The sequence below is a fragment of the Aurantimonas marina genome, from assembly GCF_017183135.1.
GTDB classification, from domain to species: Bacteria; Pseudomonadota; Alphaproteobacteria; order Rhizobiales; family Rhizobiaceae; genus Aurantimonas; species Aurantimonas marina.
In genome coordinates this window covers 115,344-168,209 of record NZ_JADDXW010000009.1, presented here as the reverse complement: position 1 = coordinate 168,209, position 52,866 = coordinate 115,344, and the positions used below count along the sequence as shown (strand labels likewise).

Sequence of the window (52,866 nt, the reverse complement as noted above, 5' to 3'; positions counted from 1 at the left end):
ACCGTAAGGTGCCCCGACAGATGATGCCTTCACCCCGCTGCAACGCAATGATGGCGGAGCCCAAGTAGATGACGACATCGACCTTCGCGAAACGTCTTTTCCCGATCCTATTGGCGCTTGCGGCCGGCGCTGCGGTGATCGCCTATATGGTGTCGGCGAGAACGCCGCCTGGCCGCCGCACGGAAGAGGCTCCGGCGCGCGCCGTGCGGGTGATCGAGGCGCGGCCGCTTCCGGTGACGCTGACCGTACGAGGGTTCGGGGCGGCCCGTCCAGCGCGCGTCTGGCAGGCTGTCGCGACCGTCAACGGCCCGATCACCTTTCGCAATTCCGACTTGGAAAACGGCAACATCCTGCCCGCTGGGACGCGTCTGTTGCAAATCGATCCGACGCGCTACGGGCTGGCGATCGCCGCGACCGAGGCGGATGTCGCCGCGCTAGAGACCGAGCGGAGGCAACTGGAGCAGGAGCGTTCCAACACATCCGATCTCATGGCTCTTGAGCAGCGACGGCTGGACTTGGCCGAACAGGAGCTGGAGCGGGCTCGCTCGCTCGTGGCCAGTGGGACGAGTCCACGGGCGCGGCTGGATGATCAGGAGCGCGCGACCGTGCAGCAACGCGTTGCCGTTCAAACGCTGGAGAACCGGCTGCGCCTGATTCCTAGCCAGATCGACCATGTGGACGCCCAGCAGGCGCGCGCAAGAACCGCTCTGGCACAAGCGAGACGAGATCTGGAAGACACCGAGATTATCGCTCCGTTCGATTTGCGGATCGGGACGGTCGACGTGGAATTGGAGCAGCAGGTGACGCCCGGCCAGCGGCTTGTCACAGGCGACGGCATCGACAAGGCCGAAGCAGCAGTTCACATTCGCCTGTCGGAACTGCGCCGCTTGCTCGCCACCCAATCGCGGGCCACGCCGAGCGCGCCGCTCGATCTGGGCGCGCATTTCGATCTGTCGGCGATATCGGCCGAGGTCCGCCTGGTCGCCGCCAGCGGCGAGATGAGTTGGCCCGGGCGATTGGAGCGGGTCGAGAGCGAGATCGACCCAGCAACGCGTACCGTTCGCGCCATCGTCTCGGTCGACGAGCCCTATCGAGCGGCCCGCCCACCCGAGCTCCTGCCGCTGGTGCGCGGCATGTATGTCGAGGCGATCTTGTCCTCCCTAGCGCGGACCCCGGCCATCGTGATTCCGGTGAGCGCCGTGCATCAGGACGTCGCCTATCTGGCCGATAAGGATGATCGGCTGCGCCTGGTACCGATACGATCGGACTACTCGGTGCGCGATGTGGCGGTGATTGCGGAGGGTCTCCAACCGGGCGATCGAGTGATCGTCGACGACGTGGTACCGGCGATCGAGGGGATGCGGCTGCGACCCCGACGCGATCCGGTGGCCGAAGCGGCGCTGGTGCGCGCGGCGATGGCGGAGGATGTGCCGTGATCCGCTGGTTCGCCGCACACCCCACCGCCGCCAATCTGCTGTTGATCCTCCTGTTGGCTGCTGGCGCAATGGCCGCGCCACAGCTGAAGCGCGAAACCTTTCCCGACTATCTGCCGACCGAGGTCAGCATTGTCGTCCCCTACCGCGGCGCCACGGCGGCCGATGTCGAGGAGTCGGTCTGTCAGCGGCTCGAAGACAGCTTGCGACGCGTCGATCATATGGATGAGTTCCAATGCGGCGCCGAGGACAGTCTTGCCAGCGCGCTTGCAAAGATGACGGCAGACGGGATTCCGAGCCAGTTCCTGGACGACATCAAGTCAGAAGTGGAATCGATCACCGATTTCCCCGACCTCGCCGATTCTCCGGTCATCCGCGAACTGCACCGCACAGATCTCGTCGCGGCCGTCGCTGTCAGCGGCGACATGCGGCTTGTCGACCTCGAGCGCTACGCCGAGCAACTGAAGGACGCGTTGCTCGCGCTGCCAGATGTGGCCGATGTGACGACGCGCGGATCGTCGCAACGGCAGTGGCAAGTCGAAGTCTCGGCCGATCTACTGCGTCAGTACGGCCTTTCGGTTCGCGACATCGCCGAGGCGATCGAACGGCAGAATGTCGATCTGCCGCTCGGAACCCTGGAGACACGGCAGGCCGATGTACAGTTGCGTTTTACGGACCAGCGGCGGCGTATCGAGGAACTGGCCGATCTGATCGTGATTGCCGGACCCTCGGCAGCCGAGTTGCGCCTCGGTGACATCGCCGATCTGACCGAAGGCTTCGAGAGCGCCGAGGAGAAGATTCTTTTCAACGGCGAACGCGCGCTGGTCCTCGATGTCTACAAGAGTGGTCGCGACGACGCCCTGAACGTCATGGATCGTCTGCAAGAGTTCGTGGCGGACGAACAGAGCCGCCGCGGCGCGACCGTGCGGCTGACGCTTACGACGGACATGACCTCGATCGTGCGCGATCGACTGGCGATGCTCATTCAGAATGGGATCATGGGGCTGGGGCTGGTTGCGCTGGTGATGAGTCTGTTCTTTCGAGCGCGTATGGCGTTCTGGGGGGTGATGGGCCTGCCGGTGGCTTTCGCCGGAGCGTTCGCAGCAATGGCGCTGCTCGGCTTGTCGATCAACATGATCTCGCTGGTCGCGTTCTTGATGGCGATCGGGATCGTTATGGACGACGCCGTTGTCATCACCGACAACGTCGCGCGTCGCGCGGCAGAAGGACAGGTGCCACTTGACGCGGCGGTGAGAGGAACGCGAGAGGTACTGCCCGGTGTGATGTCGTCGTTCCTGACCACGGCCGCGGTATTCGTGCCCCTGTCATTTCTGTCGGGCGAACTCGGCGCGGTTCTGGAGGTTGTGCCGATCGTGCTGCTTGCAGCTCTGGCGGTGAGCCTGGTCGAGGCCTTCTGGATTTTACCGCACCATCTGAAGGGAACACTGACGCATCCTGGATCCAAAGGCCGCTTGCGCAGAGCCTTCGACAATGGCTTTGCGCGCTTCGAATCCGGCGTCGGCCGCCTCGCCGATCGTGCGATTCACGCGCGCTACGTAACGCTGGCAGTCATGCTGGCGCTGTTGCTAGGATCGGTCGGCTTCATTGCCGGGGGCAACATCCGCATGGAGGCGATGCCGGAAATTGATGGCGACGTGCTGGAAGCGCGCATCCTCATGCCGCAGGGTACGCCGCTGAGCCGAACCGAGGCCGTCGTGGAACAGGTGACGACGGCGCTGCAAACCGTCGACCGATCGCTGACATCGGATCAGCCCGGCGAGACTCCGCTGGTGCGCTCGATCCGGGCCGACTTCAACCGAAACCTGAGCGCCGGCGAAAGCGGATCGCATGTAGCGACCGTCTCGGCTGACCTTTTGACAGCGGAAATCCGAGCCACCTCGATCGACGGTCTCACAGCCCGCTGGCGCGAAGCGATCGGCCCGGTGGACGGGTTGGTGAGCCTGATAATCCAGGAACCAGGTTTCGGCCCGGCAGGGACGCCTATCGAGATTCGGCTACAGGGGTCGGACCTTCGCGAGCTCGATCGGGCTGCGGCGGAACTGGCGGGTGAGCTCGCGACCTATGCGGGTGTCTATAACGTGATCAGTGATCTGCGTCCCGGTAAGCCGCAGCGGCTTTTCTCGCTGGCGCCCGGCGCGGCAGCGGCCGGATTGTCGGCAGCGGATATAGCCGGGCAACTGCGAACCAACGTCCTTGGAGAGATCGTGGAAACGGTGCAGATCGGGGATCTCGAACTCGATATCGTCGTGCGCCAAACAAGGAGCGAGCGCGCCACGGAGGATTTCTTATCAGATACGGTCGTCATCGGTCCGAATGACGCAGCCGTCCCACTGTCGCAAGCGACAGTTGTGGAGGCGGACCGTGACTGGGCTCGTATCAACCGTGTCGACGGACGCCGGACCGTCACCGTCAGCGCCCAGTTGGATCAGCGCATCGCCAATGCGGGAGCGATCGTCGCCGATCTTCAGCTGGACTGGCTGACCGCTCTCGTCGACCGCTACCCGGACATTAGTTTTTCGATCGAGGGACAGTCGGCTAACACGGCGGAGACGGGCGCATCCGTCGCGCGGGGCATGGCCATCGGTCTGCTTGGGATATTCCTGATTCTGTCGTTCCAGTTCCGCAGCTATCTGGAGCCGATCATCGTCATGCTGGCCATCCCGCTGGCGTTCATGGGCGCGATCTGGGGCCACGTTCTCATGGGCTACAATCTGTCGATGCCGTCGCTGGTGGGAGCGGCATCCCTGGCCGGCATCGTCGTTAACAATTCCATCCTGCTGGTGCAGTTCATCAAGAGCTACCACGGCGAGGGAATAGGGATCGAAGCCGCTGCAGGAAAGGCGAGCCGCGCCCGCCTGCGGGCGATCTTCATCTCGTCCACGACCACCGCGGCGGGGCTGTTGCCGTTGCTGGCCGAAACCAGCACTCAAGCGACCGCTGTCATCCCACTGGTAATTGCGGTCGTATTCGGCCTCGTCGTATCCACGGTGTTGGTGCTGATCGGTCTGCCCGCGCTCTACGTCATCCTGAGTGATCTGGGGGTAGCCCGCGTGACAGCGCCGGAGGGTCCGTCCAAGCGTGGGGGCGCTCATCCCTGAAGGAAACACCAGGATTGGACGAGAAAACGGTCGCATGATCGGCCTCGGTGAGCGCTTCCGGCCGGTGCCCCTTCGGTCGGTCGCGCAGACCCGCTACGCCCTCGACATTATAGCGCAACACCCAGTCGCGCAGAGGCTGGCGGTCCATATCCGCCGCCTCGGCCGCTTGCGCCCGGCGCATCCCCGACAGCGCACCCGCCAGCGCCAGCAGACGGCTCGCCACCCGCCCATTGGCCTCCCGCCCTGGTCGCCCGAGCAGATCGCCGGCTGGCTCAAGCAAAACACTGAGCCAAAGCTGTGCACTCTCGTCACCGAGACGATCCACCTTCATCTACCGCACTGCTCAACTGCCGGAGAAGCTGTGGCGCTATCTGGTCAGGCGGCGGACGCGACGTCGGCCGCTGCGCGCTCGCCCCTCCCGCGACACCATCAAGAATCGCCGCTCCATCCATGATCGCCCAGCCTCGGCGGCAGACCGAAACGAAGTCGGCCATTGGGAAGCGGACATCATTATCTGCAAGCACACCGACCCCCTCCTAGTCCTGCACGAGCGCGAGAACGCAGATCATGCTGGCCACAAGGATGAGCGGCAAAACCGCCGCAGAGACCATCTCGTCAATGATGGTGATCTTGCGCCGTCTCGATCCAAGCCTGCACGGTTCGGTGACGCTCGACAATGACACGACCTTCGCCCGCCATGGCCTGCTGACCGACCTCTTCGGCATGTCGGCATGGTTCTGCGATGCCTACGACTCCTGGCAGAAAGGTGGGATAGAAAACGCCAACGGCCGACTGCGGCGATGGCTCCCGCGCTGGCTCGGCATCGATGCCATTGATGGAGCCCATCTCCAAGACGCCATCATCACCCTCAACACCACGCCCAGAAAATGTCTCGGCTTCATCACCCTGTCCAGGCACTCCTCAAGGAACTTGGCAAAGACGTTCGAATCCGCTTCTCATGAGAATGCTGCGCTTCGCGCTGGAATCCACCCGGCCGGGTTGCCAGCGCCGAGCGCAGCATCGGCCAGTGCGAGAAGGCGTCGCGCCCCTCAACCGGGGTCGGTTCGCGCGGCGCGGCCAGGACTTCGCCCAGTTCCTCGACCCTGTCGGGGGTCAGCCCTAACCCCGCCGCCACCCGTTGCCGGGTGTCGAACAGATTGGCGATCACGGCTTCCTGTTTGGACAAGCGTGCGCGGAGTGGACCCGTTGAGCCGGATGAACGACCGCGACGTCGCCAAGGCCGATCTCCCGGGGCGCCAGCTACCAACGAAGCCGCATACCTCAAGAACAGTTCACGCATTGCCATGAAGGCGCAGACGATCGCCTGAACGGGCGGTCAAATAGACCTCCATATCCGGACGAGTTTTCAGAACATTCGCGATCGCCGATCGCTCCATAAGACTGAAGGCGGTCGACAAGGCGTCGGCGTCGGTGGCCTTCGGCGCGACCACAGTCACGCTCCGGTAGAGCCGGGCCGGTCGGCCGTCGCGCGGGTCGAGCAAATGGTTGAACCGCCCGGCCCCATCGAAGCGAAATCCTCCCCCGCTCGAGGTCGCCACCGCCTTGTCCACGATCTCGAGGATGGCCTCGGGTTCCCTCGCATCCTGCATGGCCGCGACACCGACACGCCATGGGGAGTCGTCCGGGCGCGTGCCGAGCGCGCGAATTTCGCCCATGTCCACAAGGCTTTTCGTGATGCCGCCGCTTCGCAGCAATTCGACGACCTTATCGGTGATGTACCCTTGCGCGATGCCGTTGAAGGTGAGCGCCATCCCATGCCGAGCGAAGGCGATCCGGTCGCGGCTGAACCTGACGCCATCGAGCCCCACGAGAGTCGCCACCTCCCGCAACCGCTCCTCGGACGGACCGGACGGGTCGGCCGCAGGCGCCGCGAAATGTTCGCCATACAGTATCCACAGGGGCTGAACGGTCGGATCGAACGCGCCTTCGCTGAGATCCCGGAAAGCGCGGCTTGCCTCCAGAAGCCTGACCATATCGGCCGGCGGCGCGACGAGAGCACCCGTCCTGTTCAGCTCGACCAGCGCCGAGTCGTCCCGGTAGAGACTGAAAACGCGCTCCAGGCGTCGGACCTCCGTAACCGCCCTTTCAATCAATCGTCCGGCCTCGGCCCGATCATGATGATGCAGGGTGAGCGACGCCGGCGCCCCCAGCGCCTGTCCGCGCCAGGTGACGACGTGGGCTTCGGCCATGCTCTCGCGTCCGAACGGGATGAGACCCAGGCCGCCGACGGCGGCCAATATGGCGATGACACGTCGCCGGTCGAGAGGGGCGGGCATGAAAAACATCCTGATGGTTTGGCGGCCCGACGGGCCGAGGCGATTACTTGTTGGATTCAATCTCGTTTGGCGCGCTTCCGAGCACGTAATCGGGGGGAATATCGGCGAAGCCGACGATGTCGCCGCCATTTTCCTCGACAAAGCGGCGAGCCGCGATTTCCGTCGAAAAAGGCACCGTCTCCGGCGCGCCCATCCCGCCGCGCGAGGAACTGCCGATCACGAAGAACGCCCTCTTGGCGTCGATCCAGTTCTCCGCGCCGGGCGCGTCCCAGGTCTCGGCGGCGGCCATATCCGAGACGTAGATCGCCGCGATGTTCTTGGATTCCTCGGGCAGCAGGGTGAAGGCCACGGTATCGCGCGCCGAGGAGAACCAGATCGGTTCCAGCGCCTTCGCCAGGATGATCTGCCCTTTCGGTCCAGGATGTTCGAGAACGTTCATCCCGCAGTAGTGGCCGATGGCGCTTTCCGTCAGCGCGAACGGCGCTGGCGCCTCTGTCTGTTCCTCGCCGCCGCAGCCGGCGAGGAACAGGACGAAAGCCAGCAGCCCGGCGAGAACCGCGGTCCTCATAATTCTCTCCTCGAAAACACCAACACTGCCGCCATCAGCGGCACGAGCGCCCACCAAGCCAGCGCGCCGGTCAGCATGGCCGGACTCAACGCGACATTTTCGGCAATGCCCCCCATGCCGGACAGCGCGCCTGCGCTTCCCGATCCCAGATTCAGCAGTCGGTAGACATCGGTCGGATTCAGCAGCAGGAGAATATTCAAAAGGTCAGCCGTGATCGTCCGCCCCTGATCGACGACCAGAATGCCGAGCAGCGCCGTGTCGTAGATGAGCACGAACAGCAGCCAGACGCCGACGGCGATTCCGCCGGCTGTTCCACGTTCGCCGACCAGCGCGCTCACCAGATAGCCGATGGCGATAAACACCGCGCCGAGCATGATCGAGGACAGGATCATCGACAGGAAGGCCAACCAGCTCGCCGCGTCGATCGCGGCGCCCGTTGCCGCGAGCGCGGCTGCCGCCGCCCCGTAGCCGAGCAGTGTGGCGAATGCCAGGATCGCCAGATGCCCGACGAATTTTCCGAGAATCACCTGCCAGCGGCCAATCGGATAGCTGAGCAGAAGAAGCATGGTGCCGCGCTCCATCTCGCCGACGACGGCGTCATGCGAAATCAGGAGGGCAATCAGCGGCACCAGGAAAATGGTCAGACTCGACAGGCTCACGATCACCACGTCGAGCGCCCCGGCGCCGACGTCACCGGTGGGCGCGCTGCCGAGAAATGTCAGCGTCAGCGCCAGCGCGGCAAGCAGCAGCGTCGTGGCGAGCACCCAGCGATTGCGCATGCCCTCCTGAATCTCCTTGCGGGCGACGATCAGAACATTCCTCACCGGATCGCCTCCTGCGCGCCCAGGAAATGGGCATAAAGCTCGTCGAGCGTCGGCGGAATCACGTCCAGATCGGTTACCGGCGCGTCGCTCGCGGCCGCCTTGCGCAGCAGCATGATCTTGTCTTCCGGCGAGGCGTCGATCTCCAGCACATGACCGTTGATCCTTCGCCATCCGCCGGCTTGTTTCATCCAGTCTTCCGCCCGGCCGGCATCGTCATCCCTGAGCCGGACGCGGATACGCGTCGGCAACCGGGCTATGCCCCGCAGCTCCTCGATCGTCCCATCCGCGATCTTGATGCCGCGGTTGACGATGATGACCCGGTCCGCCTTGCCCTCGAGTTCCGTGAGGGCGTGGGAGGACAACAGAACCGTCGCGCCCCGTGACCGCAATTCGCCGACGATGCGGTAGAAGCTGCGCCGCAGCGCCGGATCGAGCCCGGTCGTCGGCTCGTCGAGAAGCAGCACCTTCGGATCGCCCAGCAACGCCTGCGCCAGGCCGAGACGCTGGCGCATTCCCTTGGAGTAGGCGCCGACGCGGCGATCCGCCGCGGCGGTCAGTCCCACATGGTCGAGCAGCCCGGCCACAACGGCGTGCGGCGCGCGTTTGAGCCTTGCGTAAAAGGCGAGCGTCTCGCGTCCCGTCAGAGCCATGTTGAAGGAAACGCTCTCCGGCAGATAGCCAAGCCGCTTGCGCGCCGCGAACTCCCCGGCGGCGGGTGACTCGCCGAGCACGCGCACCGTTCCCGCGCTGGGCCGGATCAGCCCGAGCATCAACTTGATCAGCGTCGTCTTGCCGGCACCATTGTGGCCGACGAGCGCAACCGTCTCGCCTTCGTTCAGCGTAAAGGAAACGTCGCTGACGGCGTCGACCCCGCCATAGGATTTGGCCACCTGCGCAACACGAACCGTTTCAGCCATTATTGCTCCGTTCGCAACGTTTCGGGCGGCGCCATCAGCGGATGACTGTCCACCACGCCGCCGGGCAGCAAAGCCGGGAACTGGGCCTGCGCCCAGCGGATCACCTGAACCGCCGGGCTGTTGACGAGAACCTTGGCCTGGGGCGCCGTCCACAGCACCCTGTCGACCAGACCGTTTGGCCGGTAGGGGCCGTCGCCGATGCCGTCGCCGTTCAGATCGAAGGCCGGGTTGTCGCTCCAGTAATTGCCGCGCCCCGCCGTCGACCAATCGAGATGGCGGGTGCCCACATATTTGATCTGATTGCGGTTTCTCACGAAGGCGTTGCCGGTCATCGCGTTGCCCTCGGAACCGGCAGTGAAGTGGACGCCGATCTCGCATCCCTCGAACCGATTGTCGCGAAAGCTGTTCTTGTTGGCGTTATAGATGAAGACGCATTTCTCCGGGCCGATGCGCATGGCGCCCGCGGCTCGCGGAGGCTTGGCGTCGTCCGGCACCGCCGCGCCGTCGGCCGCATCGTGCCTGCCGGCCGTCTTCCATCGCTCGATCGATTGCGGACGGCCCCGAACGACATTGCCGGCGAACTCCGAACCGTTGGCATAGTTGACGAGCAACGCGTTGTCGCGATCGCCGTCTGACAGATTGCCGGTCACCGTCAGATTATTGGAATACATGATCGCGTAGCCGATGGCGTTGCCCACCGAAACATTGTCGCTGACAACACTGTCGTTGGTGTACATATAGTGAACGGCGAAGCGGACATCGTGGAAACGATTACCGCTGAAGACATTGCGCTCGCTGGCGTTGGTGAAAATCCCGTCGCGACCAAAGCTGATGTCGTTGCCGATGACCTTGGCGCCAGGCGCATTCCAGACGGAGACGCCGTTCCCCATCTCGTTCGTGCGGCCAACGCGTATCCCGATGATGCGATTGCCTTTGGCGACGGAATCCTCAGCTCCATGCAGAACAATTCCGTAGAGATTGCCGATGATCCTATTGTCCTCGACGAGCGTCGCCCGCGCCGTCTGGGTCACGAACACGCCGGCATCCATCGTTTCCAGGTCCTTTCCGGACCCTCTGATCTCGAGGCCGCGCACCACCGCGTCGGGCGCTTTGACCGTAACGACGTTACCGAAGCCATTGCCGCGAAGCACCGCGCCCGGCTCGCCTTCGACCGTCAGTGCCCGATCGATCGTGACCGGCCCTTTGTGTTCGCCGCTCTCGAGCGCGATCACGTCTCCTGGTGACGCCGCGTTCAACAGCGCTTGAAGATCGGCATCCCCCGCGGGCGCGACGATCCGCGCCGCGGTTGCCGGCAGTGCCAGGATGGCAGCCAGAACGGCCGCCATCCCCAGTGTCGCTATACTTGTTCGTGCCATCGGCTCAGGTGCCCTGCGGCTCAACAAACATGCGGCCCTTCATCTCCATGTGCATCGCGTGGCAGAACCAGGAGCAATAGTACCAATAGACACCCGGTTTGCTCGCCATGAAGGTGACCGATGCGGTCGCCTGCGGCGCGACTTCCATGTTGATGCCGTAGTTGACGATGGCGAACCCGTGAGTGAGATCCTCTACGTCATCAATATTGGTAATATAGACGGTGACTTCCTCGCCCTGTTTGACCGTGAAGCTTTCCAGACCGAATACGGGCGCGGTCGAGGTCATGTAGACACGGACCTTGTTGCCGTCGCGGACGACCTTGGAATCCCCGATCAGATCGACGCCGTCGGCTTCCGCCTGGCTTACCGCGTCGGCGAAGAAGGGGTCGTCGCGGCTCCATATGTGCACCGGGTCGATCTTGGAACGATGCACGAGCGTGGCGTCGTGCGGCTCAGCGAAGGTCGGATTGTCATGCACGAGCACCATCTCGTCGCCGGAAATGTCGATCAGCTGATCGTTCTCCGGCTTGAGCGGTCCGACGTTCAGGTAGCGATCCTTGGAGAACTTGTTCAACGATATCAGCCACTTGCCATCGGCCTCCTTGGTCTGCCCCATCGAGGTGTGGTTGTGTCCGGGCTGGTAGTGGACATCCAGCTTCTGCTTGATCGGATCGACGGACTCGCCTTGGAAAGCCCGTTTGGCGTCCTCGATGTTCCACTTGCAGATCTGGCTGTCGATAAACAACGTCGTATAGGCGTTGCCGCGACCGTCATAGGCCGTGTGCAACGGTCCGAGCCCAAGTTCCGGCTCGGCCACGACCGTGTCGCGCGGCTCGATCTTGTCGTCGAACAGATCGTCGAACTTGCGCACGTCGAACACCGTCACCGTGGGCGACAGCTTGCCGGCGGCCACGACGTGGATGCCATCCGGCGCTGTGTTCATGCCATGCGGACTGTTTGGAACCGGAACGTATCGGGTGAAGGGGGAGCCGTGCCGGCCGTCGACGACGGGTACCCCGTTTATCTCCTCATAATCGCCACTGGCGACAGCTTCCTCGATGCGCTTGATGTTGAAGATAACGGCCCAGTCCTGTTCCTTCGCCATCATCTCGGCGAGATTGACGCCCTCTTCCGAGTTATAACAGGTGGCGAAGCAATACTTGCCCTGATAATCGGCATCGACGTTGTCGAGATTGCCGTCCACCTTCACCTGCCAGGCGACCTGCATCGTCTCACCATCGACGGCCGTGAAGATCGCGTGATACTGCGACTTGTCGTCCAGTATCTTGCCGTCGTTCGGGATCGGCACGCGGTCTTCGCCATTGCAGAATACATAGCCCGTCTTGGGATATTTCTGCACGCGCAGGCCATGTACCGTGTGCTGGTTCGGCAACTGGATGATCTTGTCGCATTTCATGACGTCGAGACGAATGCGGCAGACGCGCGTGTTGGCCTTGTCGTTGGCGTAGAGATAACGCCCGTCATAGGTGCCGTCCGTGAAGGATGGATGTGGGTGGTGCAGGTCCCCGTTGAGATAGATGCCGCCCTTGTCCGCGAGAAACTCCCGGGTTTCGGGCAATAGGCCCTCGCTCAGCACTTTGCGGCTTTCGTTCGTCTGTCCCCAACCCGTCGCGCTGCAGCGGTTGAACACCGGAATGCGCATCATCTCTCGCATCGACGGCGCGCCGACGATGCGTATCTCGCCGGTCTGGCCGCTGGAGAAAAAGACGTAATATTCGTCGAGTTCTCCCGGCTTTACCTCGTAACCATTGCCTGCGGCCGACGTATCCTGCGCCGCCGCCGGCGTCGCTGCCAAGCCGGCGAGCGTCAGCGCTCCGCCGACCCCGCTGGCGCCGGCCGCCGCGGCTACCGCAGTGGTTCCCAGCAACTGGCGCCTGTTCAATCCATGTTTGGTGTCTTCTTGCGACATATCGGTCTCCTATGATCGCCTGACTACGGCGTCGTCTCGACCCTGCCGGGGCCGTTCGACGGGCACTCCCTTGTGGGAGATGACGGGTTTGGCGGGCTCTTTTCCTCGCATGGAAGGGGATGACAGCGCCGCGAATTTCTCGCGCTTCAACCGCACCTGGATCATGTGCGGGCAGCGGTGATCGTCGTGGTAAAGTTCCTGGCAATGCATGCAGTAGATGCACTCGTTGACGTTGATCTGGCCCTCCGGATGGATCGACTGCACCGGACATTCGTTGGCGCAGCGCTGGCAGGGCGAGCCGCATTCGGGCCAGCGCTTCAACCATTCGAACATCCGCATGCGGCCGGGAATGGCGAGCGCGGCCCCGAGCGGGCAGAGATAGCGGCAATAGAAGCGCTCGATGAACAGCCCGGCGGCCAGAAGCGTCAGCGCGAAGATCACGAACGGCCATTCGCGGGCGAATTTCAGGATGATCGCCGTCTTGAACGGCTCGACCTCGGCGAACATCTCCGCCAGCGCGACCGAATAGAGCGACAGGCCGAAAAGGCCCAGGAAGATGATGTATTTGATCGGCCACAGCCGCTCATGCAGAGCCCAGGGAACCTTGATCTGCGGCACCTTCAGCCATTGCGCCAGATTGTTGGTGAGTTCCTGAAGCGCCCCGAACGGACATAGCCAGCCGCAGAAGGGTCCCCTCCCCCAGAACAGCAGCCCGGCCGCCAGCGTCGCCCACAGGATGAAAACGAGCGGCGCGGAGAGAAAGAACTCCCAGTTGAAGTCGGTCATCAGCGCATTGGTGAAGGTCAACACATTGACCACCGACAATTGCGCGTTGGCGTACCAGCCCAGCCAGAACAGCGTGAAGACGAGATAGCCGCGCCGCACCCAGGTGTAGAGGCCGGGACGCCTCACCAGCCAATCCTGGAAGAAGAAGATCGCCGTGAGGATGAGAAGCGCGGCAGCGGCGATGCCGATCGACACCGCGTTCATCCGCCATATCCTGATCCAGAGAGGATCGTCGTCGGAAAACGGCGACAATCCGGTGGTTTCGCCAGCCTTCGCCTGAACGGGGTCGGAGATTTCCGTTTGCGCTTTGGGTTCCGGAGCCGGCGTCTTTACAACCGTGACGTAACGGTCTGGCAGGGTGTAGCCCAGTTCGAAGGGAAGCACCGCCTTCTCTCGCGCGCCGAAGCTTCTCTGGACGAGCAACTGGAGTTCCCACGGCTCTGTGACGTCGAAGTTGAAATCATCAGGGACGAGGAACAGCGCGATTTCGCGCAGCTTCGGAGCACCCTTCGCGGCAAGGTCGCCCAGCCGCGTGTGATTGCGGTCGCGGAACCGGACGCCCTGCCCGTTCTGGAGCAACTCAATCCGATCGAAGATACCGCCCCGCACATAGCCCGAGCCCTTGAAGGAATAGGCTCCGTCGCCAGCAACGACGATCGCCTGCTGGTCCGGCTTCAGTTTTTTCTGCAGCCGCTCGTAACCGCGCTCTCCGAGCAGGCTGAGGCCGATCGACGGCACGCTGACCGGCGCGACATGGAGTTCGATGAAACGATCGTCGGGATTTTTCGTCTCGGGCCGATCCGCTGCCTGGTTCTGGCCCGCTTGCGCGAAGGCTTCGGAGACTTCGCCGACGTTGAGGCGCAGGCTTCTCACCGAACCATCGCCAACCAAAGCCTCCCAGTCACGGATCTCCGCTTTGGAGAGGTCGAGCGTCCTCTGCTCCGCTGCGGCTGCTGTGACCCCGGCCTCGGCGGCTGCTCCGCCAAGGCGGCCGCTGCGGATCAGCCGGACGGCGGATCGCACGACGCTGTCACCCATGACGAGCACGGTGACCGTTGCGCCGCTGACGATATCGACCTGCGGGGGGCGTTCGGACCCGGCCGCCACGCGGCCCATATCCCTGCCGATCAGCGAATTCAGCGACGCGATGACCTTGGCCTCGGGAATGCCGATCAAGACGATCGGTTCCTTGTGTTCGACGAGCTTGAAGCCCCGAATCACGCCCTGCCCGTCGATCCCCACAAGGATTTGGATCGGCTTGCCCGAATAGCCGATGGCGCTGGTGAAATCGGAATTGAGATAGACATATCCAGCGATTTCATCGCCGCGGTAGACGGGCACGATCGGCGGATCGCTTTGAAGCTCGCCGAACCGGTCGGCGCCTTCGAAGAATTCGGCAGGGTCGGCCTTTGTAAGAAATTCCGCGAGCCGCCCTGCGGCGAACGCCTGGAACGAAATCGCCAAGACCACGGCAAGCGCCGCGATCAACAGAAGAACAGCCGATCCGGCTTTGGCGACAAAGCCTCGGAACATGGGAAGATGAGCGAAGTTCAATGTGGACCTATCGGCTCCTTCAGGTGAGTGGAGAATTGCGGAAGGCGTTACGGGGCATCGAATCATCAAGGACGGCTTGCGACGTCGCATAGAGACGGACCCTAGCGATTTGTCGGGAGGGTTCCTTGATTTAACTCAAGTGCTTTGCCCGCACGGAATGCGACCCTGCCGGAAACCAATCCATGGAGGCATCCGATGCCGCATCGAAAGTTCGAGCCTTTCGCCGTCGTGCAGTCCATGGATGAGCTGTTTTCCCTCGCCTATGGGATGGAACGGGAGGCGATAGACGGATATTCGAAACTGGCCGAACGGATGCGCCGGGAGAACCAACCGGCGCTCGCCGCCGTCTTCGACAGGCTCGTGGAAGAAGAGAGCCAGCATCTCGAAAACGTCATGCACTGGTCCGAGAGGGTCGGCGCGACATCGCCGGATTTCTCGACGACCCACTGGGAACCGACCGAGACTTTCAACGACGAGGGAGCGGGAACCATCGCACCCGAGTTGCTGAGCGCCTACCGGGCGTTCTCGATGGCGGTTCGCAACGAGGAACGCGCTTTCATTTTCTGGACCTATGTCGCGGCGCTCGCGCCTTCGGACGAATTGCGAGAGGCGGCGGAGCAGATGGCCAGGGAAGAGCTCGGTCACGTCGCGATGCTGCGGCGCGAACGAAGGCGTGCGTTCCACGCGCAAAGGGCAGCGCCTCACGCAGAGAAAGAGAACTGGAGCCTCACCATCCTCGAGCGGCGGCTGTCGGATCAGCTTCTAAACGCGGCTGCGATCGCCAGCGATGATACCGCTGTTACCTTGAAGAAACTGGCGCACGAGGCCGGCGGCCGGGCGGACAGTCTTTCCCGGGCGCCGTTCGGCGACTCGCTACTGTTGCAACGAGCCCCCGCGGAGACCGCGGATCGAATGGCGCCGCTCTGCGAGCTGCTTTTGGATTGCTATCTCGACTTCGGCGACCGGTTGGCCGACGAAAAAGAGCGAAACCGGGCGCAAGAGTTTGCGGCGGGCGCCGTCCATTGTCTCACGGCAATCCGCTCAGCTCCGACATAAGTCCGATTGGCCACGGGCGCTGCTCGCCGGGAACATCCTGTTTCATGTCCAGGCTCTGAGCGGCGCACCGACCGACCTCGCGCTCCGCCTTTCGATCGCCGCGCTGATCGCGCTCATCACACTGATCGGCGGACGGGTCACGCCCAGCTTCACGCGCAACTGGTTGGTGAAGCGCGAAAAGCCCCTACCCTTGCCGTTCGGCCGACCGGATGCCCTGGCCATCGGCACGACAATGGTCGCGCTGATGGCCTGGGTCGTCGCCCCGGCGGCACCCATCACCGCCGCCCTGGCGTTTCTGGCGGCCGCGCTGCTCGTCATCCGCCTTCTAAGGTGGCGCGGCGCGCCGACCTGGCGCGAGCCGATCCTCGCCATCATGCACATCGCCTATGGGTTCGTTCCGGCGGGATTCCTGCTGCTCGGCGCCAGCGCCGCCTGGCCGGAAACCGTGACGGCGAGCGCCGTGACCCACAGCTGGACGGTGGGCGCGGTCGGCACGATGACGCTGGCGGGCGCCGGCTGAAGCGTTGCGCTGCTTGGTTTTGCGGTCATTTTCGTGCCAATGCTGATGGCGGCGAAGCCCGGTCGGACCCGGACCGGTCCGGCATGACCACCGGCGCGGACATCACGCCAGGCAACGCCAATCGTGGCTGCAAACACGATCGGCTCGAAGCCTTGGTCCGAGCCGATTATGAGAAACACCATCCGGACGACGGCTTTGACGACCTGCAGCGCCGGGCACGTTTTTCCAAGGAGGACAAGGTGCTGCTGCGGGACTGGCTTGCCCTCGCCGAACAGCGCGCCCGTGCTGGTTGACGCCCCTGAAGCACACCAGGCGCAGCTCTGCATCGCCCGGACGACGGCCCGGCCCTCTTCATGCCTCCGTCGGCTCCTTGTGCGCTTCAGGGCTGAAGTAATCTTCGAACTTGTTCGGCACGTCCTCCCAGGCGTCGGCATCGGCGGGCGTTTCGCCCATCATCGCCATGTTCCACCAGACCGAGGCATATTTCTGTTCAGCGCGAGCGAGGCATGGGCTCCTGGATCGCTGTCGGGCAGGATCGCCTCGGCCGGGCATTCGCAAACCCCGCAATCGATGCACTCGTCGGGATGTCCTTTATCAAAGATCGAGGGTCGATTGCGACTTCGGATCGGCTCATCACAACCGCCCGCGCAGGGCTTCGGTCGTCCGACGCCACCCTTATTAGGCATTTGCAATACGCATTATCTTCCAGTATATTTAGTATTATAAATACCATTTAAAGGAGTGCTAATGCGGCTGGCGTCATTCACCGACTACGGCTTGCGGGTTCTGATGCGGCTGGCTGGAGCGTCCGCAGAGTCGATCTCTACCGGACAGATCGCCGAGGAGTTCGCGATCTCGCAGCATCATTTGGCCAAGGTGGTGCAGGATCTCGGTCGCGGCGGGTTTGTCCGGGCGCAGCGCGGCAAGAGTGGCGGATTACGGCTGGCGCGGCCGGCACATGCGATTACGGTGGGCGAGGTTGTGCGTCACCTCGAGCAGCGTTTCGCCATCGTCGAGTGTTTTCGTGCGGATGGTGGTGCTTGCGTGCTGCAACCGCGGTGCCGCCTGAAACCCCAACTCGCCGCTGCGCGTGCGGCCTTCATGAGGGAGCTTGATCGGACAACGGTGGCGGACTGCGCCTGGCCCGGCGACGAACCGGATGGATCGTTGGTCGCGGCTGGATGAGCCGGATGAAGCGCAGAGAAATGGAGAAGTCCAATGACTCACATCGCATTTGTCGATGACGCGATCCAGATCGACGCCGATATGCTCGCCAAGGCGTTTCGGATCGACGCGGATGATCTGAAACAGGGAATGCGCGACGGAACGATCACCAGCCGGTTCGAGCGCGGCGAGGATGAAGACGCAGGCAAGGTCAGGCTGACGTTCTTTGCGGCAAGCCGCCGGGTCCGCATCACTGCGGATGAAGACGGAACGATCCTCACATGCAGCGCCATCGATTTTGGCGAGTTGCCGCTGCCCGCGTCGTCGAGAAGGGTCGGCTAATCCCCCTGCAACCGAATCTGACACCAGGTTTGAGACTACGTTCACGGTTCCGATCCGGCGATAATCTGTGCGGGCGGCAGGGCGGCGCACGGCGGATCAAGCGGCGGCGACGGGTTGGCGGGGCACGCCTATCCATGGGATCCTCATGATCTTGCTGCTGATCGTGGCGTTCCGAGGTCGTGGTTGAAGATAACGTCCGTTCGCGCGCACGCTTTAACGACCCCGGACGGCGGCATCATCAGTCGGCCCAGAGAAGAAGGAGGTGCCCCATGAAATACCGGATGACACTGAAACATATCGAGTCGGTTACGCACGATACGCATCATCTGGTTTTCGACCGGCCTGAAGGCTTCGAATACAGCCCGGGTCAGGGAGTGGAACTCCGTCTTCTTAAGGATGGCTGGGAAGACGAGGGCCGCCCCTTTACCCCGGTGACCTTACCGCATGAGCCGACTTTGGAGTTCGTCATCAAGTCCTATCCCGACCACCACGGCGTAACCGAGCAGATTAGTGTGATGAAAGCGGGCGACGAGGTGGAAATCAAAGGACCGTTCGGCGCGATCTCGGATCAGGGGCCAGGCGTGTTCATCGCCGGTGGGGCGGGCATCACACCAATGATCGCGGTGTTGCGCAAGCGGTTGCACGATCACGGAACACTTGAGGGATCGACGCTGGTTTTTGCCAACAAGACCGAAGCCGACATCATCTGGCGCGAGAAGTTCGAGGCGATGAAGGGACTAAGAACCCTCTTCGTCGTGGACGAGCCTGGCGCCAGCGTACCACAGCAAAGACTCGATCGGGATTATTTGCGCCAGCACGTCGGACCAGACAGTCGCTGCTATCTCTGCGGCCCGCCGCCGATGATGGCTGCGGTGCGTCAGGCACTGCACAACCTTGGCGTCAAGGACAACCACATTGTCGAAGAGAAGATGTGAATGCCGCAGGGTTAACCCGCAGGCGGTGCGGTGACCGGGATTGTGGCAGTGCTTCTTGCCACGCTGTCCGGGCCGCAAGGAGAAAGAGCATGCTGGTCGCAAAACTCCTGCCTACCGCCCGCGAGCGGATGCCCTGCATCGATATTAACGCGACGCTTCTGCAGGCGGCGAGGCTTCTGGACGACGGGCGCGAAATGCTGCTGGTCTGCGATGCCGAGGGACGGATGACCGGCGTACTCACAAAGACGGACGTGGTGCGTCAGACGGGACGCTGCGCGGGCGCCAGCTGCACCGCCCCGGTGGTCGAGGCGATGACCCGTGATGTGACCACGGCGGCGCCCGAGGGCCAGTTGTACGGCATCTGGGAGGTCATGAAAGCGTGTGGATTCAGGAACATCCCTATCATTGGCAATTCAGGTCGCCCACTGGGCGTGCTGAACGCGCGCGATGTTCTCCAGATCCTGTTGCAGGAAGTCCAGCAGGAGGAGGAACTGCTGCGCGATTACGTGATGAATCTCGGCTATCGCTGAAGGACACGACAGGAGAAAATGCCATAACAGACCGGATCTACCCCACCGACACCGCCGCGCTGGCGCAGCGCCGCAAGGCGCTGACGCCCGGCGCGGAAAAGGCGTTCAAGACGTTCGGTCTGACGGTTCTCGCCGACGGCGCGCTGGTCGGCAACAGTTGGTTGTCCTTGCCTTCCCCAGCGCCGAGATCGATGTTGTCCTAGTCGGGTGGTGTCGGCAGCAGGTGAACAGGATCGTCCGAGATCCGCCGCTTGCCGACGACCCGGACGATCGGTTGACTGACCTTCTTCGCCTGGTGAATGCGGATTGCGGAGGCAGAAATTTCCGGGCCGCGCGAATCGCATCAGTCACAAAACAGTGTCAGAAGTCCCGGGCTGGTTTCAGGGGCATTCTGCCGCCATGCCGTCAATCGCCTGCCCTGCAAGGTTTTGGAAATGGTCGGAGCGAGAGGATTCGAACCTCCGACCCCCTGAACCCCATTCAGGTGCGCTACCAGGCTGCGCTACGCTCCGACTGCTGACTGTCCTAGATAATCCGGACATTGCGCGCAACAGGCAAATGCGGTTCAGCATGCGCGACATTGCCGGAAGCGCCCTTCCCGCTCCCGATTGAACCGGCGGCAACTCCAGCACCAACCGAACCGCCTGTGCAGCAAGCTGGTCCCGCAGGGCCGATCAGGCGATCCTCGGATACTGGGCACAGGAACCTGTCGCGGCCGGATTCATCGCCGTTCCGGGCAGAACCCCGATCGTCGAATGGCGCAGAGCCGACGTTCAAGCCGATCGACGTCACCGCACCTGATCGAGAAGACGTTTGCACTCGAGCAACTGCAGAATCACGTCGTCGAGTTCTTCGGCGCTCTCTCGTGGGAGCAATCCGCCGCGGTGGCCTTCTTCGACGCCGGTGTCGCGACGACGTTTCAGCAACCCGGCAAAGGGCTTGGCCGTCCCCTCCGCCGGGGCGTTTGGTAGTCCAACCTCTTCCCGGGATTCAGGCGCAATGAGATCGATATCGTCGAGATGGGGCCCGTCACTTGCGCCGGAACTTGCCGAACTTTGCCGCCCGGCCTGAATCTGTTCGAGAGCCGCGATGTCACCCGAACCGATCGCCACGACGAAGCGCGCACCGTTCTCCTTCAATATCCGCTGCACGCCCTTGATCGTAAAACCCTTGACGTACAGGAGATACTGGATGCCCTTGAGAAACTCGACATCGTCCGGCCGGTAGTAGCGACGACCGCCGCCCCGCTTCATCGGCTTGATCTGCGGGAACCGCGTTTCCCAGAACCGCAGAACATGCTGCGGCAGGTCGAGATCTCCAGCGACTTCGCTGATTGTGCGAAAGGCGTCGACACTCTTTTCCGTCATGGCGATGACCAATCAACCGTAGCGGCCTTACTCGGCGGCTTTCAGCATCTCGAGACCGCCCGCTTTCGGACGTCGCTCGCCATGCGCCCCCAGTATCCGGTCCTTCAGAACGTTCGAAGGCTTGAACACCGCGACACGCCGGGGCGAGATCGGCACTTCCTCGCCGGTCTTCGGATTTCGTCCGACGCGCTCATTCTTCTTACGAACCAGAAACGATCCGAACGAGGAAATCTTCACCGATTCCCCGCTGGCGATGGTCGAGCAAACCTCGTCGAGGACCATTTCGACAAGTTGCGCCGACTCCGTCCTAGACAGACCGATCTTCCGGAACACCGCCTCGGCGAGGTCGGCTCTGGTGAGGGTTTTGTCTCCCATAAATGTCCCCTAATTTCCTGGAAGACCGTCAGCCACAGATCGTTGCTCGGCACCCTTACGTACGGCCACACTCTAGCGAAAACGTCATCTGAATCAAGGCTTGATATCTACCAGCGGATCAGCACGGCGCCCCAGGTAAAGCCGCCGCCCATGGCCTCGAGAAGCACGAGATCGCCACGCTTGATCCGACCGTCGCGAACCGCCACGTCGAGAGCGAGCGGGATCGACGCGGCCGACGTGTTGCCATGTCGATCGACGGTCACGACCACTTTTTCCGGCGCGATACCGAGTTTTCTCGCGGATGCGTCGATGATCCGCCGATTCGCCTGGTGGGGGACGAACCAGTCGATATCATCCGCCGTGACCGCCGCCGCCGAGAACGAGTCCTCGATCACGTCGGTAATCATGCCGACCGCGTGCTTGAAGACCTCGCGGCCTTCCATGCGCAATTTGCCGATCGTCCCGGTGGTCGAGGGGCCGCCATCGACGTAAAGCTTCGACTGATGCGTACCGTCCGAACGCAGCCGCGAGACGATGATGCCGCCACCCTCGCCAGCCTCGACTCCTTCGGTCGCTTCGAGCACGAGGGCTCCGGCGCCGTCGCCAAACAGCACGCAGGTCGACCGGTCCTCCCAGTCGAGAATGCGTGAAAAGGTCTCCGCGCCGATGACCAATGCCCGGCGGGCCATGCCGCTCTTGAGGTAGAGATCGGCGGTGGTCAGCGCGTAGACGAAGCCGCTGCAGACTGCCTGAAGGTCGAAGGCGAAGCCGTGTGAGATGCCAAGCCGATGCTGAACCTGCACCGCAGAGGCGGGAAAGGTATTGTTGGGGGTCGCGGTCGCCAGGACGATCAGGTCGATGTCGGCGGGTTCGAGACCGGATGCTGCGATAGCTCGCCGCGCCGCCTCCTCCGCGAGAGACACGGTGGTCTCATGGTCACCGGCGATATGGCGGGCCACAATGCCGGTGCGCTGGCGTATCCATTCGTCGGAGGTCTCGACGATGCCTTGGAAATCCTGGTTGCGCATGACCCGTTCGGGCAGGGCCGAACCGGTCCCGCGCACGACGGATCTGATCTGATTTGTCATTGCAGGGTGCTTTCGGGAATTTCGGCGGCTTCCTCGGAAACCCGCAAATAGAAGCTCTTGAGGTCCGCCTCGATCTTTTCGCGCAGACCATTACGCGCCATTGCGTGGGCCAGGTCGATCGCCGCCGCGATCCCTTCGGCATCTGTGCCGCCGTGGCTCTTGATGACGATGCCGTTGAGGCCAAGGAACACGCCGCCATTGGCCTTGCGAGGGTCCATCTTGTCGCGAAGCCGCTCGAAGGCGCTCTTGGCAAGAAAGTACCCGGCCTTGGCAAGCCAGGTCTGCGACATGGCCGCGCGCAGATAGGCGCCGATCTGCTTGGCGGTTCCCTCGGCCGTCTTCAACGCGATGTTGCCGGTAAAGCCTTCGGTCACGACGACATCGACCGTACCCTTGCCAAGGTCGTCGCCTTCGACAAACCCGCGGTAGTCGATACCCGACAGTGGCGTCTCCTTGAGGAAACGGCCGGCCTCACGGATCTCGTCCTGGCCCTTGACCTCCTCGACGCCGATATTGAGCAAGCCGACGGTCGGGCGTTCCACGCCGAAGAGAGCCCGCGCCATGGCGCCGCCCATCATCGAGAAATCGATGAGCTGCTGGGCGTCGGCGCCGATCGTCGCACCGACGTCGAGAACGATGCTGTCGCCGCGCAGGGTCGGCCAGATAGCGGCGATCGCCGGTCGCTCGATATTGGCCATCGTGCGCAGACAGAACTTGGCCATCGCCATCAGCGCCCCGGTGTTTCCGGCCGAGACGGCGACATCGGCTTCACGCGTCTTAACGGCCTCGATCGCCCGCCACATGGAGGATTTGTACCGGCCTTGGCGAAGCGCCTGCGACGGCTTGTCGTCCATCCGTATCGACACGTCGCAATGATGGAAGGTCGACGCGGCCGACAGCTCGGGGTCCGCATCGAGAAGCGGCATGACGAGATCGCTTTCGCCGAACAGGACGAAGCGCGTGTCGGGGTGGCGCTTCAGCGCAATCGCCGCACCTGCAAGAACCACGGCCGGCCCATGATCACCGCCCATGGCGTCGATCGAGATCGTGATGCCGGTCTTTGAATTCAAAGGTCTCTCGCTTTCCTGCAGTGCACCTGGATGGCGCGGCGCGAAGATATCCGTTTGCGCACGAACGGCAACCGTCGATTTTCTATCAATTCTTGTCCTCGCCGTTACGCGGAACCAGTGACGCCAGGGTCTCGAAGGCAGACGGTGGGCCGGAATCGGGATCGGGGTCCGTATCGACACGATCGAAGACGGCGTCCGCCTCGCGCGGATAGGGGTCGAGCGCCAGCGCCAGGGCCTCCACCAGATAAGGACCGAGGTCGATCGTATGACCGGTGTAGACCTCAGGCGGATCATCGCCCTCGGGATCGATGTATAATTCCTGCTCGCCCGGTTGATCGACACGCGCCAGCTTGGAGCCTTCCGGCACGAAGATCATCTCGAATGGTTCCGTGATCGTCTGGCGCAGCGGCTCCAGGCTGACGACACTCTGCTGCACGACCGTCGCCGCGACCTGACCGGCGACACGCACGCCCTCGGCCCGCCAAGGCAGCACGCGGAGATCGCCGACAAATGTCTCGACGGCCGGAATGTCGAGTTCGCGGGCCAGCGCCTCACACTCCGTTTCATCCACCTCGAAGCGGACCGGCATGCCATCGCGCGGCAGTTTGAGCGGCGATATGGTGTATCGGATAGCCTTGGACCCTATAAATTCCCGGGTCATACCGCCCCTCCCAACTCGTCAGTCTCAATATGCCCCGCCAGTATCGCGGTGGCCGTTGTCGCCTGAAGTCGCGTTCTCATTCCCGCTATGTAGGTTGCAAGCTGCAGGGCCACCCCCCTCCCCGCCTCGGCGGGAACGACACGCGCTTGGAGTGTGGCAGCGAGGTGAGCGATCGGTGCTTGGGAACCGTCAAGCGCCGCGTCATAGGCGGCGACGCGCTCGTAGAAAATTCCGGCCAGCTTGCGCATGCGCTTTGGAACCGAGGGATCGCCCACCCCAAGCTCCCGGATCGATTGTTCGACATCGATGATGAAACGGTCGACCACATCCTGCGCGATTGGCTGCAGCGCGGGCTCTTCCCGGCAACGCTGGAGAAACAGGAAGACATGGATCGACAAGGCATCGAACCGACCCATCACGGTATCCGGGACGCCATGCTCCAGATAAAGCTCGGGGCGGCGGGCAAGCGCCACCAGCTCGCCATAAAGACGCTCAACGACTTCGCGATTACGACGATTGGTTCTCAGTCGTTCAAACATGGCGGAGTCCGATGCGTTTCGGGCGATATCACCGGGCGGGTGCCACAGTGCCGAGCCGATTGCAACGCCGCCGAAGGTGCTTTACCTAGTCCGACCGGCTTGGTCTGAAAGGCGGTGAAGGCGACCGCCGCGCCCTCGCTGTGCGTTGGAAATCGCCTTTATTCGCCGCAGCCTGCGGGAGCGACGTCACTACCGATGGCCTCAAGGAGAATGATCAGCGTGAACTCATCCGTCTGTCTGAAGCGATCGATGCTCGCCTCCGCCGCCGTCGCGGCGATTCTCGCCCTGTCAGCGTGCTCAACCAGCGAGGTTCTGAACCAGGGCTATGTCGTCGACGAAAAAAGCCTCGAACTGGTTCCGGTCGGCTCTAGCCGCGAACAGGTACTTCTAGCACTCGGTTCGCCCTCGACGACGGCGACGTTCGACACCGAAGTGTTTTATTACATTTCCCAGAAGCGCGTGCGGCCAGTGGCGTTCATGCAGCCCCAACTGGTCGACCAGAAGGTGCTTGCGGTTTACTTCAACGCGGACGGACGGGTCGAGCGGATCGCCGATTACGGTCTGCAGAACGGCCAGCTCTTCGACTTCATCTCGCGCACGACGACGACAGGTGGCAAGGATCGCACATTCCTCGGGCAGATCCTGAGTGATACCGGCAGTGGCGGGCCCGGTATCCGCCTCTGACCAGAGCCGGGCAGTCGGCATGAAAGAGCCCCGCGAGCGATCTCGCGGGGCTCTTTCGTTTTTGCGCCTCAGCCCAGGATCAGCTGTGGGCGAGCACCGCCAGAAGCAGCAGTGCGACGATGTTGGTGATCTTGATCGCCGGATTGACGGCCGGGCCCGCCGTATCCTTGTAGGGATCGCCGACCGTGTCACCGGTAACCGAGGCCTTGTGCGCCTCCGATCCCTTCATGTGCTTCGTACCCGAGGCGTCGACGAAACCATCCTCGAAGGATTTCTTCGCATTGTCCCAGGCGCCGCCGCCGGACGTCATCGAGATCGCGACGAAGATGCCGGTGACGATGACGCCGAGCAGCATCCCTCCCACCGCCGAGAAGGCCTGGCTCTTGTCGGCGATCAACAAGACGCCGAAATAGACCACGATCGGCGCCAGAACCGGCAGCAGCGACGGCACGATCATCTCCTTGATCGCCGCGCGGGTCAGAAGATCGACCGCCCTTGCATAATCGGGCCGCTCCGTTCCGGCCATGATGCCCGGCTTCTCCCGGAACTGCCGACGAACTTCCTCGACCACCGAACTCGCCGCGCGGCCGACCGCCGTCATCGCGATGCCTCCAAAGAGAAACGGAATCAGCCCGCCGAGGAACAGGCCGACGACGACGAAGGGGTTGGTGAGGGCGAAATCGAGTTCGACGCCCTGGAAATAGTCAAAGCCCTGCCCTGCGTTGGCCTGCTGTATGAAATATTGCAGGTCGTAATTGTAGGCTGCGAACAGCACCAGCGCGCCGAGACCGGCCGAGCCGATCGCATAGCCCTTGGTGACCGCCTTGGTGGTGTTGCCGACCGCGTCGAGCGCGTCTGTCGAACGGCGCACATCGGCGGGCAGGCCCGCCATTTCGGCGATGCCGCCGGCGTTGTCCGTCACCGGTCCGAACGCGTCGAGGGCGACGATCATGCCGGCGATCCCGAGCATGGCGGTCACGGCGATGCCGGTGCCGTAGAGGCCCGCGAGCTGGTAGGTCGAGATGATGCCGGCCACGATGACGATCGTCGGCAGCGCCGTCGCCTCGAGCGACACTGCGAGGCCCTGGATGACGTTGGTTCCGTGCCCCGACACGGACGCCTCGCTGATCGATCGCACCGGGCGGAATCCGATCCCGGTATAGAATTCCGTGATCCAGACGATCAGCCCGGTGACCACAAGGCCAATGATGCCGCTGAAGAACAGGTTCAGGCCGTTGATCGTCACGCCATCCGTCGACTGGCCGATATCGCCGAAGCCGATCGTCGCCCAGGTCGCGATCGCAAGGCCGACGATCGACAGCAGCGTCGTCGCCCACAGGCCCTTGTAGAGGGCGCCCATGATCGAGCCGTTGGAGCCAAGCCGAACGAAGAACGTGCCAATGATCGACGTGACGATGCAGGCGCCGCCGATGGCCAGCGGGTACACCATCACGCTTTCGATGATGTCGGATCCGGCGAAGAAGATCGCGCCGAGCACCATCGTCGCGACGACGGTGACCGCGTAGGTCTCGAAGAGATCGGCCGCCATGCCGGCGCAGTCGCCGACATTGTCGCCGACATTGTCGGCGATCGTGGCCGGATTGCGTGGGTCGTCCTCGGGAATGCCCGCCTCGACCTTGCCGACGAGATCACCGCCGACGTCGGCACCCTTGGTGAAGATGCCGCCGCCCAGCCGGGCGAAGATGGAGATCAGCGACGCGCCGAATCCGAGCGAGACGAGTGCGTCGATGACGGTTCGGTCGGACGCAGCGAAGCCAAACTGAGATGTGAGAATATAGAAATAGACGGTGACACCCAGCAGGGCGAGGCCGGCCACCAGCATTCCGGTGATCGCACCGGACTTGAAGGCGATGCCGAGGCCGAGGCTGAGCGAGCGTGAGCACGCCTGGGCGGTGCGGACGTTGGCGCGCACCGATACGTTCATGCCGATAAAGCCGGCGATGCCTGACAAGACCGCGCCGATGAGAAAGCCGCCGGCGGCATAGGCCGACAGAAGCAGCCAAGTGATGATGGCGACAACCGCGCCGACGATCGCGATGGTGGTGTACTGGCGCAAGAGATAGGCCTGAGCGCCCTCCCGAATCGCCCCGGCGATCTCCTGCATGCGCGCCGAACCCTGGTCGGCCGCCATGACCGATCGAGTGGCCCAAATCGCGTAGACGACTGCCAGTAGCCCGCAAAGAGCCATAATAAGTAGGATTGTCGGCATGCTGGTCCCTCACTCCTCGCCAGATATATTCTGGCGATTTCCCCAATTTGTCCTGACGAGAAAGGAATTTCATCCCCGTCCGCAAGGCGACCGGGAGGTTATAGGAGGGCCGGATGCCGTCAAGCGCGGAGATTGATCAGAAGCGCGAATTCACCCTCGCGGCTGCGGATGCCGCGCGAAACGCGACTGCACGACCAAGGCCACCAGACAGAGCGCTACGATCGGGAAGATCACGACATTCATCGCCTCCCAGCCCGCCGCGACGAAGGTCCGCCCGGACATGAAGGACGCAAAAGCAACGGTGGAGAACAGCACGAAATCGTGCAGCCCCTGCGTCTTGTTCTTTTCCGCCGGCCGGTAGGTTTCCGCGACCATCGCCGTTGCCCCGATAAAACCGAAATTCCAGCCGAGGCCGAGCAGCGCGAGACCGATCCAGAAGTTCCAGACCGCGAGACCGGCCATGAAAATGCCGCCACTCGCCGCAAGCAGCAAAAGCCCGGTCGCCACGATGACCTCTCTTCCGAACCGGGCGATGAGGCGGCCGGTAAAGAAGCTCGGCCCGAACATCGCAAGGACGTGCCACTGAATACCCAGCACGGCCACGTCCTGACTCAGCCCGCAGCCGACGATCGCCAGCGGCGCGCCGGTCATGACGAAGCTCATTACCCCATATGTGCCAACGCCGCACAGGAGCGCGACCAGGAAGCGCGGCTGCGCGACGATCTCGGACAATGGCCGCGCCGGTATCGCATCGTCCGGATGGGTTTCCTCTGGACCGTCGGGAATTCGCAGGAATGTCAGGATCCCGGCCCCGAGAATCCCGAGGATGATAACCCCGACGAACGCCCCGGCGAAATTGACCGGCAGAAACAGGCCGTCCGTCAGTCGCACCGTCTGCGGTCCGATGACGGCGGCCAGGATACCCCCGGCCAGCACGATCCCGATAGCCCGCGGTTGATACGTTCTGGAGGCGCCGTCGGTGGCGGCAAAGCGATATTGCTGGGTGAAGGCGCCGCCGACGCCGATCAGCAGCAGAGCCAAGGCGAACAGCCAGAAATTGCCGCCGAACAAGGCAAGGGTCGCGACCAGGCCGCCGGTTGAGGTGACGAGCGCCCCGGAAACGAAACCAAGCCGCCGCCCGACGGCCCGCATCAGCGCAGCCGCCGGCAAGGCCCCTAGCGCGATACCGAGATTGAACCCGGTTACCGGGAGCGTCGCCAGCGATTTGTCGTCGAGGAGGAGCCACGCACCGGCGAGGCCACCGATCGAGATCACGACCGGCGCCGCGCCTCCAACCAGAGCTTGCGCGCCCGCCAGGATCAATGCGTTGCGGCGCACGACCCGTTCACCGAGCGAGAGGGCCACCGCTTTTTCCATCAGTCCTTGGCGTCCTTGCCCCGGCCCTCGCCGCGTTCGGCGCGCGCGACGCGGTCGAGAACAGCATTGACCAGCGCCGGTTCGTCGTCGTTGTAGAATGCCTTTGCGACATCGACATATTCCGAGACGATGACGGCGATCGGAACATCCTTGCGATTGACCAATTCGTAAGTCCCAGCGCGGAGGATCGCCCGGAGCGTGGTGTCGATGCGCGACAGCGGCCAATCCCTGGGCAACGATGCGTGGATGCGCGGGTCAATCGCCTTTTGGCTTCGCACGACGCCGGAGACGACATCGCGAAACCACGCCGCATCGGCATCGCGATAAGTGTCTCCATCGATCTCCTGGCCGAGCCGGTATCCCTCATATTCCGCTACCGTCTCCAAAAGGCCGGTGCCGCCGACATCCATCTGGTAGAGCGCCTGCACGGCGGCGAGGCGGGCCGCGCCTCGCTTGTTTGCGGGCTTGGAAACGCGCGGCTGTGGCTCTGTCCCGGTCATGATCTCAGGCCCCCAACCGATCGCGCAGGGCGATCATCTGCAGCGCCGCGCGGGCGGCGGCGCCGCCCTTGTCCTTGCGGCGGCGGTCGGCGCGATCGAGCGCCTGCTCCTCGTTCTCGACGGTCAGGATGCCATTGCCGATCGCCACGGTCTCGTCGATCGACAGCGCCATCAGGCCCCGCGCCGACTCGTTGGCGACGAGTTCGAAATGATAGGTCTCGCCGCGAATGACGCATCCGAGCACAATGAACCCGTCATAATCTGCCCTTCCCTCGTCTGCGCCGGCGAGAGCGAATCCGACGGCTGCGGGTGCTTCCAGCGCGCCTGGCACGGTGACGACATCGAAGGTCGCGCCGGTTTTGTCGAGTTCGGCCTTGGCCCCCTCGATCAGCAAATCGGCGATGTGATCATAGAACCTCGCCTCGACGACGAGGAGATGGGGCTTGGATGCCATGAGTATTCCTTCCTGACGGTCGAGTGTTCCGGCAGACGGAGGCGCGGATGCGGGCGACATTTCGCCGCAGAAAGATCGCCTGGGTCCGCTGCGGTGACCGGTCAGCGCTTGTTAGAAATTCCCGGCAGCGAACCCCGCCGCTAGGATGCGGTCGAATTAGCGCCGAACAGGCGCTCGGCATAGCGCGCAATCTGGTCGACCTCAAGATTGACGCTGTCGCCCTTGCCCCGTCCGCCCCAGGTCGTGACCTCCAGCGAATGGCGTATGAGGAGGACGTCGAAGCGATCGTCCGTGACGGAATTGACCGTTAGCGACGTGCCATCGAGACAGACCGATCCTTTTCTGGCGATGTAGCGTTTCAACCCCTGGGGCGCGCGCAGGCGGAACCGGACGGCCTCGCCCTCCTCCTCGACGGCAAGGATTTCGGCCAGACCGTCGACATGTCCAGAGACCAGATGTCCCCCGATTTCATCGCCGATCCTCAGCGAGCGCTCCAGATTGATGGCGTTGCCCTCTTCCCATCGCCCGGCAGTGGTCAGGCGCAACGCCTCCTCCCAGGCTTCGACTTCGAACCAGCCATCATCCGAGGTCTCGCCGGACAGAGCCGTCACCGTCAGGCAGACCCCGGAACACGCGATCGAGGCGCCGATGGCGATCGATGCTGGATCGTAAGAAGTCGCGATCCGGAAGCGGCGTCCTGAATGAAGCCGTTCGACGCGGTCGATCCGGCCTATGTCCGTGACGATTCCGGTAAACATCAGGCTTCTCTCCGGGCGAACTCGAACGAATGGTCGGCGCCAAAGTGATACTCCCGGACCAGGCGGAAACGTCGCCGCGCCGCCGCGATATCGATTGGGCTCGCAATCCCGTCTTCGCCGATGACGACTTCGCCCCGTAAAAGCACAAGGCGATCGACGAGGTCCTGGTCCAGGAAAGCCGTCGCGGTCTCCGCCCCGCCCTCGACCAGTACGCTCGACATGCCCCTGGCGGCGAGATCCTCAAGAAGTTCGGGGAGCGCAATCCGGCCGGTTTCAGGGTCGGCCTCACAGGCGAGGAAACCGACCCCAGCCGCAGCCAGCGCCGCGCGCCTGTGCGGGTCCGCATCGGCGAAGGTGGCGATCAGCGTCGGCGTTACCCTCGCGCTCCGCACGACGGACATCTCAGCTGACGTGCGCAATCGCGGATCGAGTACAATTCGGGTTGGCGAGCGGTCGGCGAGCCCGGGTAAGCGGCAATCGAGGCGCGGATCGTCGTCGAAAACGGTCCCCGCCCCAACCAGGATGGCGTCGTGTCGTGCGCGAGCCAAATGGGTCTGGGAATTGGCGATTGGACCGGTGATCTTGACCTGTCCCTGCCCTTTCGATCCAAGTTTTCCATCCACCGAGAGCGCCAGCTTCAAAGTCACTTCCGGGCATTTCCTGCGATGCCGGTTGAGATATCCGGAGATCGTCTCCGCCGCTTCGTCCGCCATCAGACGGCTTGTGACGGCGAGGCCCGCGGCCTCGAGAATCGCGTGTCCCTTGCCGTCGACCCGCGAGTCGGGATCGGCGACGGCCGACACAACTCGCGCTATGCCGGCGGCCACTAAAGCTTCGGCGCAAGGTGGTGTCCGTCCATGATGGGCGCAGGGCTCAAGCGTGACATAGGCGGTCGCTCCCTTAGCCAGCGCTCCGGCTTCGGCCAGCGCCACCGGCTCGGCATGCGGCCGGCCACCGATCGCGGTGACACCGCGCCCGACGATGCGTGGACCCTCGCCGTCATTACGGACGATCAGGGTCGCGACAGAGGGATTGGTCGCGGTCTGCCCGACATGGCGCAGCGCGTAGCGAATGACAGCGGCCATGAAACGGTGATCCGTCGCCGTGGCCGCCCTCGCCGCCGACAGCCCGATTGGCGCTGCCGCCGTCATCGCCTGACCCTGATCCGATCGGCGATCATTTGGACTTCCCGGCTGTACCTGCCGAATCCGCCCGGGCCAGTTCGCCGATCAACGACTGGAAATCCTTGGCCTCGCGAAAATCACGGTAGACCGATGCGAAACGCACATAGGCGACGTCGTCGAGCTCTTTCAACGCTTCCATCACCATCTCGCCAATCGTATCGGACGGAATATCCTGCTCGCCGGACTGTTCGAGACGTCGGACGATGCCCGAGATCAAGCGTTCGATTCGCTCCGCTTCGACGGGGCGCTTGCGCAACGCCACTTCGATCGATCGGGCCAGCTTGTCCCGATCGAACGGAACCTTCTTGCCGGACTTCTTCAGAACCTGAAGCTCACGGAGCTGGATGCGTTCGAAGGTCGTGAAGCGGCCATTACAATCGGGACAGACGCGCCGACGGCGAATCGCACCGCCATCTTCTGCCGGACGCGAATCCTTGACCTGACTATCCTGCGAGCCGCAATAGGGGCAGCGCATGGGCCCTCGTCACTTGATGACGGCGCCCCGCCTTTACCGCCGGGCGCCCGATGAAGTTCATTGCGTCTCAATCTTCGCGAAGGCCCAAACCCTCACAGATTCGGGTAGATCGGGAAGCGATCGGTCAATGCGATGACCCGGTCCTTCACCGCCGCCTCGACCGCCGCGTTGCCCTCTTCGGAATTGGCGCTCACCAGACCGTCCAGCACCTCGACGATCATCCTGCCGACCTCACGGAACTCCTGCACGCCAAAGCCACGGCTGGTCGCCGCCGGCGTTCCCAACCGGACGCCGGAGGTAATCGTCGGCTTCTGCGGATCGTTCGGTACGCCGTTCTTGTTGCAGGTGATGTTGGCCCGGCCAAGCGCTCGTTCCGAATCCTTGCCGGTCAGGTTCTTGGGGCGCAGATCCACCAGCATCAAATGCGTATCGGTACCGCCGGAAACGATATCGACACCGCCTTCACGCAGCGTCTCGGCAAGGGCTTTGGCATTGTCCGCCACCGCCTTGATGTAGGACTTGTACTCGGGCGTCAGAGCCTCCCCGAAAGCCACCGCCTTGCCGGCGATCACGTGCATCAGGGGGCCACCCTGCAGGCCAGGGAAGATCGCTGAATTGATCTTCTTGGCGATCGCCTCGTCACTGGTCACCACGATGCCGCCGCGGGGGCCACGCAGGGTCTTGTGGGTCGTGGAGGTGGCGACATGGGCATGCGGGAACGGGCTCGGGTGCTGGCCGCCGGCAACGAGGCCAGCGAAATGCGCCATGTCGACCCATAGATAGGCCCCCACCTTGTCGGCGATGGCGCGGAAGCGCCCGAAGTCGATGCGGCGGGAATAGGCCGAACCGCCGGCGACGATGACCGCCGGCTTGTGCTCGCTCGCGAGAGCCTCGACCTGATCGTAATCGATCAGGCCGGTGTCGAGATCGAGACCGTACTGGACGGCATTGAACCAGCGCCCCGACAGATTGGGCTTGGCGCCGTGGGTGAGGTGACCGCCCGCGTCCAGACTCATTCCGAGCAGCGTGTCGCCGGGCTTCGACAGCGCCAGCAACACAGCCTGGTTGGCCTGGCTGCCGGAATTCGGCTGGACGTTCGCGTAGGCGCAACCGAAGAGCTGCTTGGCGCGTTCGATCGCGAGATCCTCGACGATGTCGACGAATTCGCAGCCGCCATAATAGCGCCGCCCCGGATAACCCTCGGCGTATTTGTTGGTCAGGACTGAACCCTGGGCCTCGAGAACTGCGCGCGAGACGATGTTTTCCGACGCGATCAACTCGATCTCGTGCTGCTGGCGAGAGAGTTCCTGGCGTACTGCGCCAGCTACATCCGGATCCCGTTCCGCCAGCGTCGCGGTGAAGAAGTCCTCGAAATCAGACGGGGCAACGGCGCCGGAAACCTGGCTCATTCGTGTTCTCTCCTCAGAGGCAAGGCAGGCGCGCGCCGCCTTTGCAATATCTGTCTCGGCCATATCACAGCCGTTCCGGCAGACCAATGTGCCAACCGTCACGCAAACGGGCCGGAGACTTGTCGCCTCCGGCCCGCAAAAACACGTCCCTCGAACGCCCCCGGGTGCGTGGCCCGGGCGTCAGTAGCCGTCCTCGCCGCGGGCGTAGGGGTTCTGCTCGTTGGCGGCGTAGGCGGTCGCGTTGACGTCGCCCATCGCCAGCTGCTGTGCCCCATCCCGCTGATAGATGTCGTCGCGGAACTGCACCACCGCCGGATCGGTCGCCCAGGCGGTGAAATAGCTGAAGTAGACTGGGATGGTCGTGGTCAGGTTGATATCCTCGCGCTGACGGGAGGCGATCACCTGTTCGATGCGCTGGCGATCCCAGCCCGGCACGTCGCGGGCAAGCCAGACGATCAGATCGCGGACGTTCTGCACCCGCACGCAACCGGAAGATTCAAAGCGCAGCAGTTCGGAAAACAGGCTCTGTTGGGGCGTGTCGTGCATGTAGACGGCGTGCGGGTTCGGGAAGTTGATCTTCACCGATGCCATCGCGTTGATCTTGCCTGGATCCTGACGAAGCAGATATTTCACCGCCTCGTCGGTATTCCAGTCGATCGACTCGGGCGGAATCTCGTTGCCGCTGCCATCGAAGATCCGGATGCTATTGCGCTCCAGATAGGTCGGATCCTTCTGCATTAGCGGAATGATGTCGCGGCGAACGATCGAAGCCGGCGCGTGCCAATACGGGTTGAGGTTCAAATTGGTGATCTTGGAATTCAGGATCGGGGTCTGACGATCGACCTTGCCGACGATGGCGGTATGGCGCTGGACCACCTGGCCGTTCTCGACCGCCTCGATCGAGGCAGCCGGAATGTTGACCATGACAAAGCGCTCGGCGAGATCGCCGATCTTCGACTCGATCCGCGTAACGTTCGTCTGCAACTGGCCCAGCCGTAGGTCGGCCGGGACGTTCATCGCCTTGTAGGTATAGGTCGAGGCGACGCCGTCGGCTGGCAGTCCGTGGCGCGCCTGAAAGCGCTTCACGGCGGCGTCGACATAAGTGTCGAACGCCTGCGATGCACCGGCGCCGGCCGGTAGGTCGCCGGAGATCGCAAGACGCTGGCGAAGCGCAAGGACGGCGGGCGACTGGACACCGAGGCGCATTGGCTGACCATCGGGCACCATCGGCCATCCGCCCATCTGGACGATTTGCTGGTAGTTGGCGATAGCGGCCTGCATCGACGCAACCGTGTTGGACGACAGGGTGGGCGAGTTCGAAGCGACCTGGCGGACATTGGTGCCGCGCGTGTCGAATTGATCGTCCCAGTTGCCACGGCTTGGCGCCTGAAGGAGGTCGCTCAGGGCATTCTGGGCCAGAACCGTGCCCGGCATCAACGCTGCGCTGGCCGCGGCAGTGCCGAGAACGAAGTTCCGTCGCGTCAGTCGTTTTCCGCGAAGCCGATCGGGTGCTTTGGCCATGAGATCCCCTCGTCAATCTGGTTCGTCGCTCAGGACGACCTGGTCACCCTTGTGAGGGCGGCTTTCAGGTCGCTAGGCGTCGGCGCAGGGCGCCGCTCCTCTGCGTCATATCGGGTAAGACATCGCAATATGGCCAAAGCGTGAAGTGCCGGCGATCGCGCGGCGGATATGGACAATCTCCGGCGGCGCAAGCTCCGCTATTCAGTCTGAGTGTGCTATTCTGACCGCAACTCTGAGCCTGCGGGCTCATCAGGAAAATGCCGGTTGGCGTTACCGGTGTCGGGAACGTCAGGCTGCAGAGCACGGCTGGTCGCCGTCACTTCTGTTGCTGCAGGCACATCGATCCATGGAGGACGTCATGTCGCTGATGATCAACGAGACCGCCCCTGACTTCGAGGCCGACACCACCGAGGGACCCATCAGGTTCCACGAATGGATCGACGATTCCTGGTGCGTGCTGTTCTCGCATCCGAAAAACTTCACGCCCGTCTGCACCACCGAGCTTGGCTATATGGCGAGGATCAAGGGCGAATTCGATAAGCGCCACGTGAAGGTTATCGGCCTGAGCGTGGATCCCGTCGCCGAGCATGCCAAGTGGTCGGAGGACATCAAGGAGACGCAGGGCCTCGCACCCAATTACCCGATGATCGGCGATCCCAACCTAGCGGTCGCCAAGCTTTACGGAATGCTTCCGGCGAGCGTGACCGGGACGTCCGAAGGGCGCACGCCGGCGGATAACCAGACTGTGCGCAACGTCCTTGTCATCGGGCCGGACAAAAAGATCAAGCTGATCCTGGTCTACCCGATGAGCACGGGACGCAATTTCGACGAGGTGCTGCGGGTAATCGACTCACTCCAATTGACGGCCGCGCACCGTGTCGCCACCCCAGCCAATTGGAAGCCCGGCGAAGATGTCATTATCGCCGGTTCGGTCTCGAACGAAGAGGCCGAGAAAATCTATCCGCAGGGTTGGAAGGCGCCGAAACCCTACATGCGTATTGTGCCGCAGCCAAGGAGCTGAGCACCGTGTCAGCCGTCCCGCGACGGCGCCAATGCGCCGTTTGCGACGGTCGAGCCACGCGCCGTCGGGATCAGAGGCGGTAGAGGATCTGATCGTTCCAGAAACGATCGAGCCGTTGCAGCGACCGGTTCATCTTCTGGAACTCTTGCTCGTCCAGACCGCCGACCTTGTCGATGGAGCCGATATGGCGGTCATAGAGTTCCGCGACGATGGCTGCGACAGCCATGCCCGCCTCGGTCAGCGAAACGCGCACGGCGCGGCGGTCCACCCGCGACTTCTGATGATTGATGAAGCCGAGATCGACCAGCTTCTTGAGATTGTAGGAGACGTTGGAACCTAGATAGAAGCCCCGGCTGCGCAGTTCGCCGGCGGTCAGCGTAGAGTCGCCGATGTTGAAGAGCAGCAGCGCCTGCACGGCGTTGATGTCGGTGCGACCGTTGCGATCGAACTCGTCCTTGATGACGTCCAGGAGTCGCCGGTGTAGCCGCTCGACGAGTTGCAACGTCTCGAGATAAAGCGACTTCAGTTCGTTCTTCGCCGAGGGCTGCGTGGCGATTTCGCTCTTGATCTGCGCATTCATAGTATTGCTCCGCTGTTTTCTTGATGGATGTTCTATGCCGACCCCATCTTGAAACCCAACTTACGCGCCGCATCTAAAATTCGACTTAAACCGCAGGCTTAATGCAAGCTTACGATCACCTGAACAATTTTTTTGCTTAACAAGACGTCTCTCGACCTGTCAGTATCCGCGGGCCAACCGCCGCTCGCGCCACGCCATGAGACGAAGGATTCCCAGCAGGGACAGACCGGATGCATGAAATCCGAGCCGGAGCAGATCGGAGCCGAACAGTTCGGGGAAGCCAAGATACATGACCGCTTCCACGATCGCGATCAGGGCCCAGACGACCGCGCCCCAACCCACCGTCATCCACAATCCGATGCCAGCAACCGGATAAAGCACCGCTAATGTCGGGGCCGCCATCTTCCACCAGATCGGCATCAGGTCGAAGCGTGCGAGGGGGCCGGCTTCGATGCCGACGAGGCGAATCCAGTAGCCCACACCCACAACGAACATGGCAACCGCTGACAAACGGCAGAGCCACGTCGTCAGGCTGTGATTCAGGCTCTCGGCCTTGTCTGGCGGCGCAAGTCCGATCGTCACATCTTCCCTTTCCCGGCCTGCGAACGGAACCCGGCCGCAATTGCCCAGCGAAAACGGTCGACGATCGAGACCGATGGCGAGGAATCGGCGACATGTCCATTCGTGGCCGGACCCTATGGTCGCTCGGGTGACCCCGTCAATCTTGAACTCCCGCTCCCGACGGCATAGGCAAATCCGTGTTGGCGCCTCGTGGGTCCTTGTCTGCAGCAGCAGGTGAGATACCGGCGCGTACGATCGCGCACGATCAAGAACGAGCAAAGGACGGACACCCCATGAGTCAGCCGAGCAGTTCCCTCCCCTCAATAAGCGAACGTATCGATGCCGCGACCGGCGGTTTGAGAATGCGGCGGCTGCGGCAGGCGGATTGGTCCCGGCGTCTGGTTCGGGAGACCGCCATCGGGGTCGATGACCTGATTTGGCCGATTTTCGTGCGTGACGGTGATGGCGATCCGCAAGCCGTGCCCTCGATGCCGGGCGTATTCCGCCTTTCGGTGGAAGGCTGCGTCGATGCCGCGCGCCGGGCCCGCGATCTCGGCATTCCGGTCGTCGCACTGTTTCCCTACACCGATGGCTCGAAGCGCGACGAAAGCGGTTCGGAGGCGTTGAACCAAGCCAATCTCGTCTGCACCGCAAGCCGAGCGATCAAGGCCACCGTGCCCGAAGTGGGCATCCTGTGTGACGTCGCCCTCGATCCTTATACCAGTCACGGCCATGACGGCCTGCTGGATGGCGAACGCATCCTCAACGACGAAACGGTGGACATGCTGTGTCGCCAGGCGGTCGTACAGGCGGACGCGGGGTGCGACATCATCGGCCCTTCCGACATGATGGACGGCCGGGTCGCCTGCATCCGCGCGGCACTCGACGCGGCCGGCCATCGCGACACGCTGATCATGTCCTACGCGGCGAAATACGCCTCGGCCTTCTATGGGCCATTTCGCGACGCGGTGGGCTCGGGCTCCATGCTCAAGGGCGACAAGCGCACCTATCAGATGGATTGCGGCAATTCCGACGAGGCGATTCGCGAGGCGGCGCAGGACATTGCCGAAGGCGCCGACATGATCATGGTCAAGCCGGGCATGCCCTATCTCGACATCGTCAGCCGCCTGGCGGGCGAACTCGGTGTGCCGACCTTCGCCTATCAGACGTCAGGCGAATACGCGATGATCGTGGCGGCAGCGCAAAATGGTTGGCTCGACGGCGATCGGGCGATGATGGAGAGCCTAGCCGCCTTCAAACGGGCGGGGGCCGCCGGCGTGCTCAGCTATTTCTCGCCGCAGGTCGCCGAAATGCTGCGCGGTCGCTGAGCCGTCCTTTGGGAAGGCGGCACCAAGTTGCGCCATCGACCCAGGGTCCCCATCTCAGCGTCACGCAACCAGGATGACAGAGGGCCTGCCGTGATGGACCGAGCCGCCAACCCGTCGAACGACTTTGCGACCACCGATCTGGATCTGCCTCGCCTTTACGAGGGCGTGCGGACACGGCGGATCGCTTCCTTCATTATCGACTATGCCTTGGTGCTTTTCCTGTCGGTGCCGGCCGCGGTTCTGGTCTTCCTGCTCGGCATCGTCACACTGGGGATCGCCTGGGGTCTCTATGCGGTGCTGCTGCCAGTGATTGCGATCATCTATATCGGCTTCACCATGGGCGGAGACAGGCAGGCCACTCCGGGCATGCGTTTTGCCGGCGTTCATGTCGCGCGCCTCGACGGCGAACGCGTCGATCCTGCCGTCGCCGTTCTTCACGGCGTCCTGTTTTGGGCCTCGGCCTCGATCCTGACCCCGCTCGTTCTGCTGGTCAGCCTGTTCACCACCCGCAAGCAGCTGCTGCATGACCTTCTGCTGGGCACCGTCGTCGTCCGTGATCGTTGAGCCAGGACTGGAAGAGACGCAGGTTGCCAACGAGGTGGCGGAGAACGATAAGGTTCCGCGGTCAACGGAACGCGGCGTCACATGGATTCGATACACGTCTGGGCCACTTACCTGCTCATCCTGGTGAGTGTCGTCGGCTACGCGTGGGAACGATGGCCGATCGAAGCCGTCGCCGCCGCGTCCCTCAGTGCCTTCCTGCTTCTCTTTGCGATTTCGCCCTATCGCGATGCCGCCGGCTTCGCGGTCACGAGCGGCGACCTGCTTTCGGGATTTTCCAATCCTGCTTTGATCACGGTGCTGGCGCTGCTGATTGTCGGACAGGGGCTATTCGCCACCGACGCCATGGCGCGACCGACGCAGTGGCTGACCGAGATCGGCGGCTCCGTCGGCGCGCGCGCCATCGTCATTGTGCTGCTCAGCGCGGCCTTGCTTTCGGCGTTCCTCAACAATACTCCGGTCGTCGTCATCTTCATTCCGATCCTGACCATGCTGGCGACCCAGCGCGGCATCTCCCCGGCCCACGTCTTCATGCCGTTGTCCTTTCTGTCGATTCTCGGCGGCATGACGACGCTGATCGGTTCGTCCACCAACCTTCTGGTCGCAGGCGTCGCCGCCCGCTCCGGCATCGAGATCAACTTTTTCGACATCACTGTGCCGGGTCTCGCAATTGCGGTCGTCGGCGGAATTTACGTGATCCGCTTCATGCCGCGCATTCTCACGCCGCGACAAGGATCCGAAGGCCGCGTCGCGGATTCGGGCGGTAAGCAGTTCCTCGGCGAGATCGACATTACCGAAGGCCATGCCTTCGAATGGCTCACGGCCAGAGCGGGCCTTTTCCCCGGCCTCGGCGATCTGATGCCGCGCATGATCCTGCGCGGCGAACAGACGATCCTGCCCCCCTTCGACGACGTCACGCTGGCGGTCGGCGATCGTCTGATCGTGACGGCCACGCGGCGCGCCTTTTCCAAGGCACTGTCCACCGGCAATCTGACGATCAAGACGCTGGACCCCTCGGCGGAAACTTTGAGCGACCCGACCAACAAGATCGGTCCGGACATGGTCATGGCGGAGGCCGTGGTCGCGCCGGGATCGCGCTATGCCGGTCGCACGATGCAATATTCGGGCCTGCGCACCCAGTTCGGCATCACGCTCTTCGGCCTTCAGCGCAAGAGCCGCATGGCGCGCTCCGCGCTGTCGGAAATCCGGTTGGAGCCCGGCGACACCTTGCTGTTATGCGGTCGGGCGAGTGCGATCGCGAAGCTGAGGGGCAACCACGACCTGCTGCTGCTGGAATATTCCGCCCAAACGATTCCGCAGAGCGCCAAGGCGGGTCTGGCCGCCTCCATCTTCTTCGCCATCGTCCTCATGGCGGCGACCGGTGCCCTTCCCATCGAGGTGCTTGCAGTTGTGGGCGCCCTCTTGATGGTCGCCACCGGATGCCTGACTGTCGGCGAAGCGGCGCGCGCGGTCGATCGATCGATCTTCATGCTGATCGGCGCATCGATCGCCGCCGCGGTGGCGCTGGAACGAACGGGCGGCGCCGCGATGATTGCCGAGGCTGCCGTCGCGGCGCTGGCGGGACTGGCGCCATGGGCGATCCTGTCCGCCCTCTTTCTGGTGATCGCGATCATGACGAATCTGCTATCCAACAACGCAACTGCCGTTCTTTTCACGCCAATCGCGCTCGACCTGTCGCGGCGATTGGGAGCATCGCCGGAGGCGTTTCTCGCCTGCGTCATCTTCGCCGCCAATGCATCCTTCGCAACACCGATCGGCTATCAGACCAACCTCTTGGTCATGGGGCCGGGGCGCTATCGCTTCATCGACTTCGCCAAAGCCGGTGTTCCCCTTGTGATCCTCGTGTGGTTAACATTCTCGATCGTGGCACCATGGTATTATGCACTATGAGGGAGGCGCGCCGGCAGTGACAGTTCATCACCCGCAAACGCCGCAATTCTTCCTCACGTCGCCCTCCCCCTGCCCGTATCTCACAGGTCAGGCCGAGCGGAAGGTGTTCACGCACCTCGTCGGCGAGCGCGCCCCGAGCCTGCTCGACCTCCTCAGCCAGGGCGGATTCCGGCGAAGCCAGAACATTGCCTACAGGCCGGCCTGCGAATCCTGTCGAGCTTGCGTTTCCGTCCGCATACTGGTCGACGAGTTCAGGCCGAGCCGCTCTATGCGCCGAATCTTGGCGCGCAACCAGGATCTGGTCGGCCGTATGGGCATGCCGGCTCCGTCGAGCGAACAGTATTCGCTGTTTCGCCGCTATCTCGACGATCGGCATACCCATGGCGGGATGTCGGAGATGAGCGTCCTGGACTACGCGATGATGGTCGAAGACAGCCAGGTCGACACGCGGCTGGTCCAATATCGCCTGCGGGGACCGGATTCGTTCTTCAGCGAGCAGTCTGACGGCGATCTCGTCGGCGTCGCGCTCAGCGACGTGATGGGCGACGGAATGTCGATGGTCTACTCGTTCTTCGAGCCGGAGGAGAGGTCCAGAAGCCTGGGCACCTACATGATCCTCGACCATATCGAGCGGACCAGGAATCTCGGCCTGCCCTATCTCTATCTCGGCTACTGGGTGAACGGCTCGTCGAAGATGGACTACAAGATCCGGTTTCAGCCGCAGGAGCACCTGATGCCCAAGGGCTGGGAGCGCTACGCTGGCTGAGCGGCGCGTCGTCGGATGCGCATTTCCGGCCGCCGTGTTTCGCCGTCGCTCGCGAAACTGCTAAGGTGAAGCGTATCGGCACGGTCCGGCGGCGCCCCTCGTTCATTACGGAATTTTATGTCTGTCCCGCCGCAAGCGAGTGTATCGTCGTCGTCATCCTACGCGCAGGGCCTCGCGCTTGTCGGGTTCGGCGGTTTCGTCCTGTCTTTCGATATTCCGCTCATCCGGTTGTCGGAGAGCGCCTTCTGGACCGTCCTGCTGGTGCGCGGCGCCCTCACTTGTCTTGCGGCGGTGCTCATCTGGCGGATCGACCGCGCGCTGTTCCCGCGCGGCCAGAAACTGATCGCCGGGCGCGCGGGGCTTGTTGTCACGGGCATCTATTCTCTCGCGGCCGCGAGCTTCGTCTTTTCGGTCTTCAACACGAGCGCCGGCAACGTCGTCTTCATCCTTGCCTTCAATCCGATGTTTTCGGCGATCCTGTCCTGGCGGCTGGTCGGCGAGCGGCCGTCGACACCGACGCTGCTGGCCATTCCCGCAACCCTCTTCGGCGTTCTGCTGATCATCGGAGCCGGCTTCGAGACCGGTAACTGGATGGGCGACCTCGCCGCGCTCGCCACCGCCTTCCTCATCGCCCTCGCGATCACGCTTGCCCGACGCAGCCGCACCGACATGCGTTACGCCGCGGCGCTCGGCGCCTTCCTGCCGGCGCTGATCGCCGCCCCCTTCGTCGCGGCCGAGGGCATCCATTCCGAAGCGATCGGTTGGCTGGCGCTGAATGGCGCGGTGATCATTCCCATCGCGTTGATCTGCCTCGCGCTCGGGCCGATGTTCGTGCCGGCGCCGATCGTGTCCATGGCCTATCTGGTCGAGACCGTGCTCGCGCCCGTCTGGGTCTGGATGGTGTTCGCCGAGCGGCCAACGGATCTGGCGCTTGCCGGCGGCATCGTCGTCGTCGGAACGCTCGTGGTGCACTCGCTCGTCGAACTCGGCCGCGCGCGGCGCTCCCGGAGGCGCAGCATCGCGGTCGCATCCCGCCACGTGTGACGGGAGCGGCAGGCGCTAACCCAGCCACCTGTCGAGCCGACGCAATGTGCGGCGAGCTCAGCCTTCGAACTTGTTGGTCTTCGGAAAGCCCTTCGGCACCAGACGGCCGGCCTGCGCCCGGTCGCCGCGCCATTCCAGAAGTTCGGCTTCGGAGCGGGTAAACATCCGGCCGGCGGAATCCGACCACACCAGGCCGCCCGCCATCCGGAAGACCTTGGCGTCCGAGACCCCGCCATCCTTGTAACGCTGCAGCCGCACGCCCTTGCCGCGCGCCATCTGCGCTACCTGCGCCAGCGGGAAGACCAGCAGCTTGCGGTTCTCGCCGACGATCGCGACGTGATCGCCATCGCCCACCGTCGGTGCCAGCGACAGCGCGGTCTTGCCGGACAGATTCATCAGTTGCTTGCCCTTGCGCGTCGCCGACAGCATATCGGTCTCCGCGACGATGAAGCCATTGCCGTCGGATGAGACCAGCAGGCGGCGGCGGTCGGGATCAGCCACGAAAGCGATGGCGATGTCCTGCTCGTCGTCGAAGTCGAAGGCGAGACGAATCGGCTCGCCCTGCCCGCGCCCGCCCGGCAGCTTGTCGGCGCCGAGCGTGAACGCCCGTCCGCCCGTCGACAGAAACACCAGCTTGTCGGTCGTCATCGCATGGAAGGCGAGCTTCAGACCGTCGCCTTCCTTGAAGGTCAATGTCGAGAAATCCGCCAGATGCCCCCGCATGCCCCGCAGGAATCCCTTTTTGGACAGAACGACGGTCACCGGCTCCTTCTCGATCAGCGCGACGGCAATGTCGTCGAGAGCCCGGTTGGGCGCGTCGGCGAAGAGCGTGCGGCGGCGTCCGAGCTTGGTCTTCTTGGAATAGGTTTCGCGGACCTCGCGGATCTCGCCGGCAACCGATGACCATTGCTTGTCGTCGGAGGCGAGCAGCGCTTCCTTTTCAGCTTTCTCTTCCGTGAGTCGGTCGAACTCGCGTCTGAGCTCGAATTCCTCCAGCTTGCGCAAGGAGCGAAGGCGCATGTTGAGGATTGCCTCGGCCTGCACGTCGGTCAGTTCGAAGGTGCGGATCAGCACTGCCTTCGGCTCGTCCTCCTCGCGGATGATCCGGATCACCTCGTCGAGGTTGAGAAAGGCGATCAGATAGCCGGCCAGCACCTCCAGCCGCCGCTCGATCTGACCGAGCCGATAGCGCGCCCGCCGCACCAGCACCTCGCGCTGATGGGCGAGCCACTCGGCCAGCACCTCCTTGAGCGACATGACCTTCGGCACCTTGCCGCCGGACAGGACGTTCATGTTCAGCGGGATGCGCGATTCCAGATCGGTCAGCCGGAACAGCGATTCCATCAAGAGTTCTGGATCGACGGTCCGGCTCTTCGGCTCGATGACGACGCGCACGTCCTCTGCCGATTCGTCGCGGATGTCGGCCAGCAGCGGCAATTTGCGCGCTTGCAGCAGTTCGGCGATCTTTTCGATCAGCCGCGACTTCTGCACCTGGTACGGGATTTCGGTGACCACCACGACATAGGCGCCGCGGCCCTGGTCCTCGGTCTCCCAGCGAGCCCGAACACGGAACGAGCCGCGGCCGCTGTCGTAGGCTTCGCGGATCTGGGCGGGACTGTCGACGATCACGCCGCCGGTGGGAAAGTCCGGACCCTGCACGAAGCGTAGCAACGCATCGGTCGAGGCGTCCGGATTGTCGATCAGCTTGAGCGCGGCGTCGCAGAGTTCGGCGGCGTTGTGCGGCGGGATCGACGTCGCCATTCCGACCGCGATGCCTGACGAGCCGTTGGCCAAGAGATTGGGGAACGCCCCCGGCAGGACGATCGGCTCCTGATCCTCCTCATTGTAGGTCGCGCGAAAATCGACCGCGTCCTCGTCGATGCCGCGCAGGAGCAGCGTCGCGACGTCGGTCATGCGCGCTTCGGTGTAGCGCATCGCCGCCGGGCTATCGCCATCGACATTGCCGAAATTGCCCTGACCGTCGATCAGCGGATAGCGGATGGCAAAGTCCTGGCTCAGCCGCACCAGCGCGTCATAGATCGACGCGTCTCCGTGCGGATGGAACTTGCCCATGACGTCGCCGACGATGCGGGCGCATTTCTTATAGCCTTGGCCAGGATCGAGCCGCAAAACGCGCATGGCGTGAACAATCCGCCGATGGACCGGCTTGAGGCCGTCACGGACGTCGGGAAGCGCCCGGCCCATAATCGTCGACAGCGCATAGGCGAGGTAACGCTCCTCGAGTGCCGCCTTCAGGTCGATCGCTTCGATGTTGCCACCGCCCGACGGCGGCTCTACAGCCTTGCCCATGGGGCTGGTCTAGGACACGAGGGCGACCGGAACAACACCGGAACGTGGTTATTCAAGCATTTGTCAGTACGCCACGAGCGCGAACGCCTTAATTCCGTCGCTCGCCGCACCTCCCCTTATCGCGACCGGGCTTCCGTCCTACAATAATGCGCGACAACGGCCCACATTCTCATCGCGCCGTAGCGCGCTCAGTTTCAAGCGAAAGGTTCTCTCATGCTCGCCAGAACAGGCATCTCCATCGCCACGACGACGCTGCTGCTACTAAGCTCGGCGTCGGCTTTCGCGGTCGACGCCGAGGCCTTTGCCGAGCGGCTCAAGGCCGTCGCGCAGAAGCAGAACATGTCGCTGACTTTCGATAGCGCGGAGGCCGACGGCGACAATGTCGTCCTGAAGGGCGTCTCGGGGGCGAAAGCTGATGAGAAAGGCAAGGTCGCCGAGATTACATTCGAGAACGTCTCCGGCTCCACGGCTGACGGATGGGACGTCAAGCGGATCGCGTTTCCCGACTTCGACGAGACCCAGGATGGCGTGCGCACGCGCATCAGCGGGATCGTGATCGAGGGCATGGAGCTGGTCGGCACGGCTGTAACCGACGTACCGGCGGCGATGACATTCTCCGACTTCTATTTCGAGGGGGCCAAGATCGGCTCGGTCGACGTCGAGAAGGACGGCAAGACGGTCTTCAGCCTAGCAGACGCGTCGATCGGCAATGAGATCGGCGACGACGGCACCTTCACCGCCGAGCTCGATCTCGGCAATTTTACCGCCGACCTCACCACTGGAGAAGACGCCGAAGCCACGAAAGCGGTCCAGGAGGTCGGTTACGGCACGCTGAGCGGCACAATCGCCGGTTCCGCTATCTGGAACCCCACCAGCGGCCTCCTCAAACTCGATCCATTCGACATCGACGTGAAGGACGCTGGCAGCCTGTCCTTCACCTATGGAATTTCGGGCTATACGCCAGCCTTCATCGAGTCGCTGCAGCAACTGCAGCAGCAGATGGCCGCCAATCCGGACAATCAGCAGGCCTCCGGCATGGCGGTCATGGGGCTGATCTCGCAGCTCTATCTCAACTCGGCCGAGATTACCTTCGTCGACGATTCGCTGACCGGCAAGCTGCTCGACTACTACGCTGGGAAAAACGGACAGACGCGCGAGCAGTTGATCCAAGGGCTTACCGGCATGTTGCCGGTGTTCCTGTCCTATCTGCAGAATCCCGAATTCCAAAAGGACGTCACCGATGCGGTGACGGCCTATCTCAACGATCCGAAATCCTTTTCAATCAGTATCGACCCGGCCAATCCGGTACCCGCGACGCAGTTGATCGGCGCGGCGATGGGCGCACCGCAGACCCTGCCGAGCGTGCTCTCGCTTACCGTCAGCGCCAACGATTGAGCGCTGGCGGCCAACTCAACAGGGCCGATTTCCAATTCGGCAAGCACTCCCCTCCACGCCTTTCGCGGAGGGGAGCGCCCGATCAGTTTTTCGCCGCCGGCGCCAGGCGCAGGCCGAGTTCGCGCAGCTGAGCCGGACTCGCCTCGTTGGGCGCACCCATCAGAAGATCGTGGGCCTGCTGGTTCATCGGGAACATGGCGATCTCGCGCAGGTTCTTGGCCCCGCACAGAAGCATGACGATGCGGTCGACGCCCGCCGCCATGCCGCCATGGGGCGGCGCGCCGTACTGGAAGGCACGATAGAGACCGCCGAAGCGCTCTTCCACCGTCGCCTTCGAATAGCCGGCGATCTCGAAAGCCTTCACCATGGTCTCGGGTAGGTGGTTGCGAATGCCGCCGGACGCGATCTCGAAGCCGTTGCAGACGATGTCGTACTGGAATGCCTTGATTGCCAGCGGTTCGTCGCCCTGCAGCGCGTCCATGCCACCCTGGGGCATCGAGAAGGGATTGTGGGCGAAATCGACCTTCTTTTCCTCCTCCTGCCATTCGTAGAAGGGGAAATCGATGATCCAGGCCAGCTCGAACCGGTCGCGATCGATGAGATTCAGTTCCTCGCCGACCCGCGTTCGTGCGGCGCCGGCGAAGGCCGCGAAGGCGTCCGGCCGCCCGGCGACGAAGAAGCAGGCGTCGCCAGCTTCCAGGCCGAGTTGAGTGCGCAGCGCCTCGGTCCGCTCCTCGCCGATGTTCTTGGCAAGCGGACCGGCACCGGCGAGTTTGCCCCCCTCCTCGCGCCAGAAGATATAGCCGAGGCCCGGCTGCCCCTCGCCCTGCGCCCAGGAATTCATCCGGTCGCAGAAGGCGCGCGAGCCGCCGGTCTTCGCCGGGATCGCCCAAATCTCGACCGCCGGATCGTTGGCGATCATGTTGGCGAAGACCTTGAAACCGGAGCCGGCGAAATGCTCGGTCACGCCTTCCATCTCGATCGGATTGCGAAGGTCCGGCTTGTCGGTGCCGTATTTGCGCACCGACTCGGCGAAGGGAATCCGCCGAAATGTCTGACTGACCGGCTTGCCGTCGGCGAAGCTCTCGAACACGGTTCGGATCACCGGCTCCATCGTTTGCAGGATGTCCTCCTGCTCGACGAAGCTCATCTCGACGTCGAGCTGATAGAACTCCCCATAGAACCGGTCGGCGCGCGGGTCCTCATCGCGAAAGCATGGCGCGATCTGAAAGTAGCGGTCGAAGCCCGACATCATGATCAGTTGCTTGTATTGCTGCGGCGCCTGCGGCAGCGCGTAGAACAGGCCGTTATGGAGCCGCGACGGCACCAGGAAATCGCGCGCGCCCTCCGGGGAGGAGGCCGTCAGGATCGGGGTCTGGAACTCGAAGAAACCGGCCTCGCCCATCAGCTGGCGCATTTTCGAGACGATCTGCGTGCGCCGCATCATGTTCTTGTGCAGCGTCTCGCGGCGAAGGTCGAGAAAGCGGTATTTCAGCCGAATATCCTCGGGGTACTCCGGCTCGCCAAACACCGGCAGCGGCAGTTCCTTAGCGACCGACAGCACTTCGATCTCGCGCGCGAACACTTCGATCGCGCCGGTCGGCAGCTTGGCGTTGACGGTGTCTTCCGAGCGCGCCTTCACCTCGCCATCGACGCGGATCACCCATTCACCGCGCACCGTTTCCGCCACCGCGAAGGCCGGCGAATCGGGATCCACGACCACTTGCGTCAAGCCGTAATGATCGCGCAGATCGATGAACAACAGGCCGCCATGATCCCGGATTCGGTGGGCCCAGCCGGACAGACGCACGGTTTTTCCGACATCGTCCTTGCGAAGGGCGGCGCAGCTGTGACTGCGATAGCGGTGCATGGCATACTCTCTTGGATCTGGTCCTGGGCCGGCCGCACGTCGGCGCGCGCAGGCTCGGTTTGGCGGCTTGACTGAATCGCGGGGGACAAGCGCACGCAGCTTTCGTCCTGTCAAGATTTCGCGGGCGTTGTGACGCATCCGCCTTTCGCACGGCAACGCGATCGGGCTAAGGATATCGGATGCAAATGATCACCACGACCGCGGACCTTGCCAAGGCCTGCTCCGACCTCGCCAACGCCGAATACATCACCGTCGACACCGAGTTCATCCGCGAGACGACCTTCTGGCCGGAGCTCTGCCTCATCCAGATGGCGTCGGAAGATCTCGCCGTGCTGGTGGACCCGCTCGCCGGCGGCATCGACCTGGCGCCGTTCTTCGACCTGATGGCCGACGAGAGCGTGGTGAAGGTGTTCCACGCGGCGCGGCAGGATCTGGAGATCGTCTACAAGCTCGGCGGCATCCTGCCAGTGCCGCTTTTCGACACCCAGGTTGCCGCCATGGTCTGCGGTTTTGGCGAATCGATCGCCTATGACCAACTGGTTGCCCGGACCACCGATGGACGAATCGACAAGACGTCGCGTTTCACCGACTGGCGCCGCCGCCCACTCAGCGAACAACAGCTGACCTATGCGCTTGCCGACGTCACCTATCTGCGCGACGTCTATCGCGAGTTGTCCAGGCAGTTGGAGGCCGACGACCGCAGTCACTGGCTGGCCGAGGAAATGGCGATCCTGGCGGACCCGGCCACCTACGACCTGCACCCGGACGATGCCTGGAAGCGGTTGAAGCTGCGGGTACGCAAACCGATCGAACTGCAGGTGATGAAGGAACTCGCCGCTTGGCGCGAACGCGAAGCGCGCGATCTCGACAAGCCGCGCGGGCGTATCCTCAAGGACGATGCGATTTACGAGATCGCCCAGCAGCAACCGAGAGACGAGCAGGCACTCGGCCGCCTGCGGACGATCCCGAAGGGATTCGAACGCAGTGCCGCCGGACGGGAGATCATCGCGGCAGTGGGCCGGGCATTGGCAGTGCCGAAATCGGACCTGCCCCCCATCCCCCGCTCGCGGCAACTGCCCGAGGGCACCGCGGCGGCGGTCGAATTCCTCAAGGTCCTGCTGAAGATCGTCGTCGAGGAAAAGGGCGTCGCGGCCAAGATGATCGCTTCGGGTGACGACCTGGAAAAACTTGCCTGGAAGGGTGAGGAAGCCGGAATCGCGGCAATGTCGGGCTGGCGCAGGGAGATTTTCGGCGAACGGGCGCTCGGGCTGCTGCAAGGCGAGACCGCCCTCGTCTATCGCAACCGCAAGGTCGAAGTGGTCGCGCTGGAAGGAGATGCGTGAGCTCGCGCGTCTACCGCGCCTCCATGCGTAGCGTCTTATCCACGGTCTTGGCGAATTGCTGGAGGCGGCCTTCAGGCCGCTCCCCGATCAGCGCGGCAAGCGCTCGCGGAATTACCAGCGTGAAGCCCCCGCGTGGATCCTGCGCCCATTTCAGTTGATCGAGCACGCCGGGCATTGACGCCGTCAACAGATAGGTCGCGCGAAACAGCGATGCGAGAATGCGGGCACGCGTCATCAGTCGCTCCTCGATCAGGCGCTCGAGTTCTGGCAGTTGCATCTGCTCGAAACTGCCCTCGTGCCGGTAGTAGTTGGTCAGGCCGAGATAGGCCCGGCCGCGATGATCGACTGCCGGAAAGGCGGCATGGGCAATGATCGAGAGGGATTGCTTGCCGCGATAGTCCGGATGGGCGCGCCAGCCGATGTCGGCCAAAAGGCAGGCGGCCTCGCGCAGCCGCTCCTCGTCGTCCGTTTCCTCGATTCCGAATGCTTCGAAGGTGCGCCGGCTCCATTCGACGAGTTCCAGCGCATGGGCGGGCGAGCGCGAACGCAGGATCGATAATTCCCGCGCCGATTCGATCAGCGGATCCTTGCTTTTTTCCTCCTTCGACAGCAGCGAATAGAGATAGCCCTCACGGACGCCGAGCGCCGACATTACGATCTTCGACGGCTTGAGATGGCGCACTACGCTTTTCAGCGCGACGGCGCCATAGGCCAGCAGCGGCCGGCGCGACTTGGAGACTGCCCCGATTCCCGACAGCTTCTCAGGATCGCCACGCACGATGGAGTCGAGGAAATCCTCGATGCCGGAGGCGTCGATTTCGTAGCCATGCATGACATGCAACGGGTATTTGGTTTGCGCCATATGAAGCTTGGCGAGATTGCGCCATGTGCCGCCGACGGCGAAGAAGGAACGCCCCTCGGCTTTTCCCGCAAGACCGCAGGCGGCCAGATGGCTATCGGCGATCGCTTGTGCCCGTGAAAGATCGCCTTCCGCGAGATCGCGCAGCCGCAAACCGCCGAGCGGCAGGGTGAGCCCCCCTTCGAACTGCCCGTCATGAATGTCGACCAACTCGAGGCTGCCGCCGCCGAGGTCGCCGCCGATGCCGCTCGGCGAGTAAAAACCCGCCAGCACACCCTCGGCCGCATAGCGAGCCTCGTCGGCGCCCGACAGGATCACGATCGGCGAACCGATCGCTTCTTCCGCCGCGGTGATGAAATCCGGTCCGTTCTGGGCTTCGCGCGCGGCCGCAGTCGCGATCGGATAGAGTTCGACCACATTGGCCTGCTCGGCCAATTTGCGAAAGCGTCTAAGGGCAGCCAACGCGCTTTCGATGGCTTGAGGATCGAGGCGACTGGTCTGAGCCAGCCCTTTGCCCAGCCCGCTCAGAACCTTTTCGTTGAACAGGACCGTCAGGGTCCGGCAATTGCCTTCGTAAATCACCAGACGAACGGAGTTAGATCCGATGTCGACGACGCCGGCGGGTCGGCGATCCTGTAGCCGACCCTGAGCCATCGGCTCAGTCGAGACGCGCGTGGTCCGCGCGCTGCCGCGCGATGAGTTTTGGGGCATCCGTTTTCAGTGCTTTCCCGCGCCCCGAGAGACTCGGGTTGGTCATAAAATAGCGTTGGGCGTTGAACGGTTGTTCGCCCGGCGAAGGGACGATATGGCGCGACGTTCCATCGGCGGCTACCGACCAGCTCTGTTGATTGTCGAGAATATTGCCCAGCATGATCTGCGACAGCACCTGACTGTGGACGGTCGGCGTGGTGATGGGCACCAGTGTCTCGACCCGACGGTCCAGATTGCGCGGCATCATGTCGGCCGATCCCATATAGACGATCGCGGCTTCGGAGGGCAGCCCCTGCCCGTTGCCGAAGCAGAAGATCCGGCTGTGCTCAAGGAAGCGGCCAACGATCGACTTGACGCGGATATTGTCGGACAGGCCGGGCACACGGGGTCGCAAACAGCAGATTCCGCGTACGACGAGGTCGATCTCGACACCGGCCTGGCTCGCCCTGTAGAGCGCGTCGATGATCGCGGGATCGACCAGCGAATTCATCTTCATCCAGATTTGGCCCGGACGACCCGCCCGCACATGAGCCACCTCGCCCTCGATAAGACTGATGATGCGGCTGCGCATGGTCAGCGGAGAGATCACGAGCTTCTTCACCTCTGCCGGCTCAGCGTAGCCCGTGATGTAGTTGAACACCAGCTGGACGTCGTGCGCGATGTCAGGGTCGGCGGTGAAGTAGGACAGGTCCGTATAGATCTTCGCGGTGATCGGATGGTAGTTGCCGGTGCCAATATGGACGAAGTTGACCAGCCTGCCGTCTTCACGCTTCACCACCAGTGACAGCTTGGCATGGGTCTTTTTCTCAATGAATCCGAAGACGACCTGGACGCCCGCCCGCTCGAGATCGCGGGCCCAGCGGATATTGGCCTCCTCGTCGAACCGCGCCTTCAACTCGACCAGTGCCGTCACCGACTTTCCGGATTCGGCGGCGTCAACAAGCGCCCGCACGATCGGCGATTCGTTCGACGTGCGATAAAGCGTCTGCTTGATCGCGATGACGTTCGGGTCCTGCGCGGCCTGCCGAAGGAACTGCACCACCACATCGAAGGATTCGTATGGGTGATGGACGATGATATCCTTTTCCCGGATGGCGGCGAAGCAGTCGCCATTGTGTTCGCGAATTCGCTCGGGAAAGCGCGGGATGTAGGGTTTAAATTTCAGATCATCGCGCGGCAGCCGGCAAATCTGCGAGACCGAATCCAGCGCCAGCATCCCGTCCATGACCGAGACACGCGAATCCGGCACCGACAGTTCGCCCGCCACGAAATTGCGAAGCACCGCCGGCATCACCGAATCGAACTCGATCCGGATCACCGACCCGCGCCGTCGCCGCTTCAAGGCACTTTCGAAATGGCGGACGAGATCCTCGGCCTCTTCCTCGACTTCGATATCGCTGTCGCGGATGATGCGGAAGGTCCCGGCGCCCTTGACCCTGTACCCCGGAAACAACCGGCCTATGAACAATGCCACAATGCTCTCCAGCGGCACCAGACGGAGGAGCCCCTTGTCAGTCGGCGGCATCTCGATAAATCGCTGCAGCGCCGGCGGCAGCCGCAAAA

At 63.2% G+C, this 52,866-nt stretch carries 48 protein-coding genes, 1 tRNA gene and 1 pseudogene (1 of these 50 cut by a window edge); 18 read left to right on the top strand and 32 right to left on the bottom strand.

Going from position 1 to position 52,866, the window contains the following annotated elements:
• The first annotated feature begins 68 nt into the window (after window positions 1-68).
• Both ING15_RS12265 and ING15_RS12260 read left to right on the top strand, forming a co-directional pair.
• Complete coding sequence (locus tag ING15_RS12265) at window positions 69-1,436, top strand: efflux RND transporter periplasmic adaptor subunit (RefSeq protein WP_206455102.1); 1,368 nt, start codon at window positions 69-71, stop codon at window positions 1,434-1,436.
• A complete protein-coding gene (locus ING15_RS12260) occupies window positions 1,433-4,552 on the top strand; it encodes an efflux RND transporter permease subunit (RefSeq protein ID WP_206455101.1) in 3,120 nt (1,039 codons plus the stop codon). Before ING15_RS12265 ends, ING15_RS12260 begins: the two co-directional genes overlap by 4 nt.
• Before the next feature lie 40 nt (window positions 4,553-4,592).
• Here the strand turns inward: ING15_RS12260 and ING15_RS19510 are convergent.
• The 9 genes and pseudogenes from ING15_RS19510 to ING15_RS12215 all read right to left on the bottom strand — a co-directional run.
• Window positions 4,593-4,790, bottom strand: a pseudogene (locus ING15_RS19510) (helix-turn-helix domain-containing protein); the annotation flags it as partial.
• 663 nt (window positions 4,791-5,453) lie between these two features.
• A complete protein-coding gene (locus tag ING15_RS12250; RefSeq protein ID WP_206455099.1) occupies window positions 5,454-5,720 on the bottom strand; it encodes a hypothetical protein in 267 nt (88 codons plus the stop codon).
• 124 nt (window positions 5,721-5,844) lie between these two features.
• Window positions 5,845-6,849, bottom strand: coding sequence for an FAD:protein FMN transferase (locus ING15_RS12245; RefSeq protein ID WP_206455098.1), 1,005 nt, complete (start codon window positions 6,847-6,849; stop codon window positions 5,845-5,847).
• A gap of 43 nt (window positions 6,850-6,892) precedes the next feature.
• On the bottom strand, window positions 6,893-7,417 hold the full coding sequence (locus ING15_RS12240) for a nitrous oxide reductase accessory protein NosL (RefSeq protein WP_206455097.1): 525 nt from the start codon (window positions 7,415-7,417) through the stop codon (window positions 6,893-6,895).
• Window positions 7,414-8,241, bottom strand: coding sequence for an ABC transporter permease subunit (locus ING15_RS12235; protein WP_206455096.1), 828 nt, complete (start codon window positions 8,239-8,241; stop codon window positions 7,414-7,416). The genes ING15_RS12240 and ING15_RS12235 overlap by 4 nt, the downstream gene beginning before the upstream one ends.
• A complete protein-coding gene (locus ING15_RS12230; protein ID WP_206455095.1) occupies window positions 8,238-9,158 on the bottom strand; it encodes an ABC transporter ATP-binding protein in 921 nt (306 codons plus the stop codon). The genes ING15_RS12235 and ING15_RS12230 overlap by 4 nt, the downstream gene beginning before the upstream one ends.
• Complete coding sequence (locus ING15_RS12225; RefSeq protein ID WP_206455094.1) at window positions 9,158-10,534, bottom strand: nitrous oxide reductase family maturation protein NosD; 1,377 nt, start codon at window positions 10,532-10,534, stop codon at window positions 9,158-9,160. Before ING15_RS12225 ends, ING15_RS12230 begins: the two co-directional genes overlap by 1 nt.
• 4 nt (window positions 10,535-10,538) lie before the next feature.
• A complete protein-coding gene (gene nosZ / locus ING15_RS12220; protein WP_206455093.1) occupies window positions 10,539-12,464 on the bottom strand; it encodes a TAT-dependent nitrous-oxide reductase in 1,926 nt (641 codons plus the stop codon).
• 9 nt (window positions 12,465-12,473) lie between these two features.
• Window positions 12,474-14,783 carry a 4Fe-4S binding protein gene (locus ING15_RS12215; protein WP_206455115.1) on the bottom strand — a complete coding sequence of 770 codons (2,310 nt, stop codon included), beginning with the start codon at window positions 14,781-14,783 and terminating at the stop codon, window positions 12,474-12,476.
• A gap of 216 nt (window positions 14,784-14,999) precedes the next feature.
• Here ING15_RS12215 and ING15_RS12210 point away from each other — a divergent pair, with 216 nt between their 5' ends.
• The 3 genes from ING15_RS12210 to ING15_RS12200 all read left to right on the top strand — a co-directional run bounded on the left by ING15_RS12210 (window position 15,000) and on the right by ING15_RS12200 (window position 16,673).
• A complete protein-coding gene (locus ING15_RS12210; protein ID WP_206455092.1) occupies window positions 15,000-15,860 on the top strand; it encodes a ferritin-like domain-containing protein in 861 nt (286 codons plus the stop codon).
• A complete protein-coding gene (locus ING15_RS12205; protein WP_206455091.1) occupies window positions 15,808-16,380 on the top strand; it encodes an NnrS family protein in 573 nt (190 codons plus the stop codon). The genes ING15_RS12210 and ING15_RS12205 overlap by 53 nt, the downstream gene beginning before the upstream one ends.
• An 83-nt stretch (window positions 16,381-16,463) precedes the next feature.
• A complete protein-coding gene (locus tag ING15_RS12200; protein WP_206455090.1) occupies window positions 16,464-16,673 on the top strand; it encodes a hypothetical protein in 210 nt (69 codons plus the stop codon).
• A 58-nt stretch (window positions 16,674-16,731) separates the two neighbouring features.
• Here the strand turns inward: ING15_RS12200 and ING15_RS19940 are convergent, their stop codons facing one another.
• Window positions 16,732-16,836, bottom strand: coding sequence for a DUF3470 domain-containing protein (locus ING15_RS19940; RefSeq protein ID WP_408628692.1), 105 nt, complete (start codon window positions 16,834-16,836; stop codon window positions 16,732-16,734).
• A gap of 291 nt (window positions 16,837-17,127) precedes the next feature.
• Here ING15_RS19940 and ING15_RS12190 point away from each other — a divergent pair, with 291 nt between their 5' ends.
• From ING15_RS12190 to ING15_RS12175, 4 genes are all read left to right on the top strand, one after another.
• Complete coding sequence (locus ING15_RS12190) at window positions 17,128-17,565, top strand: RrF2 family transcriptional regulator (RefSeq protein ID WP_206455089.1); 438 nt, start codon at window positions 17,128-17,130, stop codon at window positions 17,563-17,565.
• A gap of 33 nt (window positions 17,566-17,598) precedes the next feature.
• Window positions 17,599-17,886 (top strand): DUF6522 family protein, encoded by a 288-nt coding sequence (locus ING15_RS12185; RefSeq protein WP_206455088.1) that lies wholly within the window; start codon window positions 17,599-17,601, stop codon window positions 17,884-17,886.
• Window positions 17,887-18,155: 269 nt separating this feature from the next.
• Window positions 18,156-18,821: an FAD-binding oxidoreductase gene (locus ING15_RS12180; RefSeq protein ID WP_206455087.1), complete on the top strand. Its 666-nt coding sequence runs from the start codon at window positions 18,156-18,158 to the stop codon at window positions 18,819-18,821.
• A gap of 89 nt (window positions 18,822-18,910) precedes the next feature.
• Window positions 18,911-19,351, top strand: a complete 441-nt coding sequence (locus ING15_RS12175; RefSeq protein ID WP_232845725.1) for a CBS domain-containing protein — start codon at window positions 18,911-18,913, stop codon at window positions 19,349-19,351.
• Window positions 19,352-19,786: 435 nt separating this feature from the next.
• Here ING15_RS12175 and ING15_RS12170 read toward each other — a convergent pair.
• The 7 genes from ING15_RS12170 to ING15_RS12140 all read right to left on the bottom strand — a co-directional run bounded on the left by ING15_RS12170 (window position 19,787) and on the right by ING15_RS12140 (window position 24,451).
• A tRNA-Pro gene (locus ING15_RS12170) sits at window positions 19,787-19,863 on the bottom strand.
• A 276-nt stretch (window positions 19,864-20,139) separates the two neighbouring features.
• The gene (locus ING15_RS12165) at window positions 20,140-20,718 is read right to left on the bottom strand and encodes a MerR family transcriptional regulator (protein WP_206455086.1); all 579 of its coding nucleotides are present in this window, start codon (window positions 20,716-20,718) and stop codon (window positions 20,140-20,142) included.
• Between the two features lie 27 nt (window positions 20,719-20,745).
• Window positions 20,746-21,093, bottom strand: a complete 348-nt coding sequence (locus tag ING15_RS12160) for an integration host factor subunit alpha (RefSeq protein ID WP_206455085.1) — start codon at window positions 21,091-21,093, stop codon at window positions 20,746-20,748.
• 107 nt (window positions 21,094-21,200) lie between these two features.
• Window positions 21,201-22,181, bottom strand: a complete 981-nt coding sequence (locus tag ING15_RS12155) for a beta-ketoacyl-ACP synthase III (RefSeq protein WP_206455084.1) — start codon at window positions 22,179-22,181, stop codon at window positions 21,201-21,203.
• On the bottom strand, window positions 22,178-23,251 hold the full coding sequence (gene plsX, locus ING15_RS12150) for a phosphate acyltransferase PlsX (protein WP_206455083.1): 1,074 nt from the start codon (window positions 23,249-23,251) through the stop codon (window positions 22,178-22,180). Before plsX ends, ING15_RS12155 begins: the two co-directional genes overlap by 4 nt.
• Window positions 23,252-23,336: 85 nt before the next feature.
• Window positions 23,337-23,912 carry a YceD family protein gene (locus ING15_RS12145; protein ID WP_206455082.1) on the bottom strand — a complete coding sequence of 192 codons (576 nt, stop codon included), beginning with the start codon at window positions 23,910-23,912 and terminating at the stop codon, window positions 23,337-23,339.
• Entirely contained in the window at window positions 23,909-24,451 is a 543-nt protein-coding gene (locus ING15_RS12140) for a ubiquinol-cytochrome C chaperone family protein (protein ID WP_206455081.1), read from the bottom strand. The genes ING15_RS12145 and ING15_RS12140 overlap by 4 nt, the downstream gene beginning before the upstream one ends.
• Window positions 24,452-24,661: 210 nt before the next feature.
• Between ING15_RS12140 and ING15_RS12135 the strand changes: the two genes are divergently transcribed.
• Window positions 24,662-25,135, top strand: coding sequence for an outer membrane protein assembly factor BamE (locus ING15_RS12135; protein WP_232845724.1), 474 nt, complete (start codon window positions 24,662-24,664; stop codon window positions 25,133-25,135).
• A 79-nt stretch (window positions 25,136-25,214) separates the two neighbouring features.
• Here ING15_RS12135 and ING15_RS12130 read toward each other — a convergent pair whose 3' ends face one another.
• The 9 genes from ING15_RS12130 to ING15_RS12090 all read right to left on the bottom strand — a co-directional run bounded on the left by ING15_RS12130 (window position 25,215) and on the right by ING15_RS12090 (window position 35,043).
• Entirely contained in the window at window positions 25,215-27,365 is a 2,151-nt protein-coding gene (locus ING15_RS12130) for a sodium-translocating pyrophosphatase (protein WP_206455080.1), read from the bottom strand.
• Window positions 27,366-27,515: 150 nt separating this feature from the next.
• On the bottom strand, window positions 27,516-28,742 hold the full coding sequence (locus tag ING15_RS12125; protein WP_206455079.1) for an MFS transporter: 1,227 nt from the start codon (window positions 28,740-28,742) through the stop codon (window positions 27,516-27,518).
• Entirely contained in the window at window positions 28,742-29,242 is a 501-nt protein-coding gene (gene nusB, locus ING15_RS12120) for a transcription antitermination factor NusB (RefSeq protein ID WP_206455078.1), read from the bottom strand. The genes ING15_RS12125 and nusB overlap by 1 nt, the downstream gene beginning before the upstream one ends.
• A gap of 4 nt (window positions 29,243-29,246) precedes the next feature.
• On the bottom strand, window positions 29,247-29,696 hold the full coding sequence (locus ING15_RS12115) for a 6,7-dimethyl-8-ribityllumazine synthase (RefSeq protein ID WP_206455077.1): 450 nt from the start codon (window positions 29,694-29,696) through the stop codon (window positions 29,247-29,249).
• Window positions 29,697-29,836: 140 nt separating this feature from the next.
• Complete coding sequence (locus tag ING15_RS12110) at window positions 29,837-30,454, bottom strand: riboflavin synthase (protein WP_206455076.1); 618 nt, start codon at window positions 30,452-30,454, stop codon at window positions 29,837-29,839.
• On the bottom strand, window positions 30,454-31,605 hold the full coding sequence (gene ribD, locus ING15_RS12105; RefSeq protein ID WP_206455075.1) for a bifunctional diaminohydroxyphosphoribosylaminopyrimidine deaminase/5-amino-6-(5-phosphoribosylamino)uracil reductase RibD: 1,152 nt from the start codon (window positions 31,603-31,605) through the stop codon (window positions 30,454-30,456). The genes ING15_RS12110 and ribD overlap by 1 nt, the downstream gene beginning before the upstream one ends.
• Window positions 31,606-31,630: 25 nt before the next feature.
• Window positions 31,631-32,113 carry a transcriptional regulator NrdR gene (gene nrdR / locus ING15_RS12100; RefSeq protein ID WP_206455074.1) on the bottom strand — a complete coding sequence of 161 codons (483 nt, stop codon included), beginning with the start codon at window positions 32,111-32,113 and terminating at the stop codon, window positions 31,631-31,633.
• Window positions 32,114-32,205: 92 nt separating this feature from the next.
• A complete protein-coding gene (gene glyA / locus ING15_RS12095) occupies window positions 32,206-33,522 on the bottom strand; it encodes a serine hydroxymethyltransferase (protein WP_206455073.1) in 1,317 nt (438 codons plus the stop codon).
• 180 nt (window positions 33,523-33,702) lie between these two features.
• On the bottom strand, window positions 33,703-35,043 hold the full coding sequence (locus ING15_RS12090; protein ID WP_206455072.1) for a L,D-transpeptidase family protein: 1,341 nt from the start codon (window positions 35,041-35,043) through the stop codon (window positions 33,703-33,705).
• Window positions 35,044-35,401: 358 nt separating this feature from the next.
• Between ING15_RS12090 and ING15_RS12085 the strand changes: the two genes are divergently transcribed.
• Window positions 35,402-36,064: a peroxiredoxin gene (locus ING15_RS12085; protein ID WP_206455071.1), complete on the top strand. Its 663-nt coding sequence runs from the start codon at window positions 35,402-35,404 to the stop codon at window positions 36,062-36,064.
• A 70-nt stretch (window positions 36,065-36,134) separates the two neighbouring features.
• Here ING15_RS12085 and ldtR read toward each other — a convergent pair whose 3' ends face one another.
• Together ldtR and ING15_RS19505 are read right to left on the bottom strand one after the other, a co-directional pair.
• Window positions 36,135-36,644, bottom strand: coding sequence for a transcriptional regulator LdtR (ldtR, locus tag ING15_RS12080; protein ID WP_206455070.1), 510 nt, complete (start codon window positions 36,642-36,644; stop codon window positions 36,135-36,137).
• Window positions 36,645-36,803: 159 nt separating this feature from the next.
• On the bottom strand, window positions 36,804-37,484 hold the full coding sequence (locus ING15_RS19505; RefSeq protein WP_232845722.1) for a DUF6163 family protein: 681 nt from the start codon (window positions 37,482-37,484) through the stop codon (window positions 36,804-36,806).
• 14 nt (window positions 37,485-37,498) lie between these two features.
• Here ING15_RS19505 and hemB point away from each other — a divergent pair, with 14 nt between their 5' ends.
• The 5 genes from hemB to ING15_RS12050 all read left to right on the top strand — a co-directional run bounded on the left by hemB (window position 37,499) and on the right by ING15_RS12050 (window position 42,815).
• Complete coding sequence (gene hemB / locus ING15_RS12070; RefSeq protein ID WP_206455069.1) at window positions 37,499-38,533, top strand: porphobilinogen synthase; 1,035 nt, start codon at window positions 37,499-37,501, stop codon at window positions 38,531-38,533.
• A gap of 93 nt (window positions 38,534-38,626) precedes the next feature.
• Window positions 38,627-39,097, top strand: coding sequence for an RDD family protein (locus tag ING15_RS12065; protein WP_206455111.1), 471 nt, complete (start codon window positions 38,627-38,629; stop codon window positions 39,095-39,097).
• A gap of 81 nt (window positions 39,098-39,178) precedes the next feature.
• The gene (locus ING15_RS12060; protein WP_206455068.1) at window positions 39,179-41,005 is read left to right on the top strand and encodes an SLC13 family permease; all 1,827 of its coding nucleotides are present in this window, start codon (window positions 39,179-39,181) and stop codon (window positions 41,003-41,005) included.
• Window positions 41,006-41,021: 16 nt separating this feature from the next.
• Window positions 41,022-41,771 (top strand): arginyltransferase, encoded by a 750-nt coding sequence (locus ING15_RS12055; RefSeq protein ID WP_206455067.1) that lies wholly within the window; start codon window positions 41,022-41,024, stop codon window positions 41,769-41,771.
• A gap of 117 nt (window positions 41,772-41,888) precedes the next feature.
• On the top strand, window positions 41,889-42,815 hold the full coding sequence (locus ING15_RS12050) for a DMT family transporter (RefSeq protein WP_206455066.1): 927 nt from the start codon (window positions 41,889-41,891) through the stop codon (window positions 42,813-42,815).
• 57 nt (window positions 42,816-42,872) lie between these two features.
• Here ING15_RS12050 and parC read toward each other — a convergent pair whose 3' ends face one another.
• Complete coding sequence (parC, locus tag ING15_RS12045; protein ID WP_206455065.1) at window positions 42,873-45,125, bottom strand: DNA topoisomerase IV subunit A; 2,253 nt, start codon at window positions 45,123-45,125, stop codon at window positions 42,873-42,875.
• Between the two features lie 213 nt (window positions 45,126-45,338).
• Here parC and ING15_RS12040 point away from each other — a divergent pair, with 213 nt between their 5' ends.
• Window positions 45,339-46,520 carry a hypothetical protein gene (locus tag ING15_RS12040; protein WP_206455064.1) on the top strand — a complete coding sequence of 394 codons (1,182 nt, stop codon included), beginning with the start codon at window positions 45,339-45,341 and terminating at the stop codon, window positions 46,518-46,520.
• 82 nt (window positions 46,521-46,602) lie between these two features.
• Here the strand turns inward: ING15_RS12040 and aspS are convergent, their stop codons facing one another.
• Window positions 46,603-48,390, bottom strand: a complete 1,788-nt coding sequence (gene aspS, locus ING15_RS12035) for an aspartate--tRNA ligase (protein WP_206455063.1) — start codon at window positions 48,388-48,390, stop codon at window positions 46,603-46,605.
• Between the two features lie 185 nt (window positions 48,391-48,575).
• Between aspS and rnd the strand changes: the two genes are divergently transcribed.
• Window positions 48,576-49,733, top strand: a complete 1,158-nt coding sequence (gene rnd, locus ING15_RS12030; RefSeq protein ID WP_206455062.1) for a ribonuclease D — start codon at window positions 48,576-48,578, stop codon at window positions 49,731-49,733.
• Between the two features lie 10 nt (window positions 49,734-49,743).
• Here rnd and ING15_RS12025 read toward each other — a convergent pair whose 3' ends face one another.
• Both ING15_RS12025 and ING15_RS12020 read right to left on the bottom strand, forming a co-directional pair.
• Entirely contained in the window at window positions 49,744-51,246 is a 1,503-nt protein-coding gene (locus tag ING15_RS12025) for a Ppx/GppA family phosphatase (protein WP_206455061.1), read from the bottom strand.
• A 4-nt stretch (window positions 51,247-51,250) separates the two neighbouring features.
• A protein-coding gene (locus ING15_RS12020; protein ID WP_206455110.1) for an RNA degradosome polyphosphate kinase crosses the window boundary here: on the bottom strand, window positions 51,251-52,866 show its 3' portion. 601 nt of this gene lie beyond the right edge of the window; the window shows 1,616 of its 2,217 coding nt (coding positions 602-2,217); the start codon falls outside the window, past its right edge; the stop codon is at window positions 51,251-51,253.

Coding starts and splice junctions, on each gene's coding strand:
- ING15_RS12245 (WP_206455098.1), bottom strand. CDS start 6,849: ATGCCCGCCCCTCTCGACCGGCGACGTGTCATCGCCATATTGGCCGCC.
- ING15_RS12215 (WP_206455115.1), bottom strand. CDS start 14,783: ATGTTCCGAGGCTTTGTCGCCAAAGCCGGATCGGCTGTTCTTCTGTTG.
- ING15_RS12090 (WP_206455072.1), bottom strand. CDS start 35,043: ATGGCCAAAGCACCCGATCGGCTTCGCGGAAAACGACTGACGCGACGG.
- nosZ (WP_206455093.1), bottom strand. CDS start 12,464: ATGTCGCAAGAAGACACCAAACATGGATTGAACAGGCGCCAGTTGCTG.
- ING15_RS12110 (WP_206455076.1), bottom strand. CDS start 30,454: ATGTTTACCGGAATCGTCACGGACATAGGCCGGATCGACCGCGTCGAA.
- ING15_RS19940 (WP_408628692.1), bottom strand. CDS start 16,836: ATGATGGGCGAAACGCCCGCCGATGCCGACGCCTGGGAGGACGTGCCG.
- ING15_RS12065 (WP_206455111.1), top strand. CDS start 38,627: ATGGACCGAGCCGCCAACCCGTCGAACGACTTTGCGACCACCGATCTG.
- ribD (WP_206455075.1), bottom strand. CDS start 31,605: ATGACGGCGGCAGCGCCAATCGGGCTGTCGGCGGCGAGGGCGGCCACG.
- ING15_RS12190 (WP_206455089.1), top strand. CDS start 17,128: ATGCGGCTGGCGTCATTCACCGACTACGGCTTGCGGGTTCTGATGCGG.
- ING15_RS12050 (WP_206455066.1), top strand. CDS start 41,889: ATGTCTGTCCCGCCGCAAGCGAGTGTATCGTCGTCGTCATCCTACGCG.
- ING15_RS12165 (WP_206455086.1), bottom strand. CDS start 20,718: ATGACGGAAAAGAGTGTCGACGCCTTTCGCACAATCAGCGAAGTCGCT.
- ING15_RS12155 (WP_206455084.1), bottom strand. CDS start 22,181: ATGACAAATCAGATCAGATCCGTCGTGCGCGGGACCGGTTCGGCCCTG.
- ING15_RS12130 (WP_206455080.1), bottom strand. CDS start 27,365: ATGCCGACAATCCTACTTATTATGGCTCTTTGCGGGCTACTGGCAGTC.
- ING15_RS12265 (WP_206455102.1), top strand. CDS start 69: ATGACGACATCGACCTTCGCGAAACGTCTTTTCCCGATCCTATTGGCG.
- ldtR (WP_206455070.1), bottom strand. CDS start 36,644: ATGAATGCGCAGATCAAGAGCGAAATCGCCACGCAGCCCTCGGCGAAG.
- aspS (WP_206455063.1), bottom strand. CDS start 48,390: ATGCACCGCTATCGCAGTCACAGCTGCGCCGCCCTTCGCAAGGACGAT.
- ING15_RS12185 (WP_206455088.1), top strand. CDS start 17,599: ATGACTCACATCGCATTTGTCGATGACGCGATCCAGATCGACGCCGAT.
- ING15_RS12135 (WP_232845724.1), top strand. CDS start 24,662: ATGATCAGCGTGAACTCATCCGTCTGTCTGAAGCGATCGATGCTCGCC.
- ING15_RS12160 (WP_206455085.1), bottom strand. CDS start 21,093: ATGGGAGACAAAACCCTCACCAGAGCCGACCTCGCCGAGGCGGTGTTC.
- ING15_RS12140 (WP_206455081.1), bottom strand. CDS start 24,451: ATGTTTGAACGACTGAGAACCAATCGTCGTAATCGCGAAGTCGTTGAG.
- rnd (WP_206455062.1), top strand. CDS start 48,576: ATGATCACCACGACCGCGGACCTTGCCAAGGCCTGCTCCGACCTCGCC.
- hemB (WP_206455069.1), top strand. CDS start 37,499: ATGAGTCAGCCGAGCAGTTCCCTCCCCTCAATAAGCGAACGTATCGAT.
- ING15_RS12125 (WP_206455079.1), bottom strand. CDS start 28,742: ATGGAAAAAGCGGTGGCCCTCTCGCTCGGTGAACGGGTCGTGCGCCGC.
- nusB (WP_206455078.1), bottom strand. CDS start 29,242: ATGACCGGGACAGAGCCACAGCCGCGCGTTTCCAAGCCCGCAAACAAG.
- ING15_RS12040 (WP_206455064.1), top strand. CDS start 45,339: ATGCTCGCCAGAACAGGCATCTCCATCGCCACGACGACGCTGCTGCTA.
- ING15_RS12115 (WP_206455077.1), bottom strand. CDS start 29,696: ATGGCATCCAAGCCCCATCTCCTCGTCGTCGAGGCGAGGTTCTATGAT.
- ING15_RS12145 (WP_206455082.1), bottom strand. CDS start 23,912: ATGACCCGGGAATTTATAGGGTCCAAGGCTATCCGATACACCATATCG.
- ING15_RS12240 (WP_206455097.1), bottom strand. CDS start 7,417: ATGAGGACCGCGGTTCTCGCCGGGCTGCTGGCTTTCGTCCTGTTCCTC.
- ING15_RS12200 (WP_206455090.1), top strand. CDS start 16,464: ATGACCACCGGCGCGGACATCACGCCAGGCAACGCCAATCGTGGCTGC.
- glyA (WP_206455073.1), bottom strand. CDS start 33,522: ATGAGCCAGGTTTCCGGCGCCGTTGCCCCGTCTGATTTCGAGGACTTC.
- ING15_RS12175 (WP_232845725.1), top strand. CDS start 18,911: ATGCTGGTCGCAAAACTCCTGCCTACCGCCCGCGAGCGGATGCCCTGC.
- parC (WP_206455065.1), bottom strand. CDS start 45,125: ATGGGCAAGGCTGTAGAGCCGCCGTCGGGCGGTGGCAACATCGAAGCG.
- ING15_RS12060 (WP_206455068.1), top strand. CDS start 39,179: ATGGATTCGATACACGTCTGGGCCACTTACCTGCTCATCCTGGTGAGT.
- ING15_RS12180 (WP_206455087.1), top strand. CDS start 18,156: ATGAAATACCGGATGACACTGAAACATATCGAGTCGGTTACGCACGAT.
- nrdR (WP_206455074.1), bottom strand. CDS start 32,113: ATGCGCTGCCCCTATTGCGGCTCGCAGGATAGTCAGGTCAAGGATTCG.
- ING15_RS12210 (WP_206455092.1), top strand. CDS start 15,000: ATGCCGCATCGAAAGTTCGAGCCTTTCGCCGTCGTGCAGTCCATGGAT.
- ING15_RS12230 (WP_206455095.1), bottom strand. CDS start 9,158: ATGGCTGAAACGGTTCGTGTTGCGCAGGTGGCCAAATCCTATGGCGGG.
- ING15_RS12085 (WP_206455071.1), top strand. CDS start 35,402: ATGTCGCTGATGATCAACGAGACCGCCCCTGACTTCGAGGCCGACACC.
- ING15_RS12025 (WP_206455061.1), bottom strand. CDS start 51,246: ATGGCTCAGGGTCGGCTACAGGATCGCCGACCCGCCGGCGTCGTCGAC.
- ING15_RS12225 (WP_206455094.1), bottom strand. CDS start 10,534: ATGGCACGAACAAGTATAGCGACACTGGGGATGGCGGCCGTTCTGGCT.